A 57671-nucleotide genomic window follows, 5' to 3' on the forward strand; every position below is an offset into this window, starting at 1 on the left:
CTATTTGAGATGCTGGTAAAATTTCTCTCAAAATATCTACCCAATAATTAAAAGCATCATTCGCTTTGGTTTTGGAAATATCAAAGAGTAACCCTAAAATCTCAAAAATTGGTTTTTGTCTAAGGTAAACTAGACACAAGCATATTCCTTCTTTAGGTGACATCTCTGGTTTGCGTCCGCCACCAGGAGCAATAATCCGAATTTTATTTTTTTCAATTTCTGCCTGTTTCTCTACATGCCTTTTTTCTGCTAAAGATACCAATGCTAAAAACTGGTTATAATTAATTCCAATTAATCGTTTTGCTTCGTGAGGATGTGATTCAATTCTTGCCAAAGGATTTGTCATATTATCTAGATATAATTTTTGCTCCGTTTTTTATTATCCCACTCTGTTTATATTAAGGATAAGTCTAATAGTAAAAATCTAACGTTTCTCGCATCCATTGCCTTTGAGCCAGAAGCACATTCTAAACCAAAGAATCTGGATCTACACCAAGAGATTTTAGTCGTTCTGCCAGGATTTGAGCGCGTTGTTCTGCTTGTTGAACTCGTTCTTCTGGTGTTAACAAACGCTTTCCTTGCTCGTTATACCAATAAAGCCACTCGCGGGTAATACCTTGATATGTCCCCCGTTCACTACCAATTCCTAAACCGATTTCCGGTAGCCAAACAGGATTTCCTCGCTGCAATTGATATTTGCCATTTACTAAGCGATACACCGTTAAAGTCGCGGTTCTCTGCCGCTGGGGATTGTAAATGGCATAATATAAAACTTCTAATTGGGTATAAAATTCTTTTTTAGTGCTAAATTCATCGCGCAATTCATCAAAAATAACTTCTAGCGTCATGATTGGTACGCGCTTTTCTTCGCAAAGATCATAACTTAAACGCAAATCTTCTTCTACAATTCGTTCCACACCCAAACTCAAAAATGCATCTGGTATAATCGGCGGCTGATTGTAATGCTGATAAATTGCCAGATCAACGCCAAAGAACCAGTCCATATGGTCTGCCCAAACAAAAGCTATTATGGCTTTGAGTAAACTGAGAATTGAATAGTGTAATTCATTATTCTCATGGACATTGCCAAAGTCGAGAAAACCCTTAGCGGGGGGTAACGACTTTCGCGGATTGTTCTTGCTCATGATCTAATTAGCATTTAGCTCATATTTGGATCATAAAGGGCAGATGGCAGCTGCATAATTCAGCTAGAAACATATCCTAAACCAAAGAATCTGGATCTACACCGAGTGATCTGAGACGTTCTGCTAGCATTTCGGCGCGTTGTTGTGCTTGTTGTGCTTGTTGTTGTGATTGTCATTTGTCAAAAGTCATTGGTGAGGGTTGCAAGTACATTACATTTCGTAACATATTTGTGTTGATTCTCACCGTCTTACTTACTTTGATCTTAGTTAGAACTTATGCCAAACTACAGGTTAGCTTGAAAATGGCGACTGGGAGTAGATTCACGCAGAAGTACAAAGGCACACAGGAGGTGTTAAACCATTTGTGCTTTTATAATCTTGGTATCAACTACCCACGCAGAAAAACCTGAAAAAGCGATCGCTATGCTTCAGTATCCCAATCTCGAACAAGCGCTAAAATATCACTTCGGTTATGACAGGTTTCGTCCAGGACAACGGCAAATTATCGAAGATGCGCTACAAAATCGAGATTTACTGGTGGTGATGCCTACGGGTGGAGGAAAATCTCTGTGCTTTCAGTTACCTGCATTGATGAAGAAAGGTTTAACGGTGGTGGTGTCGCCGTTGATTGCTTTGATGCAAGACCAAGTGGAAGCATTGCGAAATAATAATATTAGCGCCACTTTTCTCAATAGTAGTTTGAATGCGTATAAGGTGCGATCGCGTGAAGATGCCATTCTCAGCGGTAAGGTGAGATTACTATATGTTGCCCCTGAACGTCTTCTCAGTGAAAGATTTCTGCCATTTCTAGATTTAGTACATCACCAAATCGGTATTTCTACGTTTGCCATTGATGAAGCACACTGTGTTTCTGAATGGGGACACGACTTTCGCCCAGAATATCGCCAATTGAAATCCTTGCGGAAACGTTACCCGGATGTGCCTACTCTCGCCCTCACCGCCACAGCTACCGATCGCGTGCGTTCTGATATCATCCAACAATTAGGGTTAAAGCAACCTAGTATTCACATTGCCAGCTTCAACCGTCAAAATCTTTATTACGAGGTTCGTGCTAAAACCAAACAAGCTTACGCTGAATTATTAGAACTAATTCGAGATAGTCAAGGTTCAACAATTATTTATTGTCTAACGCGCAAAAAAGTTGATGAACTAACTTTTAAACTGCAAAATGATAAAATTCCCGCCTTACCTTATCATGCTGGATTAAGTGATGAAGAACGCACAACCAATCAAACAAGATTTATTCGAGATGATGTGCGGGTGATGGTGGCAACAATTGCCTTTGGTATGGGAATTAATAAGCCAGATGTGCGGTTAGTAGTTCACTTTGATTTGCCGCGTAATTTAGAAAGTTATTATCAAGAATCAGGCAGGGCAGGTAGAGATGGAGAAGCATCTCGTTGTACACTTTTTTTCAGTTTTGGTGATATTAAAACTATAGAATGGAGTATTAACCAAAAAACTGATGCTCAAGAACAACTAATTGCTAAACAACAACTACGGCAAGTAATTGACTATGCAGAAGGTACAGACTGCCGACGCACAATTCAGTTAGGTTATTTTGGCGAACGTTTCCCTGGAAATTGCGGAAACTGTGACAATTGTCGTCATCCCAAACCGATGCAAGATTGGACAATTGAAGCCATGAAATTTCTCTCTTGTGTGGCGCGTTGCAAAGAAAGATTTGGGATGCTGCACATTATTGATGTGTTGCGAGGAGCAAAAAACCAGAAAATTACTCAATACGAACATGATAAACTTTCTACTTACGGCATTGGTAAAGATAGAAGTTTAGATGAATGGCGAATGCTGGGACGTTCTCTTTTACATCAAGGTTTGCTAGAACAAACAACTGATGGTTACTCAGTTCTCAAACTTAATGCCCTCAGTTGGCAAGTCATGAGGCGACAGCGTACAGTTTTGCTAGCTGTTCCCATAGCACAAAAGATTACTTGGCAAGAGGGAAGCGAAAAAGCCGTAGAATCAGAGATATTGTGGCAGAGATTGCGATCGCTCCGCAAACAACTTGCTGATGAGCAGTCTGTTCCACCTTACGTGATCTTTCCAGATTCTACCTTGAAATTAATGGCACAGGTACAGCCCCAAACCTTGGCTGAATTTGGTAAACTCTCCGGCGTAGGCAGTCACAAACTCGCCCAGTATGGTAAAAAGTTCCTTGCAGAAATCAAAGCCTACCGTCAAGAACAAGGTTTGTTAGTGGAACAACAAGATAATTCCACATCCAGTGTCAGTTTCCCCAGCGACACCGAATTAGTCACATTAAAGTTGCATCAACAAGGTTTAAGTATTCCCGAAATTGCTCAGCAACGCAACCTTAGTCCCTCGACAATTTTCAATCATCTTTCTAAACTAATTGAAAAAAATCAATCCGTAGATTTAAATCAATTAGTACCTTTAGAACATCAACAAAAAATTTGGCAAGTTTTAGAAGTGCTTGGTGATATTGCTCTTACCCCAATTAAAGAACAACTTGGTGAAAGTTACACCTTTGATGAAATTCGCTTAGTCAGAGAAAAGTGGCGACGAGAAAACCGCAAGTGATTAAGTAGGGAGTAGGGAGTGGGGAGTAGGGTAAAACAAAAAATTTGGTGTTTTCAGTTACATTTAAGATTGATTGTATTTAGATTTTATCTAAAATAGTAAATTTTTAGTAGGTGTGTTATGCCGAAGGCTAACGCACCATTCTATATGACAGTGCGTTAGGCGCTTTGATTATATTTTTAGTGACACATTACATCGAAAAGACGCGCCTAATACACCTTACATTTCCGTACTGTAAAACTGAATCTTAACAGTCATCAGTAGTCAGTATTATTGCACTGTAAAACCACCATCAATGGCAAGAGATTGACCAGTAATAAAGCTAGCCCCATCCGAACACAACCAGACAACAGCGCTAGCTACTTCTTTTGGCTGACCCAAGCGACCAATGGGATGTGCAGCCCCAAAGCTTGCTTTGCCTTGTTCACCAAAACCACGAGTCGGCATATCTGTATCAATTCCCGCAGGACATACAGCATTAACTCTAATGTTTTCTTTAGCATGTTCCAAAGCTAATGCTTTAGTCAACCCAACTACACCGTGTTTGCTAGCAACGTAAATAGAAATATTGGGGAAGCCAATTAATCCAGCGATGGAAGAGTTATTGACAATTGCTCCTCCCCCTTGTTTCAACATCTGTGGAATTTCATATTTCATCGATAACCAAACTCCTTTAAGATTTGTATCAATGACATGATTCCAAGTCTCTTCTGTTTGTTCAATGCTACGACCGTAAATTCCTTCAGTACCAGCATTGTTGAAGGCATAGTCTAAACGACCATAGGTAGCAACTGTTTGATTGATTAAGTTTTCTACTTCAGTAGCTTTAGTTACGTCAGTTTGCACAAAAAAAGCTTCACCACCAGCAGCTTGAATTAGTTCTACTGTTTGTTTGCTTTCTGTCACCCGGCGGCTAGCAATTACGACTTTTGCTCCTTTTTCAGCAAAAGCTAACGCAGTATCTCGACCAATACCAGAACTACCACCAGTGACTAGAGCAACTTTGTTATCAAATTCTGCCATTGTCAAATATTTTGAGATTGATTTTGCAAAGTACTTTTTTATTTTGCTGTATAAAGCATTGCTTTAGGAAAACAAGTGAATATAAAATAGGGGCGCTATACGCCCCTATAAAAAATCTATTATTTAATTAAACTTTTCTTAAATTTGGTTTACATTAATTTGCCTAAAAGCGCTCGCCCTGCACCACACAAACAGATATTTCTCCTTATCAGGGCGATATCCAACGAATACGACACTGCTCTTTTGCGTTTTGTTAAGCTGACTTGACCAAAATTAGGGATTTTCTCACTAGACTATTGTGAAGTTACGGCAGACTGGGATGATTCACTAGTCTTGGTTTTGTCAGCCAGAATTACAGATAGCAGCTTAGGCAAAGCCAGACAAGCAAGAGCGTTTAACAGCGTTAGTAAGATACTATCCATCAGAGTCATATACCAACGTCTCCTTCAAAATTTGTGTTCCTCTTTACTTAGTTTGAATCAGAATTAGTGTTATTGATTACAAATCAAATTTTGATTTACTTTTTATTCATATAAGTAAAATAAATATATTTTTAATCAATCGAAACTATCTAATTTTATATATCGTTAAAGATATAGTAATCCTCAATCATTCGTCACAAATTAAAAACCCCAACTTAGTTGATAAGCCAGGGTTATGTGCCTTTCATTAGTCATCCCAATTCTAGTTGAGGTTGCACTTGAGTTACGTGAGTTCGACGGATTTTAAAAACCCCGCTTCCATTCCTCTCCCGTGCAAGGAGGAGCCACTGCGCCCTGCGGGTTTCCCAACTTGTAGCAAGTGGCGTCCGAGGCTTCAAAAACTTAATTTTACGTTACTAACCAAGAAGCTTAGAGCCAATATCCGCGTCCAAGAGGGGTTGGGGAGAGGTTCATCGAACTCACGTTGAGTTACTGACAATTAATGAATTGCCCAGATAGTGCTGAGTTTGGCGTCAGCACTATAGGCGCATCTTCATACAGAATTGGTATCACCAATCAAGTTACTATTTCAAGTCAAAAGTAAAAAACAAAATAATTCTTTGCATTTTTGCTTTTTATTTTTGACTTGATTAATATCTGATATTCCTGTCATCTAGTCAGGTTGCAAAACTGATTTGAAGTATGCAGAGATATCAACCTACAGAACACTTGGAACAAAAATGAGGACTGAATCTACAGAATTGACTACCTGTCAATGGATAAACCGTACAATAAGGGAAACTGGTAATTGCTACTCTGGCTGTTTTTGAAGTTTTAGTGGATTTGCTTTTATACGCCAAAACAGTAGATAAAAGCTTGGGAAACACCAGACAAGCAACAACATTGATCAGAGTCAATAATATAGCATCTACTACATTTATAGGTAATCACCCCCGTGGAAAAATAGGTGGTCTCTGTTTTGAGCTGCAAGCATAATTCAAGCAAGAACTTACTAGGTCATCCATTGCTTGCACTTTATATAAGTTAACTTTAACATAAATTTTTATCAATACAAGCAAGAAATTAGCGGAATTCCTGACACCACAGGGAATGTAAATATTGAGGTGGGATATTATAACGCAATAGCAGAATAAGCTGGAAAATAGTCACTTTATAAAATTTAGGTAATGTATTATGTCGAACACTCATACGGCATCTTCTTTTTTATCAAATATCACAAAACGAGAAAGCCAAGCATTACAGCGTTTGATAGATTATACAAATGTGGATTCAATACCAGAAATTTGGCCATTGGTAGCAAAACAATTTGGTAATGTTACAGCTCTTCACGATCCCCATGCTAAACCAGAAGTAGTGATCACTTATGCCCAGCTAGCAAAGCAAATTCAACAATTTGCTACTGGTTTGCAAGTATTGGGAGTTGAAGTAGGCGATCGCATTTCCCTAATTGCTGACAACAGCCCTCGCTGGTTTATTGCCGATCAAGGTATCATGACTGCTGGGGCAATTGATGCAGTGCGTAGTGCCCAAGCAGAAACAGAAGAATTGCTGTTTATCGTGGCTAATAGTGGCAGCACGGCGTTGGTAGTTGAAGATTTAAAGACTTTTTATCGATTGCAAAATGGCTTGGAAGATTTACCAATAAAATTGGTAATTTTACTTTCAGATGAAGCACCACCAACAGAGTCAAGCCTGAAGGTAGTGAACTTTCCCCAGTTAATAGAAATGGGGACAAACCATACTCTTGTTAAAGTTAAGCACGACCCTAATACCCTCGCTACGCTAATTTATACTTCAGGCACTACAGGTAAGCCCAAAGGTGTGATGTTGTCTCACAATAATTTGATGCATCAAGTAAGGGCTTTAGGGGCAGTAGTTCAACCAGAACCAGGGGAAATGGTGCTTAGTATCCTACCTACATGGCACAGTTACGAACGCAGCGGTGAGTATTTTTTGCTTTCTCAAGCTTGCACGCAAGTCTACACCAACTTGCGTTCTGTGAAACGAGATTTGCGAGAATTTAAACCCCATTACATGATTGCTGTACCGCGCCTGTGGGAATCGATTCATGAAGGAGTGCAAAAGCAATTCCGCGAACAGCCAGCAAGCAAGCAACGCCTGATTAACTTTTTGTTAAGCATGAGTGAGAAATATATCCAAGCGCGAAGAATTGCCCAAGGTTTGAGTTTAGATCATCTTAATTCCTCAGCAGCGCAAAGATTTGCAGCCAGCATCCAAGCATCTGCTTTGTTTCCTCTTCATGCTTTGGGAGAACGACTAGTTTATGCCAAAGTCAGGGAAGCAACAGGAGGAGAAATCAAATATGTGATTAGTGGTGGCGGTGCGCTACCAAAGCACATCGATAACTTTTTTGAAATTGTTGGTGTGGAACTTTTACAGGGTTATGGTTTAACAGAAACTGCTCCTGTGACTAATGCGCGTCGTCCTTGGCGCAATTTTCGGGGTTCATCCGGGCAACCAATCCCAGGTACAGAAGTTAAAATTGTAGACCCGGAGACAAGAGTGCCTTTGCCAGCCGGTCAACGAGGCTTAGTGTTGCTCAGAGGGCCTCAAGTTATGCAAGGCTATTACCAAAATCCTGAAGCAACAGCAAAAGTAATTGATGCCGAAGGTTGGTTTGATAGCGGCGATTTGGGTTGGGTGACACCACAAAACGACTTGATACTGACTGGTAGGGCTAAAGATACCATTGTCTTGACCAATGGGGAAAACATTGAGCCGCAACCGATTGAGGACGCCTGTTTGCGATCGCCCTACATTGACCAAATCATGCTTGTTGGGCAAGACCAACGTAGCCTCGGTGCTTTAATCGTCCCCAATATCGAAGCTTTAGAAAAATGGGCAGAAAGTCAGAATCTCAAATTAAGCCTACAGGATGAAGATTCTACCTCATCCAGTCAAAAAATTGACCTGGAGAGTAAAATGATCCAGGATTTGTTTCGGCAAGAACTGAACAAAGAAGTGAAAAACCGTCCCGGTTATCGACCTGATGACCGTATTGGCCCGTTCAAACTGATTCTAGAACCGTTTTCCATCGAAAATGGCTTAATGACACAAACGCTGAAAATTCGGCGACACGTTGTCACTGAACGCTATCACGATATGATTAACGGCATGTTTGCCTGATAAGCTTATGTGCGTCTAAGTTGCAAAATCACGCTTTGAAGAGTGTCCTTTGTAAATACTTTTGACAAAGAACAAAGGACAAAGGACAACCACCACGAGTAATGATGCAATATAGATGTGTTTTAGCTTAATTCCACCCGCCAACTATAGAGTGAACGCGAAACTTTTATGGATGTCTCCAACCCCCAATTGCTTTTAAAGCGCGTCGTTAACGTCAAAGTGATTGTTACTCCCCTCTGGAAAGAGGAAGTGCAACAGCAACTACAAGCCAATATCAATCAATTAGACCAGCAGTTGCAACAACTAGACATTGAAGGACAAAGAGCGATCGCAGCAATTCAAAAGCAAAGTCTACAACCACCAGGGCCTCAGACCCTCCAGCAAATTGACAATATCCAACTCCAAGTCAATCAAAAGAAAAGTGAACTGCTAGAGCAAAAAAACCAACTGCTGCAAAACCTCCAGCAAGTGCAGTTCCTTGAATTAGACCAAGAAGTTAATCAATTTCAAATGGAAGGCTTTTTCCGGGTTGAACGCGGTGATAACTTGATCAGCAAAATGCAAGTTGAAATTGTTCTGCGCGATGGCGTAATAGAAGATATTCGTGGCGACATCTAAATTTGTCAGTTGTCAGTTGTTAGTTGTCAGTTGTTAGTTGCTTTGTGACTAATGACTAATGACTAATGACAGCTTTGAGTTAAATTCTTGTTGGGGCGGCTTCCAGTTTGACATTGTGTCTGGGAGCCAGCCCAAACAATTTCCCAAACAGGAGGCGAAGTAACTAAAAGCGATCGCCCAAAGGTGGTCATCTCAACTCGATATTTGGTTACCTGTGGTGAATTACCATTGGGTTGAGTTTCCGTAACAGTCACAAAGGCTTGATTTCGTTGAGGATAATCTACCTCTACCTTGCGTTTGACGGCATATGACACTTGATCTTCCAAGGCATTCAAAGCCAGAGTAGCAGGATCGCTACCTTGAAGACCAGAAGTAATACTTTCTAATGGTATAGTTTGATAATGCGATCGCTCTCGATATTCGATAATTTCCTGAGACTGTTGCACCGTAGAAAATTGGTGCTGTTGACTATCATTAATTTCTGCAACCGTTACAGGTTGTTGCTGTTGAGCAATGTAAACCCCAGCACCAGTAGTAGTCAAGATACTGAGTATCAAAATTAAAAAGAATTTCCACTTTACTGGCATCATAAAAGTAAACAGGAATTTCAAACAGACTAATTATCAATTTTGAATTTAAAATCGGTGTTCAAAGATTAACCTCTTTATCATATGCTTGGACAAAGCTGCTGTGTCTGGGTGAGTGGTTGTAAAGAATATAAACTACACAACAGTTCTATATGAGTTGTAGAAAACTCGTGGTAACTATTGATAGCCAACCGTAAAGATGCAATATTGCCAAATAATTTACCATTGTCGTAATATATAGACCCTCACACCTTCTTCAGGTTCCTGGAGTCAGTGGTCAGTTGTCAGTTGTCAGTTGCTAGTTGTTATTTCCCCATTCCCCATTCCCAATTCCCAATTCCCCAACCCAAAATTCTCCTGTCGAGATACAATTCGATCTGTCTAAAGCTGTTACAGTCCATAAATTATTGATTCTGAAACCACCATATGAGCATTCACGAAGTATTTATGCCGGCGCTTAGCTCCACCATGACTGAAGGTAAAATTGTCTCCTGGGTAAAATCGCCGGGCGATAAAGTGGAAAAAGGCGAAACCGTGGTGGTTGTCGAGTCAGATAAAGCAGATATGGATGTGGAAACCTTCTATGAAGGATATCTTGCCCACATCATAGTACAAGCTGGTGAGACGGCCAGTGTAGGGGCTGCGATCGCTTACATCGCAGAAACGGAAGCTGAAATCGAAGCCGCCAAGTCTTTGGGTAATTCAGGTGGCGCTGCGGCTACTCCGACTTCTGAACCCACACCAGTTGCAGCCACAGCCTCAGTAAGCGCACCTACCTCAGCATCTCAAAATGGGTCTAACCACAAGGAAGGACGACTCGTAGCTTCACCCCGCGCCCGCAAGTTGGCGAAAGAACTCAAAGTTGATTTAACAACTCTTAAAGGTAGCGGCCCATATGGTCGTATCGTTGCTGAGGATGTGGAAGCCGTTCTCAACAAAGGTAAGCAAGCCGCACCTGCACCCGTTACCCCCACAACAGCAGCACCAACCATCACCCCAGTTGCACCACCAACACCCCAGCCAACAGCACCCGCACCCATCCCAGCCGCAGCCAGTGCCGTTCCTGGTCAAATAGTGCCCTTAACTACATTCCAAAATGCTGTAGTGCGGAATATGGTGGCTAGCTTGTCTGTGCCAGTTTTCCGTGTGGGTTACACCATTACCACCGATGGACTAGACAAGCTTTACAAACAAATTAAGTCCAAAGGCGTGACAATGACAGCGCTACTGGCAAAAGCCGTGGCGGTGACATTGCAGAAACACCCACTATTAAATGCCAGCTATTCAGACCAAGGAATTGTCTATCATTCCGATATCAATATATCTGTAGCTGTGGCTATGGATGATGGCGGATTGATTACACCAGTGTTACAAAATGCAGATGCAGTAGATATTTATTCTCTTTCCCGCACTTGGAAATCTTTAGTAGACCGCGCTAGAACAAAACAACTACAACCACAAGAATATAACAGCGGCACTTTTACCCTATCGAACTTGGGCATGTTTGGCGTAGACAAATTTGATGCCATTTTGCCGCCTGGACAAGGTTCAATTTTAGCGATCGGTGCATCTCGTCCACAAGTGGTAGCAACATCTGACGGTTTATTTGGTGTACGGCAACAAATGCAGGTAAATATTACTTGTGACCACCGCATTATTTACGGTGCCCATGCTGCGGCATTCTTGCAAGATTTAGCCAAGTTGATTGAAACGAATCCTCAATCTTTAACACTCTAGCAGCTAGGAGAAATGGGGTAGAACTTCGCTTTTAAAAGTGAAATGATAAAGGTTAAAAAAATGATTCTTTTTTTCTTTTAGTCTTTAAAGTTTTCTCTTTTATTTCTAGTTCTAAGAGGATGTTTAAAAACCCAGTAGGGTGTGTTGTCGCGTAGCGCAACGCACCATCTTAGATTTTCGTATTCCCGACTTATTGAATAAGTCGGGAATCTAAAATAACAATAATAAACTTATAAATAAGTTTATTTATCTTTATTAAACCTAAAGATAAAATGTTGTATCATGGCAATCATCATCAATAAATGACTTGCACAAATAGCAACACTAAAAGTAGTAAATGGAGGTAAATTAAGCTTTTTAATCAAAATTACTGTACCAAAACTAAAAATTATACTAGCTATAAAAGCTAATAAATTTTTAATCACAAGATTCTCCTATTTATTAGTAAATCAGACTTCATCTACTAATAAGTTATTTACTTGTGTAAATACCGTAAAAGCCGTTACTGATATATCCTTTAATCAATTTATTTAGATTAGTTTAATAAATTTGACGGTTTAAGTCCCCTGCTTCTATAAACCTCACTTAAATAGAAACTGAGTTGATATTATTTGGTTAAATCCAAAACAAATCCAGGTAGAACATCTTCGCCTGACAAGCTAACAGGATTATTTAACACTTCTACATCTTGATTTGGGCGATAAATTTCTACTTGTTTATTTTTTTGGTCAATTAACCAACCTAAACGAGCGCCATTGTCGATGTATTCTCTCATCTTCGCACGTAACTTTTCTATGGAGTCATTTTTAGACCGTAATTCTAGTACGAAGTCAGGACAAATTGGCGCAAAAGCTTCTTGCTGTTCTTTACTGAGGGCATCCCATCTGTCTTGCCGTATCCATGCTACATCGGGAGAGCGATCGCTACCATTAGGTAGATAAAAACCTGTAGATGAGTCAAAAGCTACACCTAATTTATTTTGACGGTTCCACAACCAGAGTTGTCCGGCAATGTCAAAGTTTCTCTTGCCAGTATCACTACCCGTCGGTGGCATAACAATCAACTCTCCTGTTGCAGTTCGTTCTAATTGTAAATCTCGGTTAGCCAATACCAATTCAATAAACTGTTCGTGGGTAACTATCAGTGTTAATGTAGCTGGGATATTGACAGCAAGGGTTGGAGATAAGTCAGCTTGGGTCATTGTTCCGTCCTGAAACTGGAACGAAAATTTTACAGAAGGCTAATAAAATATTTAGTCTTTCGGTTAGTTCTAGGTAATACCATTTTGGATTTTGGATTTTGGATTTTAGATTGTGAAACTTTGTCAGGTGCTTGCTGGCATTCTTAATTTAAGTAGTACAAAATGGTGTGCTTTCAATAACTGAGGTGTAGTTTGAAAAAATTATTCCACTAATAATAATGATATTCCTCTTCTTACAAATTACGAATTATTTCTATCTTCACTGACTTTTCTCTAAAGCGATCGCATGATAACGTATGTGGTCTTCAATAAAACTAGCAATAAAATAATAACCGTGGTCGTAGCCCTCTTGATAACGTAAAGTGAGGGGTTGGTTAACCTCTGCACAAGCCTGTACAAATACCTCTGGTAATAATTGGTCAGTTAAATATTTATCAGCAGTGCCTTGGTCAATGAGAATCGGGCTATGATATTTTGCTTGCTTGACTAATTCACTGGCATCATATAAGCGCCAACTTTCTTGATTACTTCCTAAATAACCGCTGAATACCTTTTGACCCCAAGGAGAACGCATAGGTGCAACAATAGGTGCAAAAGCTGAAACTGATTTATATAGTTGCGGGTTTCGTAGCGCACAAACTAGCGCCCCATGTCCCCCCATTGAATGACCAAAAATGCCTTGTTTATCAATTTGCGCGGGGAAGTTAGCAGCAATTAAAGCAGGTAATTCTTGGACAACATAACTATACATTTGGTAGTGTTGATGCCACGGTTCTTCTGTCGCATCAACATAAAAGCCTGCACCTGTGCCAAAATCCCAATCATCATCTTCACCAGGAATACCAGTGTTACGGGGGCTAGTATCTGGTGCAACTAACATCAAGCCGTATTCAGCCGCGTAGCGTTGTGCCCCTGCTTTCATCATAAAATTCTCTTCAGTGGAAGTTAAACCAGAGAGGAAATAGAGAACTGGTACTGGTTTTTGTAGGGCTTGCGGTGGTTGGTAGACAGCAAAGCGCATTTCAACGTTACATGTTGAAGAAGCATGAGAGTAAAAGCCAAGTTTGCCGCCAAAGCTTTTATATTCTGAGGTGAGTGTAAGATTAGTCATTGGTCAATGGTCATTGGTCAATAGTCAATAGTCAATAGTCATCAGTCATTAGTCATTAGTCAATAGTCATTATTCCATTAAATCATCTGTAGCAGATTCACCGGGATAAAAGCGATCGCTTAAAATTTCTACCAACTCATAACAACATTGTTGAGGAAAAGTTGCAACAGAAAGGTTTGTTTCTCCTGATGCTAAATCCTTGGCGTTTTCGTAAGCTTCTTTTAGTATTGTTTCTTGATATGACTGTAGACTAGGATTTTCACTAAGTAATTTCAAAACTTCTCGACGTTGAATACGAATTGTTGCTAACCAACTACGACTGCGTTTTGTAGGTTGATATTCCCACTTCAACAAATGCCCAATTAATACACTGAAGCGATTTCTTAATTCTTGGCGTTCTCTTCTGCCCAAGCATTCAATTTCTTCGATTAAATTAGACAAGTCAAGTTGATGCCATTGTTGATCACGCAACAGATTAGCTTGCTGTTGAGTCCAAGCGTAAAAGTCATTTTCATAGAGACTTTCTATCAGGTTTGCTGCCGTTTGTCTGCTTTCTGGTGTCTGCTGCATAGTCAAAACCTGTTAAAGTATGTCCAATTGTAATTACAAGTGCGATCGCTTGAATGAAAGCAGTGATAAAAAATTGCGATCGCCCTTAAAATCAACAACAAAATTAAAACGTCACTACACTACGAATTGATTCGCCTTTATGCATTAAATCAAAGGCATCATTAATTTTTTCAATAGGCATTACATGAGTAATCAAATCGTCAATGTTGATTTTACCTTCCATATACCAATCAACAATTTTTGGCACATCTGTACGTCCCCTCGCACCACCGAATGCTGAACCTTTCCAAACACGCCCAGTCACAAGTTGAAATGGACGAGTACTAATTTCCTGTCCAGCACCAGCAACACCAATAATTACACTTACACCCCAACCTTTATGACAGCATTCTAATGCTTGACGCATGACGTTCACATTGCCGATGCATTCAAAGCTGTAGTCGGCACCGCCTTTAGTTAAATTAACCAAATAGCTAACTAAATCACCTTCTACTTCTTGGGGATTAACAAAGTGCGTCATGCCAAACTTTTCAGCCAAAGCACGTTTATTGGGATTAATATCCACCCCCACAATCATATCGGCTCCCACCATCCGCGCTCCTTGGATGACATTTAAGCCAATACCACCCAAGCCAAACACCACAACATTTGCCCCAGGTTCCACCTTGGCTGTATTAATGACTGCACCAATACCTGTTGTCACACCACAGCCAATGTAACAAACCTTATCAAAGGGGGCATCTTGGCGAATTTTGGCTACAGCGATTTCTGGCAGCACCGTATAATTAGCGAAGGTAGATGTGCCCATGTAATGATGAATCATCTGTCCATCGATGCTGAAGCGACTAGTACCATCAGGCATCACACCGCGTCCTTGAGTAGTGCGAATCGCTTGACAAAGATTGGTTTTCATGCTGAGACAATATTCACACTGACGACATTCTGGAGTGTACAGAGGAATTACATGGTCGCCTGGTTTTACACTAGTGACACCAGCACCTACCTCTACCACCACACCAGCGCCTTCATGTCCCAAAATTGCCGGAAACAAACCTTCAGGATCTGCGCCAGAAAGCGTGTAAGCATCAGTGTGGCAAACTCCGGTAGCTTTAATTTCAACCAGCACTTCCCCAGCTTGTGGCCCCGATAGTTGAACAGTTTCAATAGACAACGGCTTACCCGCGCCGTAAGCGACTGCTGCTTTAACTTCCAAATTTAGTCCTCCTGTGTTAGTTGTCAGTTGTCAGTTGTCAGTGGTCAGTTGTTGTTAGTTATTCTCCCATTCCCCATTCCCAATTCCCAATTCCCAATTCCAATTCCCCATTCCCCTTTCTGCAAATTAACTATAGAATTGCATTTTCTGGTGAGATTGGTACATTAGTTACAGGCGGCAGAGCTTGAAGATGATATCTATGCTGCCGCAACAAACGCATAATTTTGTCAACCCCTCAGTTACTCTACTTTGACACCGCTTATGAATCCTGCCCTGACTAAACTTGGCGCTCAAATGTCCAACCTAACTGGTGTACGAGCGATTATGAAGGACATTATCGAAACGTTGCAATCTAGTGGGGGGCAGGAATTAATTAATTTGAGTGCGGGCAACCCCTTGATTTTGCCAGAAGTAGAGCAGTTGTGGCGTGATTGCACGGCTGATCTGCTAGCTAGTTCAGAATATGGGGAAGTAGTTTGTCGTTATGGTTCCAGCCAAGGCTATGCACCATTAATTGAAGCGATCGCTAACGATTTTAACAAGCGCTACAATCTAAAGTTAACTGAACGTAACATCCTCATCACTCCGGGCAGTCAAACCCTATATTTCTATGCTGCCAATTCCTTTGGCGGCTACACCAGCAGCGGCGAACTCAAGCAAATTGTGTTACCTCTGAGTCCTGACTACACTGGTTATGGTGGTATTTGTTTATTTCCAGAAGCTTTAATAGCTTATAAACCATCTCTAGATATTGATGCATCTGCCCATAGATTTAAATATCGCCCCGACTTCAGCCAATTATCAATTACAGAAAATACAGGCTGTGTGATTTTCTCCCGTCCTTGTAATCCTACGGGCAACGTCCTCACCGATGATGAAGTGAGAAAAATTGCTGCTTTAGCTGCACCTTATGATGTGCCAGTGTTGATTGATTCAGCTTACGCCCCTCCCTTCCCAGCTTTGAATTTTACCGATATGTCGCTGATATTTGGAGAAAACATTCTCCATTGTACGAGCTTATCTAAAGCAGGTTTACCAGGGGAGAGAATTGGCATTGCCATTGGACACGAAAGGCTGATTCAAGTTTTAGAGTCGTTCCAGACAAATGCTAGTTTACATTCATCGCGTTATGGGCAAGCGATCGCAGCTCGTGCTATCAATTCTGGTGCCCTTGTGCAAATTGCCGAACAAGTCATCCGTCCCTTTTATCAGAATAAATTCGCTATTCTAGAAAGTACTTTAGATCAGGCAATGCCCAAGGATTTACCTTGGTATCTCCATCGTGGTGAAGGGGCAATTTTTGCCTGGTTGTGGTTACAAGATTTACCAATTACTGACTGGGAATTATACCAAGAACTCAAGCAAGTTAGTGTAATTGTTGTGCCTGGTAGTACCTTCTTCCCCGGTTTACACGAAGAATGGCAACACAAGCATCAGTGTGTACGTATCAGCCTCACCGGTAGCGATGAGGAACTGGTTACAGGTATGCAACGTTTGGCAAAAGTAGTCGAGCAGATTTATCAGCGTGCAGCGTTGAGTGTTTAGTGGAGGAGATGGAAAGCAGGGGAGCAGGGGTGCAGGGGAGCAGGGGTGCAGGGGAATAACAACTGACAACTGACAACTGACAACTAACTCCTAACTCCTAACTCCCAGTTAACAACTGACCACTGACAAATGACAAAATCAACTGATTGGCTCGAAATTGGCAAAATTGTAGCATCTCAAGGCTTAAATGGAGAATTGCGGGTTTATCCTGAATCTGACTTTCCCGAACGGTTTGAAGTGCCAGGGAAACGCTGGTTATTGTATCCAGGTCAGACAGAACCGCAACCTGTAGAATTGCTGTCAGGACGCTATCTAGATAGCAAAAATTTATATGTAATCAAATTAGCTGGTGTGGAAAATCGCAACCAGGCGGATGAATTGCGTGGTTGTAAATTGATGGTGCCGGAAAGCGATCGCCCCGAATTAGGCGAAGATGAATATCACGTCCTAGATTTAATCGGTTTGGAAGTCTTCATGCAAGAATCTGGGGAACTCGTAGGGGTGGTGGTAGATGTGATTCGCGCTGGGAATGATTTGTTAGAAGTGAAGTTGCATGAAAACCTGATTGATGACCAAGGACAAAAGGCAAAGGACAAAAAGCAAAAAACTGCGATGATTCCTTTTGTCAAAGCGATCGCACCCGTGGTAGATTTGGGAGCCAAGCGTATTGAAATTACTCCACCCTCTGGCTTGCTGGAAATCAACAGTTAGCTTTGTGTCTTAGTGTCTTCGTGGTTAAAAAATAGATTTGTGAACCACAAAGACACGGAGACACTAAGAATTTAGAAATCGCAACCTTGGCATTGGCTTGATTGTTGCAACTGTTGAGCTACCCCACCCTGTTGAGAGAGTATCAAAGTTGTTGTTGCCACTGCAAACATAGCCATCATCGCTAGCCCCAACATCGTAGTTTGCTTTCTGAATTTTACAGCAGCAATTAAAGTTTCTATTGCTGTGGCAGTATCGCTCACTTCAATTGACTTTATGTCTTCAAGAGCAACAGCTGCATTGGCATAGCGATATTTTGGCTTGGGTTCTACCATTTTCATCAACCACGACTTAAAACGCGGATTCAGTCGGGGAAGCAATTTCTGGAAATTAAAGCGATCGCGATCGTCTATTAATTTAGCAATATCAACGGCACGGGTGTTAGTAAGTAAGCAAATCAGTGTCACCCCTAAACTATACAAGTCTGAAGCTTGGGTGAGGGAATAACCTAACTGTTCTTCTGGTGGTATGAAACCAGGAGTTCCTGCTGCCAAGGTGCTAACAGTTATTTTCGCACTCTGTATTTGAGCCAAATCAAAATCAACCAGATAAGCATTCAGTTGATCATCAACCAAAATATTTTCCGGTTTAATATCTCGATGGATAATTGGTTCATCAAGCTGTTGAAGATAGACCAAAATTTCTAAGATTGACAGAGATATTTGCTTGATTTGTTCTAAGTTGAAATTGCGCTGTAACCCCAAAGATGGAGCGTTTTTATATTCCTGCACCAGATAAAAACTTTTTGGCGTTGCAAAAGAATCTACATAGCGGGGAATGCGGGGATGATCAAGTCTTCGCAAAATTTCCATTTCCCGTTCATAAGGTTTCAACCCCGACCAATCAACACTCGTATGAGCAAAACTGAACTCTTTAATTACCACTTTGTAATTCGAGTTTTGGATATTAGCCAGATAAGTAATACGTCCCTCTTTCTGGTTTCGTCCTAATTCTTGAATAACTTGATAACCTAGCTGGGAAAAATCTGGATAGTCACTTAAGAGAATTGCCTCTTTATTATGCACATCAAGCTCCATTACACACACCACCCGAGTTTGATTTTGTCAAGATGCAATTAAAAAATCACAGGTACTCACCCAGATTGTTAGCAATATTTCTACTCCTTGGTTTTGGTATGGGAAAAGGGAAAGAGGGGAATGTTTGCCCTTAGCTTTCCCCTTTACACTTTACCTTTTGCTTTTAACCTCCGAACCTTTTTGCTCTTTTGCGTTCTCGTACCCCTACGCTTAAGCAAGCTGTACACAGCGTCTCTGTCAACAGAAGGTTAGGGACGTTTCCTCACAAAGAGTGCAAGTGGCGTCAAATAGCATCTAAGATGGAGGCTGGCTCACCTTTTTAGGAAATGTATTGCATCTATCCCTGTACCCTAGTCAAAAAGATGGGCTAGCCAATCAACAATCTGGGCGTTAACAACCTCTGGAACTTCATCGTGGGGGCAATGACCGGCGTTAGGAATGGGAACAATTTTGATTTCTTTACCATTCTCCTTCGCCTCCTCGTAAATCTTAGCCCCTGAAATTGGTGTCCAGGGATCATCAGCACCCCAAATAATTAACAAAGGACGTTCAACTCTGGGCAATAGTTCCCCTGGAGTGGGGCCAGGGGGTGCTGTGAGGATAGAGGCGAAAACTTGCTGCGCTCCTGGGTCGCAAGCGGGAGTATAAAGTAAATCGACTAATTCATCAGTTACAGCTTCGCGGTTGCGGTAAACTTGATAGAGAGTGCGGCGAATTTGGGATTTTTGGCGGATACGATTAAAGACAAGTTTGCCTGTAATTCGCGATCGCACTACTCTGTTAAAAGCTGCCATGACAATACGTAACGGCGGGTTTAATTCGTGGGGGCGATGATTTAACCCCCCTGCTGAGTTAATTAAAACACCACCAGCAGCAATTTCTGGATGTTCTGCCAGTACTATCAAACTCAATAGGGCACCGATGGAATTGCCAATAAATACGGCAGGTTTTTGGATATGTGTTGCCCAAAAATCTTTCAGCAGTTCCACCCACACTTCTACACTGTAATCAATGGGTGCTTTATCAGAACCACCAAAACCCAAAAGATCCAAAGCAAAAACTTGGTAGCCAGCATTTGCTAAGATATGTATGTTTTTGCGCCAATGTCCAATGGAAGCGCCAAAACCGTGAACCAGTACCAGAGGTTTTCCTGTACCCATGACAGTGTACTGAATTTTGTAACCCTGCCAAGTCCACACAAGTTTTTCAAAAGTAGCTATAGTTGTAAGTTGCTGTGTAGTTCCAGTCATTATTAAGATTCATAAAGTATTGTTTTATATAGTAATATTGTTCGACCTCAAACAACTGTAAACAAAATGCTGTTTTAAAATTAGTTTTGCTCAAAAATTTACCGCTACTACACATCAAAGTTAGTTTTGCCCACTCCCCACTTCCTCTTTTCACATTTGAGTTGATACGATTTCACTTAATTACTGATACAAATTCTTTCACCACTGCTCCTCTGCTCAAGAAGTGTAGAACAAATTGCAGAAGCTTTGAGTTTAACAGTAGACGAAGTAAAGCGATTTGTTCAAGAGTAACAGGTAAAAACACTATGTCAGCAACTCCCATTAGCCTGCGGTTAGAACCAGGTCAAAAAGTCACCCTACAGCCTGTTTCCTGGGAAGGTTTTGAAGAGATTCTTGCTGATTTAGGTGAACGTCGCTCATCTCGAATTGCTTATGCAGATGGTATTCTAGAAATCATGGCTCCACTACCAGAGCATGAACGCTCAAAAGTGTTACTTGCTGATTTAGTCAAAACTCTGCTCAAAGTCCAGAAACGTGCATGGGAACCTCTTGGTTCTACGACTTTTAAGCGTCAAGATATGATAGCAGGTATTGAGCCGGATGATTGCTTTTACATCCAAAACTATAAAGTTGTCATTGGCAAGAATCGACTAGATTTAACTGTAGATCCGCCGCCTGACTTAGCATTAGAAATTGACCTTACCTCCAAGACAGAACTTGATGCTTATGAAGCTTTGGCAGTACCAGAACTATGGATTTACAAAAGGAACAAGCTAACAATTAATGTGCTGCAACAAGGAAAGTATGTTGAGTCTCAGACAAGTCCTACATTTCCTGGTATAGCAGTTATGGAAATTATTCCACAGTTTATGCAGCGTGCCAAAGAGGTTGGTGTTAGTCAAACTTTGGCTGAGTTCGAGATATTTATTTTGCAAGCACTTTCAGGTTGAGTAAATATTAGTAGTTTTAATATTAGAATGTAGTATTTATTTCTTGGTTAGTACTGTACGTGGCGATCGCAGTTGCCCAGATTAAAGGTACTTTAAATCACTGTTAACAAGAGTAATATTGCTTATTGTTAAGTTACCTAAACTATTGCCTGAAATGTTAGTTTCACCTTTACTAAGGGATTAATAGGTCAAGGGTAATGATGTTCCCTTGACTCCTTAGCCGCTTGGTAAATGTAAAATGAAATACATAAATCCACGTTTTTTGGCTCATTTGAGCAAAGTTGTTTGTGCTGCAACTAGTGTTGCAATTTTCTCTCCAATAGTCTCTGCTTACGCAGTTTCAGAATTTTCGACTACCAGCAAACAAACACTTGGTGATTCTACAAGTCAACACCTCATAGCTAACGAAATTAACAGTGAAATAGATAGTTTACCTGAACCTGTGAAAGTAGCCGTGTTACAGGATATCTCCCAACGCACAGGTTCAGAAATGTCAGATTTGCGCGTCGTCAAGGCTAAACAACAAACTTGGGCAGATGGTTGTCTGGGTTTAAAAGCAGACGAATTTTGCTCCCAAGCTGTAGTTCGTGGTTGGCAAGTAGTGGTTGCCAACCAACAACAAATTTGGGTTTATCGCACTGATGAGTCGGGAACAATGGCCAAACTTGATGAAGGTTCGACTCAGGCGATGACCACTACAATGATGAGGCGAGAAACTGCCATTCGCCAAACGACTAGCCGCACCACAATAGCGCGACAAGCAGTTGTTGCACAACGCAGCACCCAGCTGACTGCTGCTAGGACTTCGGTAAAAGCCAAAACTACAGGTTTTAGCCTAGCTATTTGGCAACCATCTGGTAACTTTACTGACGTAATTGCCCGCGTTTCTTTCAAAGCAAAACGGAACCAAGCCTATCTCAAAGAAAGGTTTTTGGGTGATTACAAATATAAGATTAAGCACAAGGCGAAATTTGTTAAGGGTCTAAAAGCAGGCGATCGCGTCGTCGTGCGATTGTATGATACTCAAAACCGCTTTCTTGGCTACAGCGAATTTGAATGTATGTCGGCAAACACGTCAGTTAACCTGATTTTGTCTGCCAACCCAACAGAATATCAAGTTGTTCGCACTGTTTATGGTATTGATGCCGATAATGATGGTGCAATTGATAATGGTACTACCACCTACGACTACTTCACCCAAGTTCGTGACCAGCAGGTTACCTTCCTTAGTAGTTCCCAAACTATTAATGTGAGTCAGTTCCAAGCAGAGGGTTTGTCAACAATTGCGACAAATAGCCTTTATCCAACTTCCTTCCAGACAGGTAAATATGCCTTGGTGCGTCAGACCATGAGTACCTTTAGTTACAACTTGGCAGAAGCGTTGAAAACTGAACCTGGTCGGCTAGTACAACTCATTGAAGTTGGTGATGATGATAGTTCTATCTATAACCTCAGCCAGATGATGATGAGTTATCGAGACGTAGGTGTCGCTAACGGTATCCAAGTTAACTTTTCTGATGTCTCGGTTAACCACTGGGCTAAAGATTTTATTGCCGAGTTAGCAGCGCTACAAGTTATCGAAGGTTTTCCTGATGGTACTTTCCGTCCAGATGAACAGGTGACTCGCGCCCAATTTGCAGCGATGATTAGTCAAGCCTTTGAAAAAGTAAATATCCGCAATGCCATTAGCTTTAAGGATGTCACCACTACCCACTGGGCTTACAGTGCTATCCGCAAAGCTTATTCTACAGGCTTTTTAGGAGTTGCTGGAAATAAATTTAACCCCAGCCAAAGGCTATCTCGCTTAGAAGTTTTACTATCCTTGGCACGAGGACTCAACTACACTTTTAGCGGTTCCACAGAGTCGATTTTGGCAGCTTACACTGATGCTGCTAGTATTCGTAGTGATGTGCGTGGTGCGATCGCAGCCCTCACACAAAGAGGTATTGTAGTCAATTATCCTGATATTCAGACCCTCAATGCTGACAAGGTGGCAACTAGAGCCGAAGTCAGTGCTTTGATATACAAAGCATTAGTCAGCACTGGAGAAGTGGCGGATATTTCCTCTCAATACGCCGTTGAACAGACGCAACAGCAAGCTGTTGATAACCAAGCTGTTGATAACAATGATGACGACGAAACAACCCGTCGCCATTGTAACCAAGGAATTGGCAATGGTTCTGAAGGCTGTGATCCTGGTAATTCCCATCCCCACGGTAGCAGCAACGACGAAGGCGGACGGACTCCAGGTCGTAAAAGATAAGGAAATTTGAATAGCAATTCTATCTAAGGTTGCACTTTATTTAACGTGAGTTCGATGAACCTCTCCCTCCCGACCTCCCTCTCCATTAAGGCGAGGGAGGAGTAACGAAAAATAAGGGTTTTACTCCCCTCTCCTACAAGGAGAGGGGCTAGGGGAGAGGTCAAAACAGCACTTGTCGAACTCACGTTTATTTATGTAGGGGTAATTCATAAATTACCCCTACAACATTTAGTTTTGTGTCTACTTTCTTAACGTGAGTTCGACGGAACCTAACCCCAACCCCTTCCCTACAAGGGAAGGGGCAAAAAATCTACACATTGATACGGAAGAATAAGGTTTTTAAGCCTCTCCCCGCTTCGGGGAGCCAGTGCGGTCTTGGGGTTTCCCCCTTCGGGTTCGGCAGTGACGCTCCTGCGTCGCTAACGCTTCGCTAACGCAATCGGCGGAAGCCGCCAAGACTGCGACTGCCTCACCAAGTGGAGCATCTGGCGTGGTCTCCCCCATGAGCATCTGGCGTTGAGAGGTTTGGAGAGGGGTTTTTAAATTCCGTCGAACTCACATTTTCTTAAGTTAGAATTATTCACTACTATTGCGTAACGCTTATTCCATAAGTATCTTGTATTACGAATTACGAATTGGTATTGGATATTTACTAATTACTTCTTGAAAAGCATACTGAGTATATTTACTCATCCACCTATAGATAGATTTAAAAAGATCAGAAATTTGTGAAACTGACTACTGAACTCTTGTTTATATATATGTAATTTCAAAATTAGTTTCACATCGTCTAATTCATGCAATCTAAGTTTTTCATCTCAGAACAGGAAAAAGAAAAAATATTTTGCACAGAACTAGTTAAGTACGGTGTGAAATATGAAACAGCAGTCAAAGCAGCCAGAATTTTAGCGTCTGGTCAGCCTGATGAAGTTTTGACAGCTGATGAAATCAAGATTGTAAAAGAAGCTTGTGAAAATTGGTCTGTTCAGAAGAAGCGCATTAAGCGGTTGAAATCTCTCATCAAGGATTTGGCGTATAAAGACTACACATAATATCTATTTCCTAAAATATCTCAGATTATAGCGGTCTTGATATTTAGCAATATAATCTACATTTCGCTGCTCTAATTTTGAAAGTAACTTAGCAGGAAATTCCTTTGGTGAATATTGTGGACTATACCAAGGTTGATTATCAAAATATTCTTGTAAGCCAGGAGTATCAAAACGGCGACCGTGAATAGCGAAAATTGTATTTCGCATAATATCTAATGTCAAACCATCTTTGCCATCCAAATCAGCATCTGTAACAGGCCTTTGAGAAAGCCAAAAATAATTATCTAATTGTGTTGATGTATTGGTAGGAATTGGAGATGGGATAGTTGGTTGTGGAGTAGATTGCGGACTTTGTACTACTTGAGATGGGATAGTTGGTTGTGGAGTAGATTGGCGACTTTCTACCGTTTGAGATGGGACAGTTGGTGATGTTACTGAAGATGGGACAATCAATGGAGTCGTATTCAATGGAACTGTGACAGTTGGCAATGTTGTTGCAGGTGTAATGTTTTGATCTGCTACAGGTGATTTCGTTAACACCTTACTAATAATGACAATTCCACCGATTAATCCCGTTGCAATCAAACCAGCGATGACTAGACCATTGCGACTATTACCTTGAACACTAGGCTGGGGATTCACAGGAATAGTTGGTGGCGGTGGTGTAGATACCACAGGTGCTTGATTAACGTATGGTTGCGTAGGTGGAATCGGATTTGCTAGGCTTTGCAAAGCATCTAGCATGATTCTGGCAGTAGAATAGCGATCGCGTGGATGGTAGGCGATCGCTTTATCAATGATTTCTGCCATCATGGGACTAACATGACTGGCATATGGTCGCCACACAATCTCACCCGTTTGTGAATCCATATCTAATTCTTGTGGCTGTTTTCCTGTCAGTAGATAAATAGCTGTGATGCCTAAACTGTATAAATCACTAGAATAAACTGGTCTACCTGCGGCTTGTTCACTTGGCATATAACCAGGCGTACCAATGACAATCGAACTGGTAGGATTGCCTTGAGAATTAAATACTGTTCCCATTGATTCCCGTACTGCGCCAAAATCAATTAGCACAGATTTTTGATCGCGATCGCGCACAATGATATTGTCTGGTTTAATATCGCGGTGAACAATCTGCTTCGAGTGGACATACTCCAAAACTGGTAACAAATTCACCAATAATTCCCGAACAGCAATTTCACTAAACAACCCCTGCTTGTGGAATTTCGCTGTCAGGGTATCGCCTTCAATCCACTCTTGAACTAAATAAAATTGTCCATCCGATTCAAAGTAAGCATACAACGTCGGAATTTGATCACTTGCACCGCCCAGTTCTTCTAAAATAGCTGCTTCCCGTTGAAACCGCTGTTGCACCAGTTGATAAATTTGGGGATTGTTTTGAATTGGTCTTAGCTGTTTAACCACACAACGGCGCTTAGAAGGCATATAAGTATCTTCTGCGAGAAAAGTTTCACCAAACCCACCAGCGCCTAGTGTACGGATAACTTGATAGCGATCGTTCAGCAGCTTAATTGTCATAGAAAGTTTTGAAAAAGACAGGGGTGAAGACGATTGTAGCCTCGTTTATTTTGATTCACAGTAACTATGTTGATTTGTGCCTTTTTATTTATACCAATTCTTTGTGAATTTGTACTTAATGATTATTCATTATATAAAGCTTTGATAAACTTCATTGTTGCTTGAGCAGAGATGTCTTCAGCTTAAAACATAAAATTAGCTTATGTATCTCATAGCACAATTCTTTCTCACACAATTATTTCTGTTACAAACAAGAATTGGATTTTCGGATAGAAAAAATGCGTTTTTGTCAAGAAACCAACGAAATTTAACAAGATATTGTCTTTTCAATAAGCAAACAAAATACATCTGAGCAGAGGTTAAATATAACTTTATATTACTTGATTTATGTATAAGCTTTTACATTAGTTTATAAGTTTAAGATTTGGTAAAGATGTTTATTTAACATAAGTAATAGTGGTAAATAAATAAACATGCTTAATAAACCCAAGAAATCACCGGAAAAACCGATTAAAACGAGCTATTTTCCAGATATTAGGGCAATTATTACCGATGCAATTCATATATAGCTTTTGACAAATTAATGAAACAGTTGCGTAAGTTTTTAAGCCTGACTGTAGGCGATCGCCTGCTTTTAGTAGAGGCTGCAATTCTACTTGCAATCATCAGGGTAGGGCTGAAATTGCTACCGTTTCATAAATGGCGTGGCCTTTTGGCAAACATTGCATAGCTGAGGGCTAACTTGCAGGGAGCAGATAAAGCTCTTGTTAACACGACTGGGCATTTTATTACTTGTAAGTGCCTCAACTTCATACCTCTCCAACTCTTCCCTCTTTGATTCCTCAATCTTAGACCTAAATCTTTACCTCACATTAAATAGCTTGTAAGTAACAATGGTTGATAATTTCAGAAAATTAGTTGGGGCTTTTCTTTTAGTAGAAACAGGATTAATACTTTTTTCAGGAAAGCCTGCCATAGCTTTTAAATTAACCCGCGATGGTCATTTAGGAATTACTTCCGATGCAGTTAAACCAATATCCGTAACAATAGATAGTAAAACACTCCAATTCTCTGACAAAGCACTTGACCAAATCATAAAAGCCAATAAAGCAACAGATAGTTTCATATTTCCCAACAATCAAGCTAAAGCTGAGTTTCATTTTGATGATGAATCTTTTTTAGCTGCTACAACACGCATACTTGACCTAAAACAAGAGGTAATTGATAACATTACAAAAGCTCAACCAGATGGTTCTGCGGCACGTCAGGCATTAGGTGGAGCTTTGCATACAATTCAAGATTTCTATGCCCATAGTAATTGGGTAGAACTAGGAAATACAGGTATTGATACTCGACTTGGAAGGTCAACATTTGCTGGATTACCTTTAACTACCCCGACTTCTCCTGCTGGCGATCCTAGTACTCTTTTACCTGGATTAACAGACCTCACATCAGGCTATTTTGTATCGGGTGGAATAACTAGACTACCTTGTGCTGCACCAGCAGGAAAAACTAATCATGGTGGCATTCCAATAGCCTGTCCTGAGGGTCTTAATAAAGATGATCGCAGTCGTCCTGGTTTCCCTCAAGCTAGAGATTTAGCAGTTCAAGCAAGTTCAGATTTTATTGACCAGATTCTGCAAACACCAGGGGTCAAAAATGAATTTAAACCAGTACAGGCATTAATGGGTTTAACAGGCACTCTTGGTTTCGTTATAGATACAACTGGTAGCATGGGGTCTGTAATCGGCCAAGTGAAAAACCAAGTTACAAAAGCAGTTGACAAAGTGAAAGATAAAACTGAAGTCCCTGAATATTTGCTAGAAACTTTTAACGATCCTGATGTTGGTACTCCTTTTGTAACCCAAGATCCTAAAACACTGGTTGCAGCAGTCAACAGTCTTGGTGTTGGAGGAGGAGGTGATTGTCCTGAATTATCAATGACTGGAACTTTGCGAGCAGTAGAAGCTAGTCTACCGAATTCTAATCTTTTTGTCTTTACCGATGCTTCTTCTAAAGATGGAGATTTGAGTTCTCAGGTTGCAGCAAAAGCAGGAGAGAAGAATACAAAAGTTAATTTTCTTTTAAATGGCTCTTGTTCTCCTATCGATCCTGCATACGTAGAAGTTGCTCAACAAACAGGAGGTCAATTATTCTCTGTTGATACCTTTGAAATTAGCTCTGCTTTTGATTTGATCGAGCCATACTTATCAAGCAATTTAACCTCTGTTCTTTCAGCAAATGGAACTCTTAATGAAGAATCAAAGTCTTTTGATGTTCCTATTGATTCAACCGTTAGTAGTTCAAGTATTTCTGTATCTACATCGGCTGATATCTCTTTAGTACGGCCTGATGGTACAGAAGTTCAGCCTGGAGATACAGATGTAACAGTTACCACACTCAGTACTGGACGGATTTTTACTATAAATTCACCAAAACCTGGCATTTGGAAGTTGAAACTTCAAGGTTCAGGAGAGTTTTCTGTTAGCGCACAAGTTGATAGTCCGATTCAGCTTGACAGTTTTCAATTTGTAAAAAGAGAAATTGAATCAGTACATGGAGGTTTATTTCCAACTACTCAAGAACCAATTGCCAATAGTGAATTTCTTGGTTTAGCTAAACTTTTCGGTTCATTTAACACAGCTAATTTTAAGCTGATTTCTGAAACTGGTGACACAATTCAACTAATAGATTTGCTAGGAGGAGATCCGGAAGCGACAGATTCTGAATTTGTTGGTAAGTTCAAAATTCCTACAACTCCTTTTAAAATCGCAGTTGATGGTCTAGATCAAAATAATCAACCCTACCAGCGAGTACTACCGCGTATTTTTATTGCTGCTCCTCAAACCGTTCCTGAATCTTCTTCTACCTTGGGTTTATTTATTTTTGGAGCTATAGGAGTAGCGAAATTACAGGTAGAATTAAAGCGTCATTTATGCCAAAAATAACCAATTTATTCAATTGATAAATACAATTGGCAATTTTTCATAATAGTTAGAAATGAAGGGATTAAAGTTGTTGTGTATCAGCCTCTTTATCCCTTTTTATTTAGCTTCTATGCTATTTCCAGATTTTTCACATTCCTATGAATCACCCTTTCAGAATCCAAAATCGAGATATTTTACCCTAAAAATAATTCACTTCAAATCCAGCAATCCTTCCTCTTTTAATTTAGGATTAAAACGTAATTGTGTTTGTAACCCCCGTACTTCTAGCAATGCTAAAATTTCTGATTCTACTCGCCGTGCCACATTTTTAATAATTTTAATCTGTGCCAACTCATCATTAGCCGGATTGTGATAAATTGCCTGTTCTTCAGGCGTCATTACCTTTTTCACATCTATAGGTTGTGTCCAATTTTCCTTCTCATCTCCATTTCCTGAAGGAATACCACCATTTTCGGCAATCCAAGCATTTTCAATATTTTCTAAAACTGTACGGCTGGGACGTTCAATAGTTTGAACCTTTACCCAATAGCATTTTTGTACTTGACGTACTAAATGCTGTCTCAGACTGAGATAAACATCACGGGAATATCCTACAAATTGCAGTACTTTTTCTTGGTCAAATATGGCATAAACCCCTATTTTGCCATGAAAATTTTCAGGCAATTGACCACTATCATCAATATAAGCAGTGTATTCTAAGTTAGCTAAAGCAGGAATATTTGTTTCAGTATTCATATAATATTTGAAAAGTTATGATTTGCCTGACAAATTGAAGAAAAACATTTTATATATAGCTACTAGCCACATTTTCGGTAAATTGCACAAAGGCGACTGGGTTTGAAAATCTTAGCACTAAACATAAAATTTGGCGGTACATTGATGATTATGTACTCATCAGATTCATGATATTTTTCAAATTCTGTCGGCATCCCTTTGGGCGTAGCTAAACTGTATGGCACTGGCTGAAAAAGTAATTTTGTAAATTCAACTTTTTCACACTGTAAATGTTGACACATTTGGTTGACAAAAGATTCACTCATCAACAATTTGAAGAGAGTTTCTTGAAGCTCAGGTTCGAGAGTGAAACTGCTGTCGAAGTTTTGGACGATTTTAATAGGCATGTTGTGTACAGGTAGTGTATTTATTCAAGACAAACTGATGATAGAGCTAAGTAATTAGTAAGAACGCTGGGGTCTTACGCCCATACAAAAGTAAGGATTTATTAATTATTTCCTCTTTGCTTTCTCATGACATCAGCCTATTGGATTGTAGACTTCTATCAGCTATTAGATGCAACTAACAAAATTAAGAATCATGAAGCTAAGCAGACTTTGAAGAATAACAAATAAAAATATCCCATTGTAATTGTTTGTTATTGATACCGTTACTTTGTGAAGCTGCGCTAAATTCTTTTAAACTTCCATCTCTTTGTGTTCTTTGCGCTCTTTGCGGTTCGTTTTCATTTTCTTGTGTTAGGTCTAAGATAGTTAGGCGCATCTTCATACAGAATTGGTATGACTATTCACATTTAAAAATTAACAGTCATCAGGAGCCAGTGCGTTGCGCGGGTTTCCCGCGTTGAAGCAACTGGCGTTCATCAGTCAACAAAAAAGAAAAGGCAAAAGAATAATTTCTTTTGCCTTTCTACTTTTAATTTTTACCTTTCGGCTTGATTACATATCGTAATCATCTTCGTCGTCTTCCTCGTAATCGTCTTCTTCATCATCTTCTTCTACGAGGTCAGTGACTTCATCAGCAATCAACTCATCGTCGTCATCTAAAATTGACCGTTCGACACGTCGGTTGCCAAATCCAGTTTCCCCAAGGGTAGGAGAATCTAAATTATAAGCGCGAGCTGTGCGGTCATCTAAGACCATATCCATTGGATCATCAACTTCATCCAAGACACTACTGCTTTCAAGAGCAGCATAGTCATCGATCGCACCAGGTTCTTCATAGGTATTGAAACCAGTACCCGCCGGAATCAGTCGCCCAATAATCACGTTTTCCTTCAAGCCGCGCAACCAGTCAGATTTACCTTCAATGGCTGCTTCGGTTAGTACCCTTGTTGTCTCTTGGAAGGATGCAGCAGAAATAAAGCTGTCTGTGTTCAACGATGCTTTGGTAATCCCTAACAACATCGGAGTATACTGTGCCCTAGCACCGCCAGTAATTGCCATGGCTTCGTTGACTTGCTCAACTTGGCGCAATTCTACTAACTCACCGGGAAGCATGGTAGTGTCACCACCATCATCAATCCGGACTTTATTAGTCATCTGGCGCACAATGACTTCAATGTGTTTATCAGCAATATCAATCCCTTGAGACTGATACACTAATTGCACTTCATTCACCAAGAAGGTCTGTACTTTCTGCAAAGCATGGCTAGCACAAGCATAGACTCCATCTTCGGAACCCAAGCTAAAGAAGATTTCCAAAATTTCGTGAGGATTAGATGGGCCATCGCTCAACGGTTCACCCGCTTGCACGATCGCCCCATCTGGCACCATCAAGTTTTGTCCCGGCCCTAGAGGATAATCAGTCACTACACCGTTGGATTCTACGACCTTAATTGCGATCGCTTCATCGCCATCCCCATAAACAACCTTGACTTCTCCACCTCGACGTGCTAAAATACACGCCTCTTTAGGTTTGCGAGCTTCTAAAAGTTCTTCAATCCGGGGCAAACCTTGAATAATGTCTCCAGTTTTGGAGCGCTCAAACACTAACAATACTAAGTTATCACCACGTTGCACCAAATCGCCATCTTCTATTTGCAACACAGCGCCAGGGCTGACTCGGTAGGGACGACCGACACGGATGGTAACAGCGTATGAGGATTGGGGATTGGGGACTAGGGATTGGGAAGATTCTTGCCCAGTCCCCAATCCCTGATCCCCAGTACCCAGTTTCTTCACTTCCACAACTTGCCCAGATTCTTCAGTAAAGACGCCAGGAGCAATTTCTAAACCTTCTACCACCAAGTCGCCTTTTTTCACCTTGGGCTGGGCGCTAGTATTCATTGTGATCATATCACTGTGGCGCAACACCAAACAGCGACGTACGGCTTCGGTACCTTTTTGGATACCCCGGACAATACCGCCTTCTTTAGACAAGATTTGAGTACGTGCAACCACTTCCCCAGGAGCAATGGTTTGCCCATCTTGTACTTCTAAACTTGTCTGGGTACTACCTTGAGTAGCATCAGCGGCAATATCACGGCGAATGACCAAGGATTCCAAAATCACCAACTGCAAGCGCTGCACGTCTGGGTTTTCGGTATCCTGTACCAATTCAATATCTGCTGCCAAGGGAGAAGCAGTATGGTCTTGTTCGCCTTCAGAGTCGATTTCCAACACCAACTGAGTCCGCAGCAGTTCCACACCTTCCACAGACTTAACCCGTTCAGAATCCTTGTAAGGTAGGCGCTGTACTGCCCGTAACTCAATGGAACGTCCTGTTTGTTGACTTACAGATGTAGTAGATGGCACATTGGGGTGGTTGGGGACGGCATACTCCACTACTGGACGGCTTAACAAAGCTGGGCCTTCTGGAGACTCCACATATTGGATATAACGCAATTCTGTGGCGATCGCGCCTTGGAATTCTTCACCTGGCTGTACAAAGGTGTTATCTCGCCCAATCACAGCGGCTGGGTCATCTACCATTAGTAGTTCCCCTGGCTTGATCACCACTTCCCGCAAGATGTCGTTTTTCTGGGTAACTTCTACCACACCACTGGTTTGACAGAAGATATCCTTCACTACCTCGGTGCCAGCTTCCACAAACTGTCCGTCTTCTACCAGCAACAAGGAGATATCTTTATTCACTTCGTGGGTTTCTTCGGGAATCCACAGTAGAGTACCTCCCTGCACCACTTCGTAACCGAGTTTGGCTTTACCTTTTTTCTGGACTTCAACGCCAGCAAATTTCAGGAATCCACCAGTGGTTGTGCGATAGTGGTCATCAATTAATTCAGCTACCACTTGACCATTTTGCACTTTTGTGCCTGGGGTAGCTCGCAGGTTAAATACTTGGTTGTCACCAGTGGAGACTAAGTAGCTGTTGCGTCCTTGACCGGTTTGAACTGTGACTGTGGCTTGGTCTAAGACTACAGAAGCCGTGATAATCTCGATTTCTCTGGTACTCTTACCGGGAGTAGCTTCTGGCAAGCGCACCACACCACCGTGTAAAGTAGTTAACTTGGTTTCTGCTAACACTCCATTAGAAGCGATCGCATCACCATTTTTCACCACTAATTCTGCACCAGGTGGCAAGTTATAAACTTCCCCAGATAAAATCCAAATCAAACCACCCCGCGCTGCTGTGGTTGTAGTATTGCCCTGACGGTCGGTTTTTTGTTCTGGCACTACTTCGGCAAACTGCACTTCCCCAGCCAAGTCGGTGGCAACATCTTTCACCGCTTTTTCTGTATTGGCACGCGCTGTCCGTCCACCAAGGGCAACTTCTGCCAATAGCTGACCGACTTTTACGTGTTGTCCATCAACTACATAAAGTGTGGAACCTTGAGTTACATGAATCTCTTGGTTAGGCAAGCTTTCAGAACCAACTTTACTTGGTTCTAAAATGATGATGCCATTAACCTCAACATACAAAGCATCTTCCCCGTGGCGGGTACGATATGCTCTTGTCCGTAATTTCCGAGGCAAACGGATAGTACCATCTGTCTTAGAACGCACTTGTTGAGCTACTTCCCCAGTAAACACACCACCAGTGTGGAATGTCCGCATGGTCAGCTGAGTACCCGGTTCACCGATACTTTGGGCGGCAATAATTCCCACAGCTTCACCCAAGTCTACCATCTTGGCATGGGCTAAACTCCAACCGTAGCAGTGTTGGCAAACAGAACGCGCCGCTTCACAAGTCAGGGGACTGCGTACAACGACTTCTTTCACCCCAGCTTTTTGAATTGCTATGGCTAAGTCATCAGAAATTGGGGTATTGCGTGGTGCAATTACTTCTTTTGTAGTTGGATGTACTACATCTTCTCCCACTACCCGTCCCATCAAGCGAGTTGCCAGAGGAATCAAGGTTTTCGCACCTTCTGTCATGGGACGCAGGGGAATACCTCTGGTGGTGCCGCAGTCAAATTCCCGAATAATCACATCCTGGGATACGTCCACGAGACGACGGGTGAGATAACCAGAGTCAGCCGTCCGTAAAGCGGTATCTACCAATCCTTTTCTCGCACCATAAGACGAGATAATATATTCTGTAACGGTGAGTCCTTCACGGAAGTTAGTTTTAATAGGCAGACCAATAATTTCACCTTGGGGGTCTGCCATTAGTCCCCGCATCCCCACTAACTGCCGTACTTGGGAGATATTACCCCGTGCCCCGGAGAATGCCATCATGTACACAGAGTTGAGGGGATTAGTCTTTTTGAAGTGGACGACTACTTCATCTTTGAGGGCTTCACTTGTACCGTTCCAGGTGTCAATTACTTTTTGGAAACGTTCAACTTCCGTAATTTCACCCCGTTGATAACGAGCTTCTGTGGCGCGAATTTCTTCTTCTGCTGCTTCTAGGAGACTACGCTTACTCGGTGGCACCATCAAGTCATCTACACTAATGGAAACCCCCGCTTTAGTGGCGTAACGGAATCCCAAATCTTTCAACTTGTCCGCCATCACTGCGGTACGGGCTGTGCCATAGTGCGTAAACGCCCAGGAAATTAAATTTCTCAGTTGACCTTTATCAACTACACGATTGCGAAAAACTGTATTTTCGTTAGTCATTAGTTATTAGTCCTTAGTCAATAGTCATCGGTCAATAGTCAGTAGTCAGTTGTCAGTGGCAAAAAACAACTGACAACTGACAACTAACAACTAACTTGCTAGTGCTTCCTGAATTGCTTTGTTGTAAATAACACGACCAGGCGTTGTGCGTATGTACTGAGAAATCAAGTTACCCTTGGCGTCTTCCCTAACTCGGCGGTATTTATACAGTAAAGTCCGGCTACCATCACCGTTTTCATGTACTTCAACAGGTTCTGTATCTGGTTGGTCAGATTCTACTTCACCGTCAAACCGCACGTAGATGTAGGCGTGCAAGTCAATTTCTTCTTGCTGGAAAGCCATAATTACGTCATCTAGCGAAGCAAAGTACTTACCAGCACCCTTTGTAGCATCGGGATTTTCTGCTGTTAGGTAATATGCTCCTAAAACCATGTCTTGGCTGGGCGTGATAATGGGTTTACCCGTAGCTGGTGACAATATATTGTTGGAAGCCAGCATTAATAACCGCGCTTCAGCCTGACTTTCCAAGGACAGAGGAACGTGTACCGCCATTTGGTCGCCGTCAAAGTCAGCGTTAAACGCGGGACATACCAAAGGATGCAGTTGAATTGCTCTACCTTCTACTAAAATTGGTTCAAAAGCCTGAATACCCAAGCGGTGCAGTGTCGGTGCCCGGTTCAGCATCACTGGGTGTCCTTCAATCACCTCTTCCAGTACGTCCCAAACACTGGGATCATTGCGGGATATCAGCTTTTTCGCTGCTTTGATGTTGTTTACCATACCGCTGCGAATCAAGCGATTAATCACAAATGGTTGAAATAGCTCAATTGCCATTTCCCTGGGCAAACCGCACTGGTGAATCTTCAGCTTCGGGCCAACCACAATTACAGAACGTCCAGAATAGTCAACTCGTTTACCCAACAAGTTCTGCCGGAAACGTCCTTGTTTACCTTCAATAATGTCAGACAAAGACTTCAAAGGACGGTTATTTGCCCCTACTACCGTGCGTCCCCGACGACCATTGTCAATCAAAGCATCCACTGCTTCTTGCAGCATCCGCTTTTCGTTCCGCACAATAATTTCTGGTGCCAAAATTTCTTGCAGCCGTGCTAAACGATTATTACGGTTAATTACCCGTCGATACAAATCGTTCAAATCGCTGGTGGCAAACCGTCCACCATCTAGCTGTACCATTGGGCGCAAGTCTGGCGGAATTACGGGAATGACTGCCATTACCATCCACTCTGGTTTAGAACCAGTGGCGATAAAGTTGTCAATTACCCGCAGGCGCTTAATGAGTTTTGCCCGTTTTTGCCCTTTGGCACTGGCAATTTCTTCTCGCAGGCTTTCGGCTTCTTGCTCTAAATTAATATCAGCGAGCAAGCGTAGCAGAGCTTCAGCACCAATGCCTACCTCTACACCTTGCAAAGTAGAATCTTCGCTATAAATTTGGTCTTCAATTTCCAACCACTGGTCTTCACTCAGTAGCTGTTTGTAGGTTAGAGTTTCAGCATTCCCTGGACTGAGGACAACATAAGAGTTGAAATAAACAATCTGTTCCACATCCCGCAAGGGCATATCTAGCAGGATAGAAATATAGCTGGGAATACCTTTGAGATACCAAACATGCGCCACTGGAGCGGCAAGTTTAATATATCCCATGCGGTGGCGACGTACTCGTGACTCGGTGACTTCTACACCACAGCGTTCACAGACAATTCCTCTATGGCGTACTCTTTTATACTTGCCACAGTGGCATTCCCAATCTTTAGCCGGGCCAAAGATGCGCTCACAAAATAAGCCGTCCATCTCTGGCTTGAGAGTTCGGTAATTAATAGTTTCTGGCTTGGTAACTTCACCTACTAGTTGACCATTAGGCAGTGTTCGCTCACCCCATTGCCGAATGCGTTCTGGCGATGCCAAGCCGATTTTAACGTAGTCAAACTGATTCGTTTGGGCGGGTCTCATGTTTCTAATTCGTAATTAGTAACTCGTAATTCGTAATTAACAATTTATAGTTCGTAATTCGTCAGTAACTTGCCTTAAAAGTAATAGAAAGGCTGATTAACTCCTGCCCCAGAGGGGGAAATTCGTAATTCGTAATTAACTCTTCAATTACGAATTACGAATTATGAATTACGAATTATTCGTCTTCTTCCAATGATTCGCGGGAGAGAGATTCGTAAGTTGGTCGGGGTGGTGTGCGACGTGTTGCTTGGTCTGCCATCAAATCGACTTCCACATCCAAGGAACTGCCGTCTGTTTGGGTTTCTACTTTGTGTACGGCAATATCTAAACCTAATGATTGCAGTTCTCGCATCAACACCTTAAAGGATTCTGGTGTCCCTGGTCGGGGAATTGCTTTACCTTTAACGATCGCATTTAGCGCTTCGTTCCGCCCCTGCATATCGTCGGATTTCACTGTCAGCAATTCTTGCAAGGTATAAGCTGCACCAAAGGCTTCCAATGCCCACACTTCCATTTCCCCAAATCGCTGACCACCTTGTTGAGCTTTACCACCCAAGGGTTGCTGTGTTACCAAGGAGTACGGGCCTGTGGAACGAGCGTGGATCTTGTCATCCACCAAATGCACCAGCTTCAGCATGTAAGCCACACCCACGGTAACAGGTCGGTCAAAGGGTTCGCCTGTACGACCATCGAAGACCATGATTTTGCCTGGGTTATCTGGGTTGTACACCCAATCTCTTCCTGTTTCATCCCGTGCTTCTTGCAATTTGCCATGCACGATTCTCCGGGATGACTCTTCACCATACATTTCGTCAAAAGGAGTAATCTTAAATCGCACTCCTAATGTATGGCCAGCCCAACCCAAAAGACATTCAAATACCTGTCCGACGTTCATCCGGCTAGGCACACCCAAGGGATTAAGTACGATATCCACTGGTGAACCATCTGGTAAGTAAGGCATGTCTTCCGCTGGTAATATCCGAGAAATAATACCTTTATTGCCGTGGCGTCCTGCCATTTTGTCGCCGACTTGGATTTTACGCTTCTGAGCGACATACACCCGCACTACCATGTTGGCTCCCGGTGGCAGTTCATCGCCTTGTTCGCGGGTAAATAAGCGCACGTCAACTACACGCCCTTTTTCACCGTTGGGTACTCGCAAGGAGTTGTCTCGTACATCCCGCGCTTTTTCCCCGAATATGGCACGTAACAGTTTTTCTTCTGGCGGTTGGTCAGATTCACCTTTGGGTGTAACTTTTCCTACCAATATATCCCCAGATTCTACCCAAGCACCAATGCGAATGATTCCCTGTTCATCAAGTTGACGCAAGGCATCTTCCCCTACGTTGGGAATTTCTCTGGTAATTTCTTCAGGCCCTAGTTTGGTTTGTCTGGCCTCAATTTCATATTTTTCAATGTGAATTGAGGTGTAAACATCATCCTGCACTAGTCGCTCGGAAATCAAAATTGCGTCTTCGTAGTTATAGCCTTCCCAAGGCATATAAGCGACGACAATATTTTGTCCTAAAGCTAATTCTCCACCTTCTGTAGAGGAACCATCAGCTAGTACTTGTCCGGCAACAACCCGTTCACCAATACGGACGAGGGGTTTTTGGTTCAGGCAGGTATCTTGGTTAGAACGCTGGTATTTGGAAAGGTAATACTTGATTTCTGGTGCATTAGGTTTAGGACGCACGCGAATTTCAGTGGCATCAACATAGGTGACATCACCATCGGTACGTGATACAATTACCATCCCTGAGTCTCTTGCACCTTGTGCTTCTAAGCCAGTACCCACCAAAGGACGCTCTGGTTTGAGTAGAGGTACGGCTTGCCGTTGCATGTTGGAACCCATCAATGCCCGGTTGGCGTCGTCATGTTCCAAGAAAGGAATCATACTTGTAGCAACCGAGACAATTTGTACTGGAGAAACTGCTACGTAGTCTACTTGCTCAGGTGTTGTTGTTGCCCAGTCTTGGCGATAGCGCACTGGCACTTGCGGCCCTTTAATGTAACCATTTTCATCTAACGGTACGTCACCTGTAGCTGTACGTAGGTCGTCTTCTTCATCGGCTGTCATGTAGACCGGGGGTACATCAAATCGCACCCGCCCATTTTCCACAGGTCTAAATGGCGTTTCCAAGAAGCCGTACTGGTTCACCCGTGCATGGGTTGCCAAGGAACCAATCAAACCAGCGTTGGGGCCTTCTGGTGTTTCAATGGGGCAAATTCGTCCGTAGTGACTTGGATGAATGTCTCGCACGGCGAAACCAGCGCGTTCACGGGTTAAACCACCAGGGCCAAGGGCGCTAAGACGGCGTTTGTGAGTCAGTTCTGCTAAGGGATTGGTTTGATCCATGAACTGACTTAATTGGCTGGAACCAAAGAATTCTTTGATTGCTGCTACTAAGGGTTTAGGGTTGACCAAGGAAGCTGGGGTAAGTACTTCAGCATCGGATACGGTCATGCGTTCCCGAATAATCCGCTCTAGGCGATTTAGTCCCACCCGCACTTGGTTTTGCAGCAATTCGCCAACGCTTCTCACCCGACGATTTCCTAAATGGTCAATGTCATCTATGCTACCAATGTCATATTCGAGGTTGATTAAGTAATCAACTGCTGCTAAAATATCGTTGGGAGTCAGAACACGCATGGTATCTGGCACTGACAACCGCAATTTCTTATTGAGCTTGTACCGCCCAACGCGACCCAAGTCGTAACGTTTGGGATCAAAGAAACGAGAGTCTAAAAGTTGCTGTCCACCCAACACTGTAGGCGGTTCACCAGGACGCAGTTTGCGATACAACTCCATCAGGGCTTCTTCTTCAGAAAACTGCCCTTCTTTTTCAATGGTTTTTTGGAAGTACTCTGGGTGGCGTAAAGCATCAAAGATTTCGTTGTCTGATAAACCTAGAGCTTTCAAAAGTACTTGCGCGGAGAGTTTGCGGGTTTTGTCGATGCGTACCCACACTAAATCATTACGGTCTGTTTCAAATTTCAGCCATGCTCCTCGGTTGGGAATTAAGCTAGCTGAATAAGTACGACGCCCGTTTTTATCGATTTCTGATTTGTAGTAGACTCCAGGCGATCGCACAATTTGGTTGACAATGACCCGCTCAGCTCCGTTAATAATGAACGTGCCGCGGTCAGTCATCAAAGGCAAATCACCGATAAATACTTCTTGCTCTTTGATGTCCCCTGTTTCTTTATTCAACAGGCGCGTAGGTACATACATTTGTACAGCATAGGTACTATCCCTTCGCTTGGCTTCTTCGACGCTGTACTTTGGTTCCTTTAGTTTGTAGTTATGACCTAAAAAGTGCAATTCTAGTTTGCCCGTGTAGTCTGTAATCGGACTAAAGGAGTTAAGTTCTTCTATCAGCCCTTCTTCTAAAAACCAGCGGAAGCTAGAACGCTGGATTTCAATCAAGTCGGGCAACAAAAAGGCGGGTTCAATATAATTTTCGCTAATCATGCCTCTACCTTTGTCAACCTGGTTAAACTTATTTAGAGGACACTGCTTGGGGACGGTTACCACCATGAGCGAGTGTCCATACCTGTTTAGGAACTTCTCCTTGTGTCACCTGCTATTTACAGGCGCAGGCAAACGCAGCTATTTAAGCTGGAAAGAGCAATTTTGGCAAGGGGGTAATCGCCCTTGATACAAAGTAATAATTGCTACATTGGTACTATGAAGTTGATTCCTCAACAGCGAATGGCTGAGATATTTTTGAATTTGATTTGCTTTCCTCACTTCCCCTCCCAAAAGCGCGTGAATTAGTTTCCGCCGCTCTAGTCTTTTGTGCCTTAGTACACCACTTATACTTGAGTAACTATGGTGATATCACTAAACCAAGACAATGAGCCGCAATCTGTCGGCTCTTAATTGGGATGGTTTGATTTTGGTGGGTTTTAATCACAAGGCAATTACTTTTAAGAATTTTCTATAGGTTCAACACACAGCAGGCTTTGCCAGAGTTTGGCTTACGGTCAATTAACGAAATTAATCATGCATTAAGAACATCCGCATGTAGAGAATCAAAGGATGGTCAGGTTGATAACAGTGCAAAATCAAGTTCAGGAGTTCTCAGATCCTTCCTTTTTCATTATGACGCAACCAAAAAGTTTTGGAGGGAATAATCTTAGCATACTTTTATCCTCCTAAAGTTTTATTTTTTCACCATCTCCTTCCTTGTGGGAGGAGAGATTTTATAGTGTCAAACCGAATAATTTACAGGCATTTTGGGTGGTTTGAGCAGCGATCGCTTCTACTGTTTCCCCTCGTAACTGTGCTACTTGTTCCGCTACGTGGCGGACATAAGCAGGCTCGTTCCGTTTTTGCCCCCTTTTGGGTACTGGTGCCAAAAAAGGGCAATCTGTTTCAATCAATAGGCGATCGCTTCTCACCATCGCGGCTGAGGTTTGGATAGCTTTAGCGTTCTTGAATGTTACTGTCCCGCTAAAGCTAATGTAAAAGCCTAAGTCAACGAACCATTGGGTTTCTTCTGGCGTTCCACCCCAGCAATGCATGACACCCCGTAGGTTTCCTCCCTCTGTATCCTGCCATTTTTGCAAGATTTCCCTGACCTGGTTTGCCGCATCACGGCAGTGAATAATTACAGGTAAGTTGAGCTTTGATGCGATCGCTAATTGTGCTTCAAACACCATGCGTTGTTGCTCGGCGTTATCTGCTTTGTAAAAATCCAGCCCCATTTCCCCAATTGCTACCACTTTCGATTCCGAAGTAGCCAAAGATAATATTTTATCGGCTGTGTCGCTATGCCATTGATCAGCATCTAAAGGATGCAAACCCACGGCAAAGCTCACTTCCGGAAATTGGTACGCTATGGCTTGAATGCTAGAAAATTCCGATGGCTCGACACAGGAATGTACTAATTGCACTACCCCTGCTTCTTGCCACCGTGATCGCACTGCTGCTAAATCCGGCTGGAAAATATCAAAGTTGAGATGAACGTGGGTGTCAATTAGTTGCATCTTAGTCAAGAGTCAATGGTCAGTGGTTCGTCAGTGCGGTGAGGTAGCCTCCAACAGGAGCGGTTTCCGTCGTTAGCGCACCGAAGCGCGAGTCTTCTCCCCTTGGGGAGACGCTACGCTTTTTGAGCGTCTGGAGGACTGCCGATCTCAAGAGCGTTAGCAAGCTTGCGAGCGTCACCCGTAAGGGTCTTGGGGGAGAACCTCATGAGCAACTGACAAACCCGAAGGGTCATTAGTCAGTGGTCAAACAGCGCTCTTGCTGGACTTGGCTTCATACAGCACTTTTGCGCGGGGGTTTTCCTTCCTACTCCAGAAAGTGGCATCAGGCTATTGTTAACTTCAAGGATCGGAGGACAACAAGCAACACATAACAACTGACTACTGACTATTGTGCTGTTTGTGTAACTGGCTTGAGTTTACTAGCCAATCTCGACTTTTTCCTAGCTCCATTATTAGGGTGGAGGACACCCCGTTTGACAGCTTTATCAATTTTGCTGTAAGCCTCGGACAGCCGCGCCTCTACTTCTTGTTTTGATTCTGGAGTAGGATTAGCTGTATGGACTTCCACACTTGCTAGGTATTTCTTCATCAGCGTTTTAACTGCTGATTTATAAGCTTTATTACGCAGTCGGTTACGTTCTGCGATTTGGGCGCGCTTGAGAGCAGACTTTGTATTCGCCACAGTCGATTCCAAAAAGACTATTAATATGTACACACACTACTAGACTTACTAATATAGCATTCATATTGCCAATGTGAGGATTTCTGAGAAAAAATTTGGTATCGGGGATTGGGTACTGAAGATTGGGAAAATTTTTTCCAGTCCCCATTCCCAATTCCCCATTCTCCATTTACTAAGAAATGGGTTAGAATGAGGTACTCCAAATAAATTGCAACCCTAACTACGCACTACCTGACCAAGCGGTGTGACTGCAAATGCAGTCCATAGTTTAAATGTACAGATACGATGTATTGTGTCTGGACAGATGTTAACTAAATAAACTAAAAAAATAGCAAAACCTATACTCAGATCCTACCCCTCCCCCTGAATCAGGGGAAACCAGATGTGCAAACACGCCATTTCCTCGCAGGGAGTGAGGGGTAGGGCATAAGGATAGTGGGAATTGGCACGCCCGCTCCCTGCCGTCAGCGCTCGTCAGCAAGTCGGACTGAGTAATTTAGTAGCCTTCTTAATTCACCCAGATGGTGTGAGCCTTAGGAGTATCAAAAAAATCCAGGTTAAGCTAGAGAAGAGAATCGAGGTTAGCTTGACACCCCTTGCGGGTAAAGAGCAAGACTGATTCTCGCTCCGGGAATATTTTAAATTTGGCATTGTCCTTACTCCATGCTGCGAATCATTACTCAGCAGGCAGATGTAATAGCAGAACTACAACGTATCTGCGATCGCACCCATGATGAACAGGTGCTTCACAAAGAAGCTACGGTGCGGGAAGTGTTGCAAGCAGTCAAGCGCCAAGGCGACAAAGCTGTGTTGCACTATACAGCTGAATTTGACAATCAAACCTTGAAGCCAGAAGAACTGCGTGTCACAGGTTCGGAACTGGATGCAGCCTACCAACAGGTATCCAAAGAACTGCTCCAGGCGATTCAGCTAGCTTGCCGTCAAATTGAAGCATTTCACCGTCAGCGAGTCCCGAAAAGCTGGGTACACTTTGGCGATGATGATGTAGTGCTGGGCAAACGCTACACCCCTGTAGATCGAGCAGGGCTATACGTACCTGGCGGTCGCGCCGCCTATCCCAGTACGGTGCTGATGAATGCTATTCCAGCCAAGGTCGCTGGTGTACCTCGTGTGGTGATGGTGACACCACCAAGAGCAGGCAAAGCCATTAACCCAGCTGTTTTAGTGGCTGCTCAAGAAGCCGGAGTGCAAGAAATTTATCGCGTAGGGGGGGCGCAAGCGATCGCAGCTTTAGCCTATGGTACAGAAACAATTCCCAAAGTGAATGTGATCACTGGCCCTGGTAATATTTATGTCACCCTAGCAAAAAAACTTGTCTATGGCATTGTAGGTATTGATTCTTTGGCAGGGCCGAGCGAAGTGCTAATTATTGCTGATGAAACCGCGAATCCCGTACATGTTGCCACTGACTTGTTAGCACAAGCTGAACACGATCCTATGGCAGCGGCGATTTTGTTGACAACGGATACTGCTTTGGCAAAAAATGTGCAAGTAGCCGTGGAAAGACAGCTAGTAGATCATCCACGGCGAATAGATACAGAAAAAGCGATCGCTCATTACGGCTTAATTGTCGTTGTGGAATCTTTAGAAGCAGCCGCAGAACTCTCAAATGAATTTGCCCCCGAACATTTGGAGTTAGAAGTTAAAGACCCTTGGGCAATAGTTCCACTGATTCGCCACGCTGGGGCAATCTTTTTGGGTTACTCTACACCAGAAGTAGTAGGAGACTATTTAGCTGGCCCTAACCACACCTTGCCAACTTCTGGTGCTGCTCGTTATGCTTCGGCATTAGGGGTAGAAACTTTCCTGAAACACTCAAGTATTATTCAATACTCACCAACTGCACTACAAAAAGTGGCTGGGGCAATTGATGCACTAGCAACAGCCGAAGGTTTACCTTCTCATAGTGATTCAGTTCGACGCCGAATTCAGCAAGAAGAGTGATTTGCAATGCTTAATTTTTTCCTAAACTAAAGGCAAAAGTCACTCGCTGGCTTCACACTGAAAGTTTGAACAGTAGTTGCTACCCTACGGGAATGCTTGAGAGCAACGGGTAACGCTCTTGAGATTGACAGTTGCACAAGGGTGAGAAAACGCCACTGACTACAACTAAGAAAAAACTAAAACAATCTAGTGGTTCCTCTTTGCAGGGTGTAGCAACCAATATACAAACTAAGTGCTTATCCAGGAAATTATTTGGTGTAGCAACCAATAAAACTCTTGAGGTACTTATTTCAGGGGTCTACTCTTTAGGAGATAAGAGCAGTGCTAAAAAATATTTTGGTAGCTCTCGACGGTTCAGAAATTGCAGCACGAGTCATTGAAACTTTAGAGCATTTGGTGTTTTCAAAAGAGACCAAAGTCATTCTTTGCCATGTGTTTCCTACTCCAGATTCAGAGATAGAATTGCCCGCCGATCGCCCTCATCCAGAGTCCCCAGTACTTTCTTATTTTCAGATTGAAAAATTGCTACAATCCTATCAGGAGGAGTTATCAGTAAATAGTGAAATAGAACTGGTGACAGGCGACCCCGCTGAAGAAATTATTCGCCTTGCCAATATTTATAAAGCTGATTTGATCCTAATTGGCAGTCGTGGCTTAACTGGTATGAAGCGAATTGTCCAAGGTTCAGTCAGTAGCCAAGTTGTGGAGGAAGCTCCTTGTTCAGTTTTAGTAGTGAAACAGAATTAGAATCAGGTAAACTAAAACACATTTAATTTGCACAATCACTTGATATGTTTGTCCTTTGTCATTAGTCATTAGTCAAAAGTATTTCCAAAGGACAAAGGACAAAGGACAAAGGACTAATGGGTGACAGTTTTCACATTAATTGAAGAATTATACGAACCGCTGGAGTTTGTTGATGGAGATTATATTCAATCTCAAACTTTTCCGGATATGGCACTAACAGTTGAGCAAGTGTTAGCAGCCGGAGACTATAGATGATTGGTAAAAAATCTAAAGTCTTCTATCTTTGCTATGCTGGGCTAGAAACTGGCGCAAACTCAACAAACTCAGGCTTTGACCCAAATTCAGAGGCAGAATTGAAATACCTTCCAAGCGGGATTGTACCCAACCTTCTCCCCAGTACCATTCATGAAACCCATCAATACCTCCACTCAGTAGCAAGCGCAGACAGTTGGGTTTTGCCACATTCACCTGATGATGAATTGGTACTGGCCCAGTCCAAGTTGTAAACTGCAATCCTGTATGCAGTTGTTCTGGCATTCCTGGAGCAAAACTTTGCCCTACAAGCCATTTTTGTAATTGTTCCGGATGCAGTAAACTGTCACGAATGGTATCAGCTGATGCTTCAATTTCTATCCGCAGTTGGCTTTGTTGAAAAGTACCTAACATTTTTAAATATGAGATGAATAGGTCAGCATAACTTAAAGTTAACTCGTAACAGTTGTCAGTGGTCAGTGGTAATTAGCTATTTTCCCCACCTCCCTATCCCCCCATCACCCCATTTCCCCTAATCCCCACCTTCCCACAAAGCGCGATCGCTCTTGTCACTTTTATAGCCGATGAGAACCTAGAATAGAAAAAGTGGAGTTGTTAAGAAATGTAAGGTTTTTCATGGCAGACCAGTTAATTCGTGCCACGGCGGCTGAAAATGGGATTCGTGCAGTAGGTGTGATCACTACACGCTTAACAGAAGAAGCACGGCAACGCCACAAGCTTTCCTATGTGGCAACAGCAGCCCTAGGTCGGACAATGGCGGCAGGCTTATTGATGGCTTCTAATATGAAGCGAGTAGGGTCTAGGGTTAATGTCCACGTTAAGGGCAATGGGCCTTTGGGTGGTATATTGGTAGATGCAGGCTCAGATGGAACAGTACGCGGCTATGTCAGCAACCCATCTGTAGAATTGCCTCCCAATGCCAAAGGTAAGCTAGATGTTGGTGGTGCAGTAGGTGATGGCTACCTCTATGTAGTGCGGGATATCGGTTACGGCTACCCTTACTCTAGTACTGTAGAACTCGTTTCGGGCGAAATTGGTGAAGATGTGACTCATTACCTTGTGAATTCCGAACAAACACCTTCAGCATTGGTTTTAGGCGTGTTCGTGGGCGCGAGTGGTGTAACGGCTGCTGGAGGATTATTGGTGCAAGTGTTACCCAAAGCTGCAACAGACGAAGCTTTAGTAGCAAAGTTGGAATCACGAGTTGCTGCTTTGTCAGGTTTTACGCCTTTGTTGCAAGCTGGCAAGACATTAACGGAAATCTTCAATGATCTATTAGGAGATATGGGGCTGAAGATATTTCCAGAAAGCCAAATGTTGCGCTTCCACTGTGGTTGCTCCTTTGATCGCGTTTTGGGGGCACTCAAGATTCTGGGAGAAGCCGAATTGCAGGACATGATAATTAAAGATGATGGTGCTGAAGCAATTTGTGACTTTTGCGGCACGGTCTATCAGGCAAATAGCGATCACTTGAATCAGTTAATTGGGGATTTGCAAAGGGAAACTTCTATTTCTAATTAGGTATAAATTAATACTTAAATTTTAAGTAAATAATGGTATTTGTGGAGAAAGATAATGTGAAAAGTAGCTTTTTAATGATGAGACAGTTACCATAACAAAAACGGAATTATCATTCTAGAACAGATCGCTATTCAATTATTTTGGTGTGAGAGATGACACAGCGGGATATTCCAGACGGTTGGTCACCAGCCGGAGCAGGAGAACCAGATAAAATTGACGGATCGTCCCGAACACCCCAATTCGGTGAGCCTCAAGCATTTGGTATCCCAGCTACTGGTTCTACCTCTAAGTCAGTGAAGCAGCGAATACAAAACAATTCCGAAGGATTACCTATAAATAGCCAGTCAGAAGAAACCAGTTTTCCTACTAGAGGTTCTGGAAAGCTGCCGCGTTGGATGAAAAGCTGGGTGTTGTGGTCAGTATTATTGGCTTTCATTCCCGGCAGTATAGGATTTTTGGCGATGGCAATGTTACTAAAGTTACCATCTGCTCCCAATTGCCCATCAATTTTTTGGCCCTTGGCTAGTGCGTCGGTGCGGCTACATTGCGCTCAGTTGGCAGCCTCTAAGCAGAATGTGGAAGATTTACTGCAAGCGATCGCTCTTGTCAAACAACTACCACAAGATCACCCATTGCGTGGAGAAATTAATCGTTTTTTAGAACAATGGTCAAAGGATATTTTAAAGCTTGCTGATGACAGTTTCCAAGCAGGGAACTTAGATGAAGCGATCGCCACTGCCCGCAAAATCCCCCCAGACCTATTGGCCTATAAATTGGTAGATGAGCAAATTGACAAATGGGAGTCAATTTGGGCCAAGGCAGAAAGCATCTACCAACAGGCAGAAGACGAATTAGGTAAAAGGCAGTGGCAATCAGCATTTATGTTGGCAGCCAAATTGCTGCGTGTAGACAATAAATATTGGTCAAGTACTAAATACGACCAATTGAATCGCATCATTGCCTCAGCACGGGAAGATGGCGAAAAGTTGGCAAAAGCTGAAAGTTTAGCAGATAGCAAAGTTGTAGATAACTTGCTAGAAGCAATTAAAATAGCTGAATCTATTGGTTCAGAGAGTTTTTTGTATAAAAAGGCTCAAGAGTCTATTCCTGTATTTGGACGCAAGATGCTAGATTTAGCACAGGCAAAGTTAGACGCACGGGATGCAGATGCAGCATTAGACATTGCCAACCAAATTCCAGAAAGTTCTGGTTTGCAGGCAGAAGTCCAAGACTTTGTTGCCATAGCTGATGCTCAAAGAAGTGCATGGATAGGTACTGTTGAGAGTTTACAAACAGCGATTTCCCAAGCACAAGAAATTGATCCTTCCAGAGCAGTGTATAACAAAGCACAACAGTTAATTGCTCGTTGGCAGTTAGAAATTGAAGATGTGGCGCGTCTAGAAAAAGCGCGGTCACTGGCTAGCCAAGGAACAATTAACGATTTAACAGCAGCGATCGCAGAAGCACAACTTGTCCCTGCGAGCAACCCTCGCGGCTCAGAAGCTAGGCAGGAGGCGAGTCATTGGCTGGCACAAGTGCAGACAATCGAAGACCAACCATATCTGGATCGTGCGGAACAGATTGCATTGATTGAGGATGTTAACTCTTTGCAAGCTGCGATCGCAGAAGCCAGTCAAATTCGCCAGGGAAGGGCGTTGTATCCAGAAGCACGCAAAAAAATTCGCAATTGGACAGCCAAAGTACAGCGAATCCAAGACCAACCATACTTGGATCAGGCGCGAGAACTGGCTCAGAGTGGCGATTTACCTGCTGCTATCAACGCAGCTCAACCCCTGGCATCATCAGGGCGATCGCTTGCTAATGAAGCACAAACAGCTATAAATGATTGGGAAGGACAAATCCGCGCCAGAGAAAACTGGAAGAAAGCGCGAGAAGTGGCACTGGCTGGCACACCACAAGCTTTAGCTGAAGCCATCAGGCTAGCAGATAAGGTGTCAAATAATAGCGTTTTGCGCTTGGATGTAAATGTGGCCATTGACCAATGGAGTCAGCAGTTATTAGACATTGCACGTTCTCAAGGTGATTCTGATATTAATCAAGCCATTGAGACTGCAAGGTTGATTCCACGCGGTAGTGCTGCATACAGTGCGGCGCGAGAGCAAATCAGGAATTGGCAACAATTTCTCAATCCTGAGCCTCAACCTGAGTCTCAACCTGAGCCTCAACAATCGCAGCCATCAACTTCTACAAATGGGCAATAATTGTTAATTGATTTGGATTAACCTCTTGCAAAAGTTAATTTTGTAGGAGGTTATATTATTTTGGATTTTGGATTTTGGATTTTAGATTGTGTAATATCATGTCCGGCTGATTACTGATAAAAACTGAATAACCCCACCCCGCCAAAGCTGCGCTTTTGCACCCCTCCCCTTGGTAAGGGGAGGGGTGCAATGATATTAATAAGACTACTTTTTACTTTCTCTTTTTTGTTGTTGATTGAGCAACTCTTGACTCTATAGTAAATTTAGGGATTTGCTGTAGTTCAGTTTCGCTTAAACTATACTGTTCACAAACCAAACTGAGGCGATTTCCTGGGGTTTTCACAGCATTAACTGAATGGGTTAAATCACCCTGAAAGTAAAGTAAGGTATTCATTTGCGGTTTAATCTGCCCTAGTTGGCGTTTGTGCGATCGCAGTACTAATTCTCCTCCTTCCATGTCTTGAGGTACTTTAACATACAAGACGCTGACAACTAAAGGTGGCTCAATGGTTTTACAGTAGGAACGCAACGAGCGATCAATGTGCGGATCAACACGGGAACCTTCCTTGAGTTGTAAAGGATTGAGGTAAAAAGCATTACAACTCGGCTGGAGAGCCAGATCCAGGTAAGGCTTGAAGTAGGGGAACTGCTGTTCTACTTGGGGTAAGTGCGATCGTTGAAATACCACAGAAAATCCTTTAGTACCAACAAAATCACGGTTGAGGTTGTTGATAGAAAAGTAAGGACAAGCTTGGATTTCTCCCCATAAATCGTTCAGGTAAATGTTAGGGAAAGCGTTGGGTTGTTGTTGATAGTATTTCAAAATAATTCGTAATTCGTAATTCGTAATTCAGCAAGTTAAATTTAATATGAATAGTATTTGTCACCCTAATAAAGAGTTTAGACAAAGCAGTGGACAGTGCATCTTCTTTTGCAATAAGGGCTAGATAGCATTTTAATTCAGTTCTATAGCTACATTACTAAATCAACTTCCAAATTATCCTATTTTTGTCCTCACCCAAGAACGAAACGATTTCAATAAAGCAATTTCACCCATACTTTTACTCTGCTGAATAAATCTCCTAATTTCACTCACCGAAACCAAAGGAAAAGCAATACTAAACTCACATTCAACATATTGATTTTCTCCTAAATTGTAAAATTTTAAATTCTCGCCATCATATCGCCAAAGTTCAGGTACACCCAACGCTGAATAAATCCCAAATTTGTTAACTGAAGTGCTGGTAATGTCAATTTCAATTGCTAAATCAGGCGGTGGGTCAGTTTCTAAATCTAAAGTTTCTCTACCTCTGACTCTTGGTTCAGTTTGTATATAGTAGCAGTTGTCTGGTTCTATACCTCGACGTGCTAAACGCTGTTTTAGTGTTGTGGAGCCAGCACTTTTAATTTCTATTCCTAGTTCTTCTGCTAAAACGGCTATAAAACGGTCAAATTGTATTTTGGGGTTTTCATGTTCAAACAGTGGTGTCATGATTTCTAAAGTGCCACAGTCATAAGCAAACCGAGAACTTCTGTCTTCACCTGTATCTCTCAGCAAAGCCTCAAAGGTTTCCCAGGTAATGTTATGTAGCACTGTTCTTTGTTCGGCTGGTGTTGACTGTACAAGCATATTAAAATACTTATGATGTTAAAATACTAGATAAAATTCCTAAAATTTTACCTATATTATTAATATAATATTCGCCTAAGTCAATCTCAACAACTTGCTCAAATAGCTTGAGAAACTTCCAGTTAGTGCCAGTGGTGACAGTACCATAAATTGTCTTAATGTTATTTCCTTCACGTTCATTAAACAATCTTGCTGCTACCATCTCGGCTACACATTGACCTAAACCTGCATTGATGTTTTCTTTTTTAGCTTCTACAATTGTCACTACTGGTGCATTAATAACTAGTAATTCTGGTGAACGACTAATAATAAAATCGCAGTTGCCATTTAAGCCTTGCGCTGGATCAACAGTAAAATCAATACCAGAAAATAAACTTACTTGATTGTTTAAATATTTTCGTACAGCTATTAAAATTGGTGCAATAATCATCTCTGAACGGGATTTTTCAGTGTTACTAGCAAGAGCTAAAGGTAAATTTTCCTTTAATGTTTCTGCTAGAAAATGAGGACATTCTATTTCAGTTATAGATGCGAAGATATCAATTTTATCAACAATAGTTAGACCAAAAGCTTTTCTTACTTTGTCTAAACTGAAGTCACTGTAAGACACTTTAGTGTCTCCTGTAGATAAACGACATAAATAAATTGTGCCAATTATCAGCATTACTTGTTACTGACAATTGGCACAATTAGTATCAAAAATGGTCTACTTTTAGCCAAAGATACCAGCGAAAAAGTCAAGGGTTTCCTTCAAAGCTTTGATAAAAGCATCAATTTCTTCACGGGTATTGTAGAAAGATAAACTAGCCCGTGCAGTTGCAGCAAGACTCAAATGGCGGTGTAATGGTTGAGTGCAGTGGTGTCCAGAACGAATGGCAACGCCTTCTTGATCTAATAATGTAGATAAGTCGTTGGCGTGGACTTCTGCGGCTGTGAATGTAGCTAAAGCGGCTCTACCTTCACCTTGAGCATTTGGCTTGGGGCCGTAAATGCGAATTTGGGGAATTTGCTCTAGTTGTTGGAACAAATAAGCGGTTAATTCTGCTTCGTAGGCGTGAATTTTATCCATGCCGATACTACTAAGATAATCTACCGCTGCACCAAGAGCGATCGCTTCTCCAATTGCAGGTGTACCGGCTTCAAATTTATGCGGTAATTCTGCATAAGTAGAATGGTCTAAATACACCTCAGCAATCATTTCGCCACCACCGAAAAATGGCGGCATTGATTCTAATAAATCCAACTTTCCATACAAAAATCCTATCCCAGTTGGGGCGCACATTTTGTGACCGGAAGCGACCAACCAATCACAGTCTATTTGTTGCACATCAACAGGAAAGTGGGGAACACTTTGACAAGCATCAACTAAGAATTTCGCGCTGTATCTGTGAGTAATACTAGCAATTTCTTGCACTGGATTAATACAACCCAAAGCATTAGAAATATGCACTACTGAAACCAATTTTGTTTTGTCGGAAATCAGTTGTTTAAACTGTTCCAAATCAAAAGTTTCTTCTGGTGTCAGTTCTACAAATTTCAGAACTGCACCCGTTTTTTGAGCTACAAACTGCCAGGGAACTATATTACTGTGGTGTTCCATCACCGAGAGAATAATTTCATCTCCCGGCTGTAAATTATTCATTCCCCAGCTATACGCAACTAAGTTAATTGCCTCACTTGCATTACGGGTGTAAACAATTTCTTGGCGCGATGTAGCATTGATGAATTTAGCAACTTTGTCTCGCGCTGCTTCATAAGCATCAGTAGCTTTCGCACTGAGAGTATGAGCGCCGCGATGGACATTGGCGTTATATTGCTCGTAGTAATCCCGCAAGGTATTTAATACGAACAATGGCTTTTGTGAGGTAGCTGCATTATCTAGGTAAACTAAAGTTTTCCCGTTGACTTCCTGACGTAATATTGGGAAGTCAGCGCGGACTTGATCAGCTAGAGTTTTGGTAGTGGTGAAAGTCATTGGTAGTTAGTCAGTTGTCAGTTGTCAGTTGTTAGGGAATTGAGATTTGTGACTGCGTTTAACAGATTTTCTTCCAGGGAGGGTATTGGTATTTGGGTGATGATTTCGGCGGCGAAAGCGTTAATTAACAACTTTCGAGCATCGTTTTGATTAATTCCCCGGCTTTGCAGATAGAATATTTCATCATCTTCCAATTGGCTGACAGTAGCACCGTGGGCGCATTTGACATTATCAGCAGTAATTTCCAATTGGGGTTTAGTATCAACTCTGGCTTTTGATGATAGCAGCAAATTGCGATTCAACTGCGCTGCATCGGTCAACTGTGCGGGTTTGGGAACAAAAACTTTGCCATTGAATACAGCATGAGCGCGATCGCCTACGATACACTTATGCAATTGCTTACTTGTACCATGAGGATAATTCAAAGCGATCGCACTATGAGTGCCCGCCACCTGCTTACCAGCAATTATCGTCAAACCATTGAGAACAGTTTCCGTTTGCTCACCAGTTTGCAAAATCTCTAAATTATGCCGTGACAGCTTCGCGCCAAAAGTTATGGCATTACAACTATATCGACTATCACGAGCCTGAGCGATCGCAGTCTTCCCGATATGAAAAGCCTCTGCGCCTTCCCACTCAACCCTAGTGTGACTCACCTGGGCATTCTCGCCTACCCAAATTTCCGTAACCGCATTAGTGAAGTAAACCCCCTCCTTGGCGCTCTTGGCGTCTTGGCGGTTCGTATACTCTTCCACCAAACTCACCTGCGAATTACCTTCCGCCACCACCAAACAACGCGGCTGCGAAATCGTCGCTACTTCCCCAACCACCGAGACAAACAGCAGATGAATTGGTGTCTCAACTACAACATTCTTCCCCACCAACACCACAGCCACATCAGTTAAACCAGCAGTATTCAGAGCCGTAAATACTTCCTGCGCTCCCTCAGCCTGAGCTAAATATTGCTGAACACGCTCCTGCTGACTTACAGATAACCCAGCTAAATTACTAACCACCACCCCAGGCGGTAAATCTGCAACTGCTGATAACTCAGGTGCATAAACGCCATTCACAAACACCAAACGGCTATTAACAGCTTCCGGTATCGCCGAGATATCCGCTTGTCTTAACTGTGTATCTACCTGAAATTGTACTTGCCGCAAAGACGACAAATCGGTAAATCGCCATTCTTCCTCGCGGGTAGTGGGGATAGTTGAGTGACGTACCCAATTCGCAGCGCGTTGGCGTAATTCCTGCAACCACCCCTCTGTTTGATAACTAGTTACCTGATTTAACAACCCAGTCAGATAACTATCTCTATCTAACAAAGTAGATGTCAAACTGACTGTATCCGAGTTAGGAATTGAACTAGGAGAAACTTGAATAGCCATTACACGCCCACCTCAGCAGCTTCCAGCACCCAGTCATAACCGCGAGACTCCAACTCTAGCGCCAGTTCCTTACCACCACTAGTGATAATTCGCCCGTTTGCCATCACATGTACAAAATCAGGCACAATATAGTCAAGTAACCGCTGGTAGTGGGTAATCATAATCGTGGCATTTTCAGGACTTGTTAATTGATTTACCCCATTTGCCACAATCTTGAGTGCATCAATATCTAAACCTGAATCTGTTTCATCCAGAATTGCTAACTTTGGTTCCAGCAGCGCCATTTGTAGAATTTCATTGCGCTTCTTCTCACCACCAGAAAAACCTTCATTTAAACTCCGACTGAGGAAAGCAGGATTCATTTTTACCACTTCCAACTTTTCCTCAATCAAATCGTCAAAATCAAAGGTATCTAATTCTTCTAAACCCTGTGCCTTGCGACGAGAATTATATGCCACCCGTAAAAAATCTAAATTGCTGACACCGGGAATTTCCAAAGGATATTGAAACGCTAGAAATATACCACTTCTGGCCCGTTCCTCTGGGTCTAATTCCAGCAGATTTTGCCCTTGAAAAATTACCTCGCCGCCAGTCACCTCATACGCCGGATGTCCAGCCAACACCTTAGAAAAAGTACTCTTACCGGAACCATTCGGCCCCATAATCGCATGGATTTCACCCAAGCGTACCTCAAGATTCAGCCCCTTGAGAATCGGCGTGCCATCAACATTAGCTGTCAAATCTCTCACTGACAGCACAACTTCGCTATTTTCAATAATCATGTTCTCTCTCTCTTCTCTTCTTTCTTAGTGCCTTCGTGTCTTGGTGGTTCAATTCATCACAGAGACACAAAGACACAAAGGTAAATCTTCATTAACCAACGCTGCCTTCCAACTTCAGACTCAACAGCTTATCAGCTTCCACCGCGAATTCCATCGGCAGTTGATTAAACACATCCTTGCAGAAGCCGCTAATCATCATGGAAATTGCATCTTCTGCGGAAATTCCCCGTTGAGCAAAGTAGAACAGTTGATCTTCGCCAATTTTGGAAGTAGAAGCTTCATGTTCTACCTTGGCAGTATTATTCTGTACCTGAATATAAGGAAAAGTGTTGGCGTGGGCATTATCCCCAATTAGCATCGAATCACATTGCGAATAATTTCTCGCTCCTTGGGCTTTCGGGTTGATTTTCACTAAACCGCGATAGCTGTTGCTAGAGTTACCGGCAGAGATGCCTTTGGAAATAATTGTGCTGCGAGTATTCTTACCGACGTGAATCATTTTCGTGCCGGTGTCGGCTTGCTGCATGTTATTTGTCAGCGCTACCGAGTAGAATTCACCGACAGAATTATCACCTACTAATACGCAGCTGGGATATTTCCAAGTAATTGCGGAACCAGTTTCAACTTGAGTCCAGGAAATCTTGGAATTCACACCTTGACACAAACCGCGCTTGGTAACGAAGTTGTAAATACCGCCTTTACCGTTGGCATCTCCGGCGTACCAGTTCTGTACGGTGGAGTATTTAATTTCCGCGTTGTCGAGGGCGACGAGTTCCACTACGGCGGCGTGCAGTTGGTTGCTGTCATACATCGGCGCGGTGCAACCTTCGAGGTAGGAGACATAGCTACCTTCTTCAGCGACAATCAAAGTCCGCTCAAATTGTCCTGTATCGCCGGAGTTGATGCGGAAATAAGTAGACAGTTCCATCGGGCATTTCACGCCTTTGGGAATGTAGACGAAGGAACCATCGCTAAATACAGCGGAGTTCAGCGCGGCGAAGTAATTGTCCGCTACCGGAACCACGCTACCCAAGTACTTTTGTACTAATTCTGGGTGTTCCCGCAGTGCTTCGGAAATCGAGCAGAAAATCACGCCGTCTTTGGCTAGCTTTTCTTTGAATGTAGTGGCGACAGAAACGCTATCGAAAATTGCATCAACGGCGACGTTTGCCAGTCGCTTTTGTTCAGACAGAGGTATACCCAGCTTCTCGAAGGTTTCCAGGAGGGTAGGATCAACTTCCTCCAAGCTGTTGAGTTTTTCTTTCTTTTGTTTCGGAGCTGAGTAATAAATGATATCTTGATAATTTATTGGCGGGTACTTGACATTCGGCCAAGTCGGTTCTGTCATTTTTTGCCACTGGCGATACGCTTTGAGGCGAAAATCCAACATGAATTCCGGCTCGTTCTTCTTGGCGGAGATTAAGCGGATAACGTCCTCGTTTAGTCCACGCGCAATTGTGTCGGCCTCAATGTCGGTGACAAAGCCGTACTTGTAAGGTTGGTTGACTAAGGTTTTGACAGTGGCACTCATCGTTAATAATCTCTCGTGTTCAGTTCAATCTCTATAAAGGATGGAGACGGGCTTTTACTCCGATTTCCATATCGCGTTACCGAGGGGTTACACGGCTGTTAGAATAAGGATGGAGAATAAAACAACAACTATGTTGTTTAATGTATCTTCATTTTAAGCTAGATTAACAACAACATTGTTGTTAAAGTCAATTTTTCTGAAAAATTTTTGGGACTCAGATGGCGACTACCCACCAGTCCTCAACCAAGCAAGATATTTTGGAGTATCTTCTGAAACACTCACAAGCAACAGCTTTTGAGCTAGCTGAAGTTTTAGATGTCAGCCCCCAAGCGATTCGCCGTCATCTCAAGGATTTGGAGGCGGAGGATTTAGTTTTGTACTCGTCAATAGTGCAGGGGGGGATGGGGCGTCCGCAGCACGTTTATCAATTGAGTCGTCAAGGACGCGATCGCCTGCAACCGTCAACGAGCGATCGCTACGGTGAATTTGCTGTTTCTTTGCTTGATACTTTAGCAGAAACGGTAGGACATGACCAATTCAAATCAATTTTACAAAAACAATGGGAGCGCAAGGCACAAGAGTACCGCGATCGCGTGGGTCAAGGTTCCCTGCAAGAACGTGTGGAAAACTTAGTACAACTGAGAAAAGCTGAAGGTTTCATGGCAGAATACCACGCTGTAGATTTGGATGACTCTTCAGATGGCAAACGCTTCATATTTATAGAGCATAACTGTGCCATTTCCAACGTTGCTGAGTCTTTCCCTACTATTTGTGGTCATGAATTAGAAATGTTTGCCGCAGTCTTACCAGACTGTACTGTAGAACGCACTCACTGGATTATCAATGGTGAACATCGTTGTGGCTATTTAATGCAACCCAGAAAACAAAAGTCTCATGAATAAATTTTTGTTTACATTTAATTTAGTTCATGATTAGTAATTTGATGTAAGATATTTTACTGGTTAGTATTCTCAATTTTCCATTGGTCATTATTTTATTAAGTTTGATATCCAATTTATGGATGTACCACAACAACCATCAACACAATTTTTAACCTTAGAAGAATCCGCAAAAGTAGATGCGGCTTTGTTGTCTTCCCCAGAAAAATTTTTAGCAAGATTGACTATTTCATCACTGAAACTCTTGAAACATATTGCCCAAGAGTACAATGTTGCTATTGAAGATTTGACAACCCAGCAAGTGATTGCCTGGTTTGAAAAAGATGCCAAGATTAAGCGAGAACAGGGAATTGAAGCTTCATTTCTCAAGTGGTGAAATTGTAGGCGATCGCACATAAGATTTAACAGAAAATATTAATCGGTAACCCAGCTTAATAAAAATTAACTATCATGAATAAGTCTTAAAATTTGCTTGATTTCTCAATTTATATATATGAAGTAAGCAAGTTTTTTCATTTTGATTATTCCTTTAAGTAGCGCTTTCATAAGTGAAATGAATTACTATTAATTATGAGTGGCAGGCGATTTTTTATAGGTC

General features: G+C 42.3%; 46 protein-coding genes and 1 pseudogene. 19 read left to right on the forward strand and 28 right to left on the reverse strand.

Features of this window, described 5'->3' with window-relative positions:
- The coding region (locus tag I8748_RS13350; protein ID WP_198125067.1) for a helix-turn-helix domain-containing protein at positions 1-346 on the reverse strand (346 nt) is incomplete at its 3' end.
- 121 nt (positions 347-467) lie between these two features.
- On the reverse strand, positions 468-1145 hold the full coding sequence (locus I8748_RS13355; protein ID WP_198125068.1) for a Uma2 family endonuclease: 678 nt from the start codon (positions 1143-1145) through the stop codon (positions 468-470).
- A 423-nt stretch (positions 1146-1568) separates the two neighbouring features.
- Between I8748_RS13355 and recQ the strand changes: the two genes are divergently transcribed.
- Positions 1569-3728, forward strand: coding sequence for a DNA helicase RecQ (recQ, locus tag I8748_RS13360; protein ID WP_198125126.1), 2160 nt, complete (start codon positions 1569-1571; stop codon positions 3726-3728).
- A 270-nt stretch (positions 3729-3998) separates the two neighbouring features.
- Here the strand turns inward: recQ and I8748_RS13365 are convergent, their stop codons facing one another.
- Both I8748_RS13365 and I8748_RS13370 read right to left on the reverse strand, forming a co-directional pair.
- Positions 3999-4751 carry an SDR family oxidoreductase gene (locus tag I8748_RS13365; protein WP_198125069.1) on the reverse strand — a complete coding sequence of 251 codons (753 nt, stop codon included), beginning with the start codon at positions 4749-4751 and terminating at the stop codon, positions 3999-4001.
- Positions 4752-5044: 293 nt separating this feature from the next.
- Entirely contained in the window at positions 5045-5182 is a 138-nt protein-coding gene (locus I8748_RS13370) for a hypothetical protein (protein ID WP_198125070.1), read from the reverse strand.
- Positions 5183-6367: 1185 nt separating this feature from the next.
- Here I8748_RS13370 and I8748_RS13375 point away from each other — a divergent pair.
- Together I8748_RS13375 and I8748_RS13380 are read left to right on the forward strand one after the other, a co-directional pair.
- Positions 6368-8341 (forward strand): AMP-dependent synthetase/ligase, encoded by a 1974-nt coding sequence (locus tag I8748_RS13375; RefSeq protein WP_198125071.1) that lies wholly within the window; start codon positions 6368-6370, stop codon positions 8339-8341.
- Between the two features lie 168 nt (positions 8342-8509).
- On the forward strand, positions 8510-8959 hold the full coding sequence (locus tag I8748_RS13380) for a YlqD family protein (RefSeq protein WP_198125072.1): 450 nt from the start codon (positions 8510-8512) through the stop codon (positions 8957-8959).
- A gap of 62 nt (positions 8960-9021) precedes the next feature.
- On the opposite strand, the gene I8748_RS13385 is transcribed toward I8748_RS13380, so the two are convergent.
- Complete coding sequence (locus I8748_RS13385) at positions 9022-9549, reverse strand: hypothetical protein (RefSeq protein WP_318781220.1); 528 nt, start codon at positions 9547-9549, stop codon at positions 9022-9024.
- Between the two features lie 423 nt (positions 9550-9972).
- Between I8748_RS13385 and I8748_RS13390 the strand changes: the two genes are divergently transcribed.
- The gene (locus I8748_RS13390; protein ID WP_198125073.1) at positions 9973-11283 is read left to right on the forward strand and encodes a dihydrolipoamide acetyltransferase family protein; all 1311 of its coding nucleotides are present in this window, start codon (positions 9973-9975) and stop codon (positions 11281-11283) included.
- 242 nt (positions 11284-11525) lie between these two features.
- On the opposite strand, the gene I8748_RS13395 is transcribed toward I8748_RS13390, so the two are convergent.
- From I8748_RS13395 to I8748_RS13415, 5 genes are all read right to left on the reverse strand, one after another.
- The gene (locus I8748_RS13395) at positions 11526-11708 is read right to left on the reverse strand and encodes a hypothetical protein (RefSeq protein WP_198125074.1); all 183 of its coding nucleotides are present in this window, start codon (positions 11706-11708) and stop codon (positions 11526-11528) included.
- Positions 11709-11890: 182 nt separating this feature from the next.
- Positions 11891-12484, reverse strand: coding sequence for a Uma2 family endonuclease (locus I8748_RS13400; protein WP_198125075.1), 594 nt, complete (start codon positions 12482-12484; stop codon positions 11891-11893).
- A gap of 259 nt (positions 12485-12743) precedes the next feature.
- Entirely contained in the window at positions 12744-13595 is an 852-nt protein-coding gene (gene fghA, locus I8748_RS13405; RefSeq protein WP_198125076.1) for an S-formylglutathione hydrolase, read from the reverse strand.
- Between the two features lie 69 nt (positions 13596-13664).
- Complete coding sequence (locus I8748_RS13410; RefSeq protein ID WP_198125077.1) at positions 13665-14165, reverse strand: DUF29 domain-containing protein; 501 nt, start codon at positions 14163-14165, stop codon at positions 13665-13667.
- Between the two features lie 103 nt (positions 14166-14268).
- A complete protein-coding gene (locus I8748_RS13415) occupies positions 14269-15378 on the reverse strand; it encodes an S-(hydroxymethyl)glutathione dehydrogenase/class III alcohol dehydrogenase (RefSeq protein WP_198125078.1) in 1110 nt (369 codons plus the stop codon).
- A gap of 261 nt (positions 15379-15639) precedes the next feature.
- On the opposite strand from I8748_RS13415, the gene I8748_RS13420 reads away from it, so the two are divergent.
- Together I8748_RS13420 and rimM are read left to right on the forward strand one after the other, a co-directional pair.
- Positions 15640-16923, forward strand: a complete 1284-nt coding sequence (locus I8748_RS13420; protein ID WP_198125079.1) for a valine--pyruvate transaminase — start codon at positions 15640-15642, stop codon at positions 16921-16923.
- 129 nt (positions 16924-17052) lie between these two features.
- Complete coding sequence (gene rimM, locus I8748_RS13425) at positions 17053-17634, forward strand: ribosome maturation factor RimM (RefSeq protein ID WP_198125080.1); 582 nt, start codon at positions 17053-17055, stop codon at positions 17632-17634.
- 71 nt (positions 17635-17705) lie between these two features.
- On the opposite strand, the gene I8748_RS13430 is transcribed toward rimM, so the two are convergent.
- Both I8748_RS13430 and I8748_RS13435 read right to left on the reverse strand, forming a co-directional pair.
- Complete coding sequence (locus I8748_RS13430) at positions 17706-18728, reverse strand: serine/threonine protein kinase (RefSeq protein ID WP_198125081.1); 1023 nt, start codon at positions 18726-18728, stop codon at positions 17706-17708.
- A gap of 350 nt (positions 18729-19078) precedes the next feature.
- Positions 19079-19978 (reverse strand): alpha/beta fold hydrolase, encoded by a 900-nt coding sequence (locus I8748_RS13435; protein ID WP_198125082.1) that lies wholly within the window; start codon positions 19976-19978, stop codon positions 19079-19081.
- Positions 19979-20283: 305 nt separating this feature from the next.
- Between I8748_RS13435 and I8748_RS13440 the strand changes: the two genes are divergently transcribed.
- From I8748_RS13440 to I8748_RS13450, 3 genes are all read left to right on the forward strand, one after another.
- Positions 20284-20928 carry a Uma2 family endonuclease gene (locus I8748_RS13440; RefSeq protein WP_198125083.1) on the forward strand — a complete coding sequence of 215 codons (645 nt, stop codon included), beginning with the start codon at positions 20284-20286 and terminating at the stop codon, positions 20926-20928.
- A 238-nt stretch (positions 20929-21166) separates the two neighbouring features.
- A complete protein-coding gene (locus tag I8748_RS13445) occupies positions 21167-23191 on the forward strand; it encodes an S-layer homology domain-containing protein (RefSeq protein ID WP_198125084.1) in 2025 nt (674 codons plus the stop codon).
- Between the two features lie 797 nt (positions 23192-23988).
- Positions 23989-24243: a hypothetical protein gene (locus I8748_RS13450; RefSeq protein ID WP_198125085.1), complete on the forward strand. Its 255-nt coding sequence runs from the start codon at positions 23989-23991 to the stop codon at positions 24241-24243.
- Positions 24244-24246: 3 nt separating this feature from the next.
- Here I8748_RS13450 and I8748_RS13455 read toward each other — a convergent pair whose 3' ends face one another.
- Complete coding sequence (locus I8748_RS13455; RefSeq protein ID WP_198125086.1) at positions 24247-25785, reverse strand: protein kinase domain-containing protein; 1539 nt, start codon at positions 25783-25785, stop codon at positions 24247-24249.
- 583 nt (positions 25786-26368) lie between these two features.
- Here I8748_RS13455 and I8748_RS13460 point away from each other — a divergent pair.
- Both I8748_RS13460 and I8748_RS13465 read left to right on the forward strand, forming a co-directional pair.
- Entirely contained in the window at positions 26369-26515 is a 147-nt protein-coding gene (locus I8748_RS13460) for a hypothetical protein (RefSeq protein ID WP_198125087.1), read from the forward strand.
- A gap of 163 nt (positions 26516-26678) precedes the next feature.
- On the forward strand, positions 26679-28733 hold the full coding sequence (locus tag I8748_RS13465) for a vWA domain-containing protein (protein WP_198125088.1): 2055 nt from the start codon (positions 26679-26681) through the stop codon (positions 28731-28733).
- Between the two features lie 189 nt (positions 28734-28922).
- Here I8748_RS13465 and I8748_RS13470 read toward each other — a convergent pair whose 3' ends face one another.
- The 7 genes and pseudogenes from I8748_RS13470 to rpsT all read right to left on the reverse strand — a co-directional run bounded on the left by I8748_RS13470 (position 28923) and on the right by rpsT (position 42137).
- Positions 28923-29468, reverse strand: coding sequence for a GIY-YIG nuclease family protein (locus I8748_RS13470; protein WP_198125089.1), 546 nt, complete (start codon positions 29466-29468; stop codon positions 28923-28925).
- A gap of 62 nt (positions 29469-29530) precedes the next feature.
- Complete coding sequence (locus I8748_RS13475) at positions 29531-29854, reverse strand: hypothetical protein (protein ID WP_198125090.1); 324 nt, start codon at positions 29852-29854, stop codon at positions 29531-29533.
- A gap of 199 nt (positions 29855-30053) precedes the next feature.
- On the reverse strand, positions 30054-30236 hold the full coding sequence (locus tag I8748_RS13480; RefSeq protein ID WP_198125091.1) for a hypothetical protein: 183 nt from the start codon (positions 30234-30236) through the stop codon (positions 30054-30056).
- A 170-nt stretch (positions 30237-30406) separates the two neighbouring features.
- A pseudogene (locus tag I8748_RS13485) lies at positions 30407-36460 on the reverse strand (DNA-directed RNA polymerase subunit beta''); the annotation flags it as partial.
- Positions 36461-36635: 175 nt separating this feature from the next.
- On the reverse strand, positions 36636-39935 hold the full coding sequence (gene rpoB / locus I8748_RS13495; protein ID WP_198125128.1) for a DNA-directed RNA polymerase subunit beta: 3300 nt from the start codon (positions 39933-39935) through the stop codon (positions 36636-36638).
- 734 nt (positions 39936-40669) lie between these two features.
- Positions 40670-41455 (reverse strand): TatD family hydrolase, encoded by a 786-nt coding sequence (locus I8748_RS13500; protein WP_198125094.1) that lies wholly within the window; start codon positions 41453-41455, stop codon positions 40670-40672.
- A 385-nt stretch (positions 41456-41840) separates the two neighbouring features.
- Complete coding sequence (gene rpsT / locus I8748_RS13505; protein ID WP_198125095.1) at positions 41841-42137, reverse strand: 30S ribosomal protein S20; 297 nt, start codon at positions 42135-42137, stop codon at positions 41841-41843.
- A gap of 442 nt (positions 42138-42579) precedes the next feature.
- Between rpsT and I8748_RS13510 the strand changes: the two genes are divergently transcribed.
- The 4 genes from I8748_RS13510 (at position 42580) to I8748_RS35690 (ending at position 45104) form a co-directional block, all read left to right on the forward strand.
- Positions 42580-42756, forward strand: coding sequence for a hypothetical protein (locus tag I8748_RS13510; RefSeq protein WP_198125096.1), 177 nt, complete (start codon positions 42580-42582; stop codon positions 42754-42756).
- A 44-nt stretch (positions 42757-42800) separates the two neighbouring features.
- Positions 42801-44102: a histidinol dehydrogenase gene (gene hisD / locus I8748_RS13515; RefSeq protein ID WP_198125097.1), complete on the forward strand. Its 1302-nt coding sequence runs from the start codon at positions 42801-42803 to the stop codon at positions 44100-44102.
- A gap of 321 nt (positions 44103-44423) precedes the next feature.
- On the forward strand, positions 44424-44849 hold the full coding sequence (locus tag I8748_RS13520; protein WP_198125098.1) for a universal stress protein: 426 nt from the start codon (positions 44424-44426) through the stop codon (positions 44847-44849).
- Between the two features lie 120 nt (positions 44850-44969).
- Positions 44970-45104: a hypothetical protein gene (locus I8748_RS35690; RefSeq protein WP_263975736.1), complete on the forward strand. Its 135-nt coding sequence runs from the start codon at positions 44970-44972 to the stop codon at positions 45102-45104.
- Positions 45105-45116: 12 nt separating this feature from the next.
- Here the strand turns inward: I8748_RS35690 and I8748_RS13525 are convergent, their stop codons facing one another.
- Complete coding sequence (locus I8748_RS13525; RefSeq protein WP_198125099.1) at positions 45117-45515, reverse strand: hypothetical protein; 399 nt, start codon at positions 45513-45515, stop codon at positions 45117-45119.
- 222 nt (positions 45516-45737) lie between these two features.
- Between I8748_RS13525 and hslO the strand changes: the two genes are divergently transcribed.
- Both hslO and I8748_RS13535 read left to right on the forward strand, forming a co-directional pair.
- Positions 45738-46643: an Hsp33 family molecular chaperone HslO gene (hslO, locus tag I8748_RS13530; protein WP_198125100.1), complete on the forward strand. Its 906-nt coding sequence runs from the start codon at positions 45738-45740 to the stop codon at positions 46641-46643.
- Between the two features lie 152 nt (positions 46644-46795).
- Positions 46796-48865, forward strand: coding sequence for a coiled-coil domain-containing protein (locus I8748_RS13535; protein ID WP_198125101.1), 2070 nt, complete (start codon positions 46796-46798; stop codon positions 48863-48865).
- A gap of 211 nt (positions 48866-49076) precedes the next feature.
- Here I8748_RS13535 and I8748_RS13540 read toward each other — a convergent pair whose 3' ends face one another.
- The 7 genes from I8748_RS13540 to sufB form a co-directional block, all read right to left on the reverse strand.
- Complete coding sequence (locus tag I8748_RS13540) at positions 49077-49688, reverse strand: 2OG-Fe(II) oxygenase (RefSeq protein ID WP_198125102.1); 612 nt, start codon at positions 49686-49688, stop codon at positions 49077-49079.
- A gap of 174 nt (positions 49689-49862) precedes the next feature.
- Entirely contained in the window at positions 49863-50495 is a 633-nt protein-coding gene (locus I8748_RS13545) for a Uma2 family endonuclease (RefSeq protein WP_198125103.1), read from the reverse strand.
- Positions 50496-50505: 10 nt separating this feature from the next.
- Positions 50506-51105: a hypothetical protein gene (locus tag I8748_RS13550; protein ID WP_198125104.1), complete on the reverse strand. Its 600-nt coding sequence runs from the start codon at positions 51103-51105 to the stop codon at positions 50506-50508.
- Between the two features lie 102 nt (positions 51106-51207).
- Complete coding sequence (locus I8748_RS13555; RefSeq protein WP_198125105.1) at positions 51208-52470, reverse strand: cysteine desulfurase; 1263 nt, start codon at positions 52468-52470, stop codon at positions 51208-51210.
- Between the two features lie 17 nt (positions 52471-52487).
- Complete coding sequence (gene sufD / locus I8748_RS13560; RefSeq protein WP_198125106.1) at positions 52488-53861, reverse strand: Fe-S cluster assembly protein SufD; 1374 nt, start codon at positions 53859-53861, stop codon at positions 52488-52490.
- Positions 53861-54643 (reverse strand): Fe-S cluster assembly ATPase SufC, encoded by a 783-nt coding sequence (gene sufC / locus I8748_RS13565; RefSeq protein WP_198125107.1) that lies wholly within the window; start codon positions 54641-54643, stop codon positions 53861-53863. The genes sufD and sufC overlap by 1 nt, the downstream gene beginning before the upstream one ends.
- Before the next feature lie 91 nt (positions 54644-54734).
- Positions 54735-56174 (reverse strand): Fe-S cluster assembly protein SufB, encoded by a 1440-nt coding sequence (gene sufB, locus I8748_RS13570; RefSeq protein ID WP_198125108.1) that lies wholly within the window; start codon positions 56172-56174, stop codon positions 54735-54737.
- 218 nt (positions 56175-56392) lie between these two features.
- On the opposite strand from sufB, the gene sufR reads away from it, so the two are divergent.
- Entirely contained in the window at positions 56393-57076 is a 684-nt protein-coding gene (gene sufR / locus I8748_RS13575) for an iron-sulfur cluster biosynthesis transcriptional regulator SufR (protein WP_198125109.1), read from the forward strand.
- Between the two features lie 115 nt (positions 57077-57191).
- A complete protein-coding gene (locus tag I8748_RS13580) occupies positions 57192-57449 on the forward strand; it encodes a hypothetical protein (RefSeq protein ID WP_198125110.1) in 258 nt (85 codons plus the stop codon).
- Positions 57450-57671: the final 222 nt, after the last annotated feature.

The sequence above is a fragment of the Amazonocrinis nigriterrae CENA67 genome (assembly GCF_016056305.1).
Lineage (GTDB): Bacteria > Cyanobacteriota > Cyanobacteriia > Cyanobacteriales > Nostocaceae > Amazonocrinis > Amazonocrinis nigriterrae.

Excerpts from the sequence above, each read along its gene's own strand:
- I8748_RS13435 (WP_198125082.1), bottom strand. The coding sequence starts at position 19,978 with ATGACTGGAACTACACAGCAACTTACAACTATAGCTACTTTTGAAAAA.
- I8748_RS13500 (WP_198125094.1), bottom strand. The coding sequence starts at position 41,455 with ATGCAACTAATTGACACCCACGTTCATCTCAACTTTGATATTTTCCAG.
- I8748_RS13555 (WP_198125105.1), bottom strand. The coding sequence starts at position 52,470 with ATGACTTTCACCACTACCAAAACTCTAGCTGATCAAGTCCGCGCTGAC.
- I8748_RS13365 (WP_198125069.1), bottom strand. The coding sequence starts at position 4,751 with ATGGCAGAATTTGATAACAAAGTTGCTCTAGTCACTGGTGGTAGTTCT.
- I8748_RS13355 (WP_198125068.1), bottom strand. The coding sequence starts at position 1,145 with ATGAGCAAGAACAATCCGCGAAAGTCGTTACCCCCCGCTAAGGGTTTT.
- I8748_RS13390 (WP_198125073.1), top strand. The coding sequence starts at position 9,973 with ATGAGCATTCACGAAGTATTTATGCCGGCGCTTAGCTCCACCATGACT.
- I8748_RS13440 (WP_198125083.1), top strand. The coding sequence starts at position 20,284 with ATGTCAGCAACTCCCATTAGCCTGCGGTTAGAACCAGGTCAAAAAGTC.
- I8748_RS13470 (WP_198125089.1), bottom strand. The coding sequence starts at position 29,468 with ATGAATACTGAAACAAATATTCCTGCTTTAGCTAACTTAGAATACACT.
- I8748_RS13535 (WP_198125101.1), top strand. The coding sequence starts at position 46,796 with ATGACACAGCGGGATATTCCAGACGGTTGGTCACCAGCCGGAGCAGGA.
- I8748_RS13410 (WP_198125077.1), bottom strand. The coding sequence starts at position 14,165 with ATGCAGCAGACACCAGAAAGCAGACAAACGGCAGCAAACCTGATAGAA.
- I8748_RS13385 (WP_318781220.1), bottom strand. The coding sequence starts at position 9,549 with ATGATGCCAGTAAAGTGGAAATTCTTTTTAATTTTGATACTCAGTATC.
- hisD (WP_198125097.1), top strand. The coding sequence starts at position 42,801 with ATGCTGCGAATCATTACTCAGCAGGCAGATGTAATAGCAGAACTACAA.
- fghA (WP_198125076.1), bottom strand. The coding sequence starts at position 13,595 with ATGACTAATCTTACACTCACCTCAGAATATAAAAGCTTTGGCGGCAAA.
- sufB (WP_198125108.1), bottom strand. The coding sequence starts at position 56,174 with ATGAGTGCCACTGTCAAAACCTTAGTCAACCAACCTTACAAGTACGGC.
- I8748_RS13375 (WP_198125071.1), top strand. The coding sequence starts at position 6,368 with ATGTCGAACACTCATACGGCATCTTCTTTTTTATCAAATATCACAAAA.
- rpoB (WP_198125128.1), bottom strand. The coding sequence starts at position 39,935 with ATGATTAGCGAAAATTATATTGAACCCGCCTTTTTGTTGCCCGACTTG.
- I8748_RS13445 (WP_198125084.1), top strand. The coding sequence starts at position 21,167 with ATGAAATACATAAATCCACGTTTTTTGGCTCATTTGAGCAAAGTTGTT.
- I8748_RS13450 (WP_198125085.1), top strand. The coding sequence starts at position 23,989 with ATGCAATCTAAGTTTTTCATCTCAGAACAGGAAAAAGAAAAAATATTT.
- I8748_RS13430 (WP_198125081.1), bottom strand. The coding sequence starts at position 18,728 with ATGGAGCTTGATGTGCATAATAAAGAGGCAATTCTCTTAAGTGACTAT.
- I8748_RS13465 (WP_198125088.1), top strand. The coding sequence starts at position 26,679 with ATGGTTGATAATTTCAGAAAATTAGTTGGGGCTTTTCTTTTAGTAGAA.
- I8748_RS13545 (WP_198125103.1), bottom strand. The coding sequence starts at position 50,495 with ATGCTTGTACAGTCAACACCAGCCGAACAAAGAACAGTGCTACATAAC.
- sufR (WP_198125109.1), top strand. The coding sequence starts at position 56,393 with ATGGCGACTACCCACCAGTCCTCAACCAAGCAAGATATTTTGGAGTAT.
- I8748_RS13480 (WP_198125091.1), bottom strand. The coding sequence starts at position 30,236 with ATGAAGATGCGCCTAACTATCTTAGACCTAACACAAGAAAATGAAAAC.
- sufC (WP_198125107.1), bottom strand. The coding sequence starts at position 54,643 with ATGATTATTGAAAATAGCGAAGTTGTGCTGTCAGTGAGAGATTTGACA.
- I8748_RS13455 (WP_198125086.1), bottom strand. The coding sequence starts at position 25,785 with ATGACAATTAAGCTGCTGAACGATCGCTATCAAGTTATCCGTACACTA.
- sufD (WP_198125106.1), bottom strand. The coding sequence starts at position 53,861 with ATGGCTATTCAAGTTTCTCCTAGTTCAATTCCTAACTCGGATACAGTC.
- I8748_RS13475 (WP_198125090.1), bottom strand. The coding sequence starts at position 29,854 with ATGCCTATTAAAATCGTCCAAAACTTCGACAGCAGTTTCACTCTCGAA.
- I8748_RS13370 (WP_198125070.1), bottom strand. The coding sequence starts at position 5,182 with ATGACTCTGATGGATAGTATCTTACTAACGCTGTTAAACGCTCTTGCT.
- I8748_RS13580 (WP_198125110.1), top strand. The coding sequence starts at position 57,192 with ATGGATGTACCACAACAACCATCAACACAATTTTTAACCTTAGAAGAA.
- I8748_RS13400 (WP_198125075.1), bottom strand. The coding sequence starts at position 12,484 with ATGACCCAAGCTGACTTATCTCCAACCCTTGCTGTCAATATCCCAGCT.
- recQ (WP_198125126.1), top strand. The coding sequence starts at position 1,569 with ATGCTTCAGTATCCCAATCTCGAACAAGCGCTAAAATATCACTTCGGT.
- I8748_RS13420 (WP_198125079.1), top strand. The coding sequence starts at position 15,640 with ATGAATCCTGCCCTGACTAAACTTGGCGCTCAAATGTCCAACCTAACT.
- I8748_RS13380 (WP_198125072.1), top strand. The coding sequence starts at position 8,510 with ATGGATGTCTCCAACCCCCAATTGCTTTTAAAGCGCGTCGTTAACGTC.
- I8748_RS13460 (WP_198125087.1), top strand. The coding sequence starts at position 26,369 with ATGAAACAGTTGCGTAAGTTTTTAAGCCTGACTGTAGGCGATCGCCTG.
- rimM (WP_198125080.1), top strand. The coding sequence starts at position 17,053 with ATGACAAAATCAACTGATTGGCTCGAAATTGGCAAAATTGTAGCATCT.
- I8748_RS13525 (WP_198125099.1), bottom strand. The coding sequence starts at position 45,515 with ATGTTAGGTACTTTTCAACAAAGCCAACTGCGGATAGAAATTGAAGCA.
- hslO (WP_198125100.1), top strand. The coding sequence starts at position 45,738 with ATGGCAGACCAGTTAATTCGTGCCACGGCGGCTGAAAATGGGATTCGT.